The following is a 56,032-nucleotide window of genomic DNA, read 5'->3' as shown; positions in this document are numbered from 1 at the left end:
TCGACTATCCAAAGACAATTGAGAGGCTAGGACTTTTATCCCAGCCTCTATTGATACGCAAAACAGGTCAACAGATGACCTAAAAATCATTGAACAAATTAAGCTCTTCTATTTTGACAAAAAAGTCAATCTTTCTGTGACGCACTGGAAGTTGCGTCTACCTGATTCTGATCTGCTTCTTCTTGTTTAGAAGAATTTCTTTCCGTCTTATCTAAAGTGTCGGGCTCTTTCTGTACATGCCCGCAGGCCGTTAGGATAAAGACAGAAATCAGAGCCAGAAACAAGCTCCCAATTTTCTTGAATCTAGACATACGAGTCCTCCATTTTACGAAACTTGATGAGACTAGCACTCCGCCAAAAATTCCTGCACAGTCTCGACATCTTCTGGACTACCGCCTCGGTCAATATCGCAGATATGCTGGAGCCCATATTTTTCGATAATCAAGGCAGTCGCCCCGCAGAAGGTCCGGCCGTGTTTAACAGAGTCACCATTATTAACAAAACCTTTAATCAGCCCAGGATGTTTCTTGATAAAGCGTTTGGTAGACCAGGGAATTTTCCCAGCACCAGCATTTCGAGTAATGAGAATACAGGGCTCTTCCAGTTTCTCCTTGATAGTCTGGGTCGGATAGCCCAGTGATTCTGCAAATCGTTTACCAATACCAGTATTTGAATCATAAACTACAATCATCTTCATCACCTACTTTCTTAAAAAAAGGATAGCAAACCAAGCCGCAAAGCCTAAAACCACGACATCTGAGATGAGCATAAGCATGAACTCTAAATCTGGCATCATGTGAATGTACATCAGCAATGACAAAGTTGTCAAAGCCAGTGCCGTCAGCTTAACAACTGCCGGCAAGCCCGGAATCAAAGCTGCTCCGATCAGGACAACGATGAGACCTCCGACTAAAAATGACTGAAAATCCACACTTAAACTAAAACCAACTGTCGCACCGCCGTAACCAATGGTCAAAAGACCAATCAGCACCAGACAGATACCCAAAATAGCCAATCCGCTCATAGCAAATCCTCCTTGCTTATTCATTCATTTCCTCACTTTCCGTTTTTGAATGAACGATTTCTAATATTCATTCAAAACTTTTTAAAAAATAATTCACTTTATACTTATCCAATCACATTTCTTGAATACCTTCCAATTCCTATTCGCACTACATAAGACATCACCTCCTTTTGTTTATGAATGAATGATTTTAAAAATTCATTCATGCTTGCTTCTAAGTAAAGGAATTTCCTCTATTTGGAAAAAATCCCCTTAACAAAATATTTCACTAAAGTCTCAAGACTATCGAAATAGCCTGAAAATTCCTGCTCTGTGACATGCATGTCTATGTAATAAATCAAGTCATAAACCTTCATGATCTCAGCTATTTTCTCCTTCGAAAAGCCCTCTTCCTGCAAGCGCTGGCTGAAGGTCTGAATCAGAAACTGATGAAAGGCATTGGATGCTCGTCCGGCATCCTGATTATAGTAATCGTGCAGAATCTGAGAAATGCCTGGCTTGTTCCACTCAGCCAGAATTTTATTGGGTGAAATCAACTCAAAAGTGACTGCAAAAAGCTGCTCAACGATTGCCTCGGGCTCGCCCTGCCAGTCTACGCGTTGCATGATTCCCTCACGTATTTGGCTATTTTCAGCTACATAAACCTCCAAGAAGATAGCTTCCTTGGACTCATAATACTTGTAAAATGATCCGACAGCCATATGGCTTCTCTTAGCAATATCAGAAATTCCAGCTGCCTTATAGCCTTTTTCTGCAAATACTTCTCTAGCCGCAGCCAAGAGCTCATTTTTTTTATCCATTTCCATGCCTCTTTTATGAATGAATCAATCTATATATTCATTCATATTTTAACACATTCTTGCCATTTGTCAAGCATTTATGCTATACTATACAAAAAAGATAGTTTGCTAATCAAATTATTTTTTTGTACTATATTTTGAAGGTTGAGCTATGCTCAAGGAAAGACGTAACCAGGGTACCATCGCCCTACTGGTAATTACTTTTATTTTTCTAGCAGTTGCTGCAGTGATGGGATTTATCCAATACCAAAAAGTCAACACCAAGACTGCCTATGACCGAAATAGCAATCCCGGAGCAGATTCAGCAGTCTATGCTGAAGTGTCATATATTTTTCCAGAGGCTCTGATTGAAGTAGAAGATAATACTCAAGTTTGGCTGGTTGCTTACCAAGACGGATATGTTGGTCTGCAGGCTAAAAAGGGAGACAAACAGATTGCCCAGCTCTTGGAAAAAGAGAAAAAGGGCGAGCTGGAAAAAAATCCTGTCCGAATCGTTGGCTCCTATGTTAATGCTAACTCCCCTAAAAAAATCAGGGATATATCTCTAATTATGGCAGCCTCGTTCGCGGTCTCCTAGCAGACAATCCCGAAGTCATCACAGTAATGTCAAGCAGCTCCTATATCTCTATCACTGAATTTGAATCTGATAATCTTGCATTCATGTTCTACATTCTGTTTTTGATTGGACTCTGTGTTTTCTTTGTCGTTATAGGAATTATCGGCCGCAAGAAAAATATCGCTGCCTACGAAGAAATCTATGCAGCCTATCCAGAGGCCAAGAACAATCTCAATATCCTGCTGGAGCAAGCTTCTTTCCACGACGATGTGCTGAAAATTGCTGTTTATAAAGACCATCTCATTACCTACTATAGAGGTTTCAAGGCGATTGATCTCAAACAGGTCGTCCATCTCTACCACCACATTCTCACCATGCATCGTGGCTTCGTTGCTTCAAACAGAAACTCAACCTTAGTTGCTGTTCGAAACAATCAAAAGAAATACCAAATGCCTATTAAGAACATTGGTAAAACAACAGACACTAAACTTCAGTCAACCTTTGACTACCTCTACAACCACTTCCCTCATATCCGATTGGGAGTGTAATATCACATAAAGAGAGTGGGACAGAAATCGGTAATTCGTTAGAATTCGATTTCGTCGTCCCACCTCCGCACAGTTGAGTAGGGCTGTAAAAGCTGATGAAATCAGCGTAGTAGAGCCCACTCAACCACTGCGTCTTGCTCGACAATCCAAAGACAATTGAGAGGCTAGGACTTTTGTCCCAGCCTCTTCAAATTGAAGATAAAGTCTATAGAAAAACTTTCCTTAGGTGAGTGCGGACGTCAGCGAACTTCGTAGAAGTTCCATGACTTAGTTTTGAACCTAAGGTTTCAAAACTACCGAGTGCTTGAACCATGGTGGTTCAAGCACTTTTTCTCACGGCGGAAAGTTTTAGATTTGCTTAAATGCTTATCTAATAAAAAATTTTTGAAATATTATCTAGCTAGTTAATGTAAAAATAGTTTGTTTCCATTCAAAAAAACTCCGGGAAACCGGAGTTTTTTGATTGATTAGTGTGATACGCGACGACGTGCTGCTTTTTTGCGGTTTTCTTCGATGAAAGCTGCTTTTTGTTCTTCAGGCTCGATTACTTTTTTCTTGAATGTGTAAACTGCACCTGCTACAGCAGCAACTGTACCAGCAACACCAGTAACAAAACCTTTACCAAATCCTTTAGCCATGAGAATTTCTCCTTTTTAGAACTTTAAATTTTTATGTTATAATATATGGTAACGAAAAAATGCGATTTTTGCAAGGAAAAACGATGAAAAACAAGATAATTGTGATAGTGGGACCGACCGCTGTTGGGAAAACAGCCCTCGCTATCGAGGTGGCCCAGCGCTTTCAGGGGGAGGTCATCAGCGGAGATAGCCAGCAGGTCTACCGCACTCTAGATATTGGAACGGCCAAGGCTAGTCCAGAAGAGCAGGCAGCAGCTCCCCATCATCTGATCGATGTCCGCGAGGTGACAGAGACTTACTCAGCCTACGATTTTGTGACAGAAGCCAGCCAAGCCATCGAGGAGATTCAAGGACGGGGGCACCTTCCTATTATTGCTGGAGGGACAGGCCTCTATGTTCAAAGTCTCTTAGAAGGTTATCACCTAGGAGGGGATGTTGCCCACGAGGACATTCTAACCTATCGGGAGTCCTTGTCTCCTCTCACTGATGAAGAACTGTTTGACCGAGTAGCAAAAGAGGGAATTGAAATTCCGCAGATCAATCGTAGACGAGCAATGCGGGCCTTGGAAATCGCCCATTTCGGTCAGGACTTGGAAAATCAAGCTCCAGCTTATGAACCCTATATCATCTGTCTAGACGATGATCGCCAAGCCTTGTATGACCGCATCAATCGACGGGTGGATCTCATGGTTGAGCAGGGCTTGTTCGAAGAAGCCCAGTGGCTCTATGACAACCATCCTGAGGTTCAGGCTGCGAAAGGGATTGGCTACAAGGAGCTCTTTCCTTATTTCAAGGGGGAGCAAAGTTTAGAAGAGGCTCTTGAACAGCTCAAGCAAAATACGCGCCGTTTTGCCAAGCGCCAGTTGACCTGGTTTCGCAATCGGATGACGGTTCATTTTTACCAGATTGGAGAAGAAGGCTTCAAGGAGCGGATTCTTCAAGATATAGAAAGATTTTTAGATGATAGAAACTGAGAAAAAACAGGAGCGGGTCCTCATTGTTGGTGTCGAGCTCCAAGGCATGGAGAACTTTGACATGTCCATGGAGGAGTTGGCCAGTCTAGCCAAGACAGCCGGAGCAGAAGTCGTAGGGATCTACACCCAAAAGAGAGAAAAGTACGATAGCAAGACTTTTGTCGGCTCTGGAAAGCTAGAAGAAATTGCCCAAATGGTCGATGCAGATGAGGTTTCGACTGTTGTCGTTAACAACCGTTTGACCCCTCGCCAGAATGTGAATTTAGAAGAAATCTTAGGTGTAAAGGTCATCGACCGGATGCAGTTGATTTTGGATATCTTTGCCATGCGGGCACGAAGCCACGAAGGCAAGCTCCAGGTTCATCTGGCCCAGCTCAAGTACCTCTTGCCCCGTCTCGTGGGTCAAGGGATCATGCTCAGCCGTCAGGCCGGGGGGATTGGTTCCCGTGGACCGGGAGAAAGTCAGCTGGAGTTGAACCGCCGGAGTGTCCGCAATCAAATCACCGATATCGAGCGTCAACTCAAGGTGGTCGAGAAGAACCGTGAAGTGGTCCGGGAAAAACGCCTAGAATCCCCCATCTTTAAGATTGGCTTGATTGGCTATACCAATGCCGGCAAATCAACCATTATGAATGCCTTGACCAGTAAGACCCAATACGAGGCAGATGAACTCTTTGCGACCTTGGATGCGACCACCAAGAGCATTCATCTAACAGGCAATCTACAAGTAACTCTGACAGATACAGTTGGTTTTATTCAGGACTTGCCGACAGAGTTGGTGACCAGTTTTAAGTCGACCCTGGAAGAAAGCAAGAATGTGGATCTCTTGGTCCATGTCATCGATGCCTCTGATCCCAACCATGAAGAGCATGAAAAGACAGTTCTTCAGATCATGAAGGATTTGGAGATGCTGGAGATTCCACGCTTAACTCTCTACAATAAGGCTGATAAGGTCGCGGACTTTACTCCGACTCAGACACCTTATCGCCTGGTTTCGGCCAAGGATCCCGATAGTCGGACTAAACTGCAGGACATTCTACTTGAAAAGATGCAGGAGCTCTTCCATCCCTTTACGATTCAGGTTCCTTTTGATCAAGCCTACCGCATCCATGAATTGGAGACAATTGCCATATTGGCTGAGCGTTCCTATGAGGAAACTGGTGAGGTCATAACAGGCTACATCGCCCCTAAAAATGCATGGAGACTAGAGGAGTTTTATCATCATGGATTATCTTAATATCGCTCTCAGCTATGGAGGCTATACCAGTCTAGACAAGGTCTATTTGGAGCGGGTCTTAGCGGGATTGACAGAAGAGCAAAAGCTCCAGTTTATCACGCCACCGCCCAGTGTCATCAATGCCTATTTTGCTGAGCTTTACCAAAAGAAGAGCCCCGAAGCAGCAACAGACTATTATGAACAAGTCACTGAGGCCTTTGACCTCTATCAGACCAGTCCTAGCTTTGAGGAGGACAAACCATTTGTCCGTCTCAATCTGTCAGGCAAGGCCTATGGCTTTTGCTACCGAGAAAAGGGCTTGGCTCAAGTCTTTGCTCAGCAAGCAGAAGCTATTCGTATGGACCTCTTGTTTGAGATTGCGCAAATCTTCCCTCACTATCTCGTCTATGAAGAGGAAGGCTTGATCTTGATGCGTCCGGTGAACGATCAAGAGGTGGTGGAGACCAAGGAATTGTCAGCTTTGTCTCAATTTGAAGAGTTTTCAGATGGTAGCATCCGCCTGGCTGGCTACAACCAGGACGAATTGGCTCAATTAGCTAGGGCCTACCCAGGAAAAATCGCCGTTCGATCAAAAAATCGGACTGCTATGATCTATATTAGTTAGAAAGAATACAATGGAAATTCAATTTTTAGGAACGGGTGCGGGACAGCCGTCCAAATCTCGTAATGTCTCAAGTCTAGCCCTTAAACTCTTGGATGAAATCAATGAAGTTTGGCTCTTTGACTGTGGGGAAGGGACGCAAAACCAAATCTTAGAAACCAGCATCCGTCCTCGAAAAGTTAGCAAGATCTTTATCACCCACTTACACGGGGACCATATCTTTGGCTTACCAGGTTTCCTCTCTAGCCGCGCCTTTCAGGCCAATGAAGAGCAGACTGATCTAGAGATTTATGGACCGGTCGGGATCAAATCCTTTGTCTTGACCAGTCTTCGGGTTTCTGGTTCCCGCCTGCCTTACAAGATCCATTTTCATGAGTTCGATGAAGGTTCACTTGGGAAAATCATGGAGACCGATAAGTTCACGGTCTATGCCGAGGCCTTGGACCACACCATTTTCTGTGTCGGCTACCGGGTCATGCAGAAGGATTTGGAAGGGACCCTAGACGCAGACAAGCTCAAGGCAGCAGGGGTTCCATTTGGACCACTTTTTGGCCAGGTCAAAAATGGGCAGGATGTTACCCTGGAAGATGGTACCAAGATCATTGCTGCGGATTATATCTCAGCCCCTCGACCGGGTAAGATCATCACCATCTTGGGCGATACCCGGAAGACCAATGCCAGCGTCAGACTTGCCGTCAATGCAGATGTTCTCGTGCATGAGTCTACCTATGGCAAGGGCGATGAGAAGATTGCTCGTAAGCATGGCCACTCGACCAATATGCAGGCAGCAGAAGTGGCGCGTGAAGCAGGAGCCAAACACCTTCTACTCAACCATATCAGTGCCCGCTTCCTCTCCAAGGACGTCAGTCAATTGCGCAAGGATGCTGCGACTGTGTTTGAGAAGGTCCATGTGGTCAAGGACTTGGAAGAAGTGGAGATCTAAGATGCGAACTATCATCATCACAGGAGCGAGTGGAGGCTTAGCACAAGAAATGGTCAAGCTCCTCCCTGAGGACCGGCTTATTCTCCTAGGGAGAAATCAAGAGAAACTGGAACAAGTCTATGCTGACCATCCTCAAGCCGAATGCATCGGGCTTGATATCACAGATTCCTCAGCTGTTCAAGATATGGTAGAAGAGCTCTATCAGCGCTATGGACAGATCGATGTCTTGGTCAACAATGCAGGCTATGGGATTTTTGAAGAGTTTGACAAGATTACAAACGAGCAGATCCATGCCATGTTTGAAGTCAATACCTTTGCCCTCATGCAGCTTTCGCGCTTGATGGGTGCCCGCATGAAGGAAGCAGGCAAGGGGCACATCGTCAATATCGTCAGTATGGCAGGACTGGTCGCAACAGCCAAATCCAGCCTTTATTCGGCGACCAAGTTTGCGGCCATTGGCTTCTCCAATGCCCTGCGGTTGGAACTCATGCCCTTTGGTGTCCATGTGACGACGGTCAATCCAGGCCCCATTCGGACTACTTTCTTTGACCAGGCAGACCCCGATGGAAGCTATGTCAAGGCTGTAGACCGCTATATTTTGGAGCCTGACTTTGTAGCCAAGAAGATTGTGAAGAACTTTGGAAAAGCAAAACGCGAGCTCAATCTCCCTTGGCTCTTGAACTTGACCCACAAGCTCTATACCCTTTTCCCTCGCATCTCGGACAAGCTAGCCAGCAAGATGTTTAACTTCAAATAGGAGGAGTCAGATGGCAGCCAATATTCAAGCCTATTTAGAAAACATCCGGCAACCTTGGGGACAGATCTATTATGATATCCTTTTTGCCCAATTAAAAGACATCAAGGGCAAGCAGGTCCTTGATTTTGGCAGTGGCTTTGGTCTCGTGGCCAACCACCTGGCACAAGACAATGAGGTCCTTGCTGTGGAACCAAACGAGGAAATGGTCGCCTTGCGGTCCCAGGACCGTCCCTACCAGCAACTGGTCGGAAGTTTGGACCAGTTAGCAAGTCTTGAAGATGCCAGCTTTGATGTTATCCTCTGCCACAATGTTTTGGAGTATGTAGAGGATCGCGAGTCTGTCCTCAAGGCATTCACTCGTCTCTTGAAACCAGGAGGCTTGCTTTCTATCGTCAAGCACAATGAGGTTGGCCGCGTCTTGCAGACGGTGGTCTTTGAAAATGATACTCAGAAGGCCCTCGATTTACTAGCTGGCCAAGATCTGGAAACCCACTCTATGGGCTTGGCTCAAGCCTATGATCTCGGTGCAGCAGTCGAAGGCCTAGCTCTTGAAGTCCAGAACTACCAAGGAATTCGAGTCTTTTATTCCTTGCAGGACAATCGCTTCAAAGGCCGAGAAGGCTGGCGAGAGTCCATGCTTCAGATGGAGCTGGCCGTTTGTCAGGAGTCCCCTTATCGGGATATAGCCTTCTTCCAGCACTATACCTTAAAAAGGAGTTAAGATGTTAGAGTACAAACAAGAGATTCCAGCGATGGCAGACTTAGTCGCACTTTACAGCTCGGTCGGCTGGACCAATTATACCAACAATCCAACTATGCTAGAAGAAGCTGTCAAAGCCAGTCTCTGGCAGTTGGGAGTCTATGATGAGAAAGAGCTCGTTGCCTACATCCGCTTGGTAGGAGATGGTCACTCAGTCATTTTTGTGCAGGACCTCCTGGTACGACCAGATCACCAGCGCCAAGGTATCGGAAGGAAACTTTTAGAAGAGGCTTTAGCGACCTTCCCCAATGTCTATCAACGCCTCCTCGCCACTGAACGGAGCGAGAAGAATCTTGCCTTTTACCAATCTCTGGGCTTTGTTGAACTTTCAGAGCAAGCCTGTACAGGGATGATTTATAATAATTGACGGAGAGAGAGTGGGACAGAAATCGGTAATTCGTTAGAATTCGATTTCGTCGTTCCACCTCCGCACAGTTGAGTAGGGCTGTAAAAGCTGATGAAACCTGCGTAGTAGAGCCCACTCAACCACTGCGTCTTGCTCGACAATCCAAAAACAATTAAGAGGCTAGGACTTTTGTCCCAGCCTCTTTTCTTGTTTTTCCTGACATTCCTTGTAAATAATGGTAGAATAGAGCTAGATAAATGAATACGTTGATGAGTAATTCAACTTGTGAGAATCTTTCATCCTATATAGTCCTCTATCTAACTTTTGGAAGTTTTCTATTATTGGAGGTAGACCTATGAAAAACAAAGGTTATTCCCTTTTACTCCTAGTTCCCATTTTATTCTTAACGATGGTTCTAACCAGTTGTAAGATCATGACATCGAGCGATTACAAAAAGGCTAAAGAAGTTGTTAGCAGTGAGCTTGCTCAAGCTGGTCTTCATGGAAAAGTAACTATCACCAAGTTATCTTGGACTGCCCTAGAATTCCCAACTTATCATGTAAGCTACACCTACTCTGAGAAAACCTACGATGATCAAACGGTACGATTGGAAAATGAAACAACTTTTCATGATGACTGGTCAAGTTCATCTATTATTTTTCTTCCAGACTATAAGAAAGTGTTTTTAGAGCAGAAATCCATAAAAAATATCGAGGAAAAACTAGAGAAGGAAATAAAGAAGCAATCTCTCGGCCTTCCAATTGAATTCTCTATCTTTTTAAGTAACTTTTATCAGGAAGAAAAAGAGGAAATCCTGGATAGCATTGCAAGACAAAATCTCAAAGAAGGGAAAAAAGACTTTGCCGGCTACTATCAAATTCCTTTTCAAACCTTGATAGATCAAGAGTTAATCCGTATGACCATTTATGTAGATGATGCCGTGTCCGTTAAGGAGCAAGACCTAAAAGCGGCAGCTAAAAAGCTAGATGCGAGCAAGCTACCGAATGGTTCCTATAGTTTCTACTATTCCAATCATAAAGATGATTCGGAAGACACGCTCAGTTACTCCTTCAAAGTGAAAGATGGGAAAGTTGTTATTTATGAAGATCAACAGGACGAACTAGAGAATCAAGAATAAGGAAGATGAAAAAGGGACTATCTAATAGACCGCAAGTCAAATAGCAAGGCTGGGAGTTGATTCCCAGTCTTTTCTTTCGTCTAGAAAAGTAAGTCTTGATGGTAAAGGTACCGTGAGTTTAATCGCCATCCGTTTTTTTCTATTCTCTCTTTAGGAAGCATAGGCTTTTATCCCCTCTGATAAATTCATTCATGATATAATAAGTAGACTAGATAACAGGGAGAAAAGATAAACAGATGATCACGTCAAAATATGAATGGCAGTTTGCTGCGCCCTTTTCAGATGATACTTTTTTGGCGCAAGCAAAGAAGAGAGGATTAGAAGCATCTGCAGCCAAGTTACTGGGAGAACGAGGGATCCAGACGGAAGAGGCGCTGGATCGTTTTCTTGAACCTCGGCTAGAAGATCTGCATGATCCCTACCTGCTTCACGATATGGACAAGGCAGTGGATCGCATTTGCCAAGCCATTGAAGATTATGAACAAATCCTAGTTTATGGGGACTATGATGCGGACGGGATGACGGCCGCTTCTATTATGAAGGAAACCCTGGAGCAGATGGGGGCGGAAGTAACCGTCTATCTGCCTAACCGCTTTACGGATGGCTACGGTCCCAATGCCAGTGTCTACAAGTATTTTATTGAACAGCAGGGAATATCCCTCATTATTACAGTGGATAACGGGGTAGCTGGTCATGAAGCCATTGAATTGGCCCAAAGCATGGGAGTAGATGTTATCGTGACCGACCACCATGCCATGCCAGAAGTCTTGCCCGATGCCTATGCCATCATTCACCCCGAGCATCCAAATGCCGATTACCCTTTTAAGCACCTAGCAGGCTGTGGGGTTGCCTTTAAGTTGGCTTGTGCCCTCCTAGAAGAGGTGCCCCTAGATTTCCTTGATCTGGTGGCCATTGGGACCATTGCGGATATGGTCAGTCTGACAGATGAAAACCGCATCCTAGTAAAGTATGGCCTAGGTGTCCTTCGTCAAACCCAACGGATCGGCCTCCAGGAAATGCTCAAGCTGGCCTCCATCGCCCCTCAAGATGTAAATGAAGAAACAGTTGGTTTTCAGATTGCCCCTCGTCTCAATGCCCTGGGGCGTTTGGATGATCCAAATCCAGCGGTCGAACTCTTGACAGGTTTTGACGACGAAGAAGCGCTGGAAATTGCGCTGATGATTCAAGCCAAGAATGAAGAGCGCAAGGAGATCGTCCAAGCCATCTACGATGAGGCCAAAGCCATGGTTGACCCAAGCCTTCCTGTCCAAATCTTGGCAAAAGAAGGCTGGAATCCTGGTGTCCTAGGGATTGTGGCCGGTCGACTACTTGAAGAGCTCCATCAGCCTATCATCGTCCTCACCATAGACCAAGGCAAGGCCAAGGGAAGTGCACGAAGTCCCGAAAGTGTCCATATTTTTGAAGCCCTAGATCCGCATCGTGATCTCTTTATCGCCTTTGGAGGCCATGCGGGTGCAGCTGGTATGACTTTGGAAGTGGACAAGCTCCCTCGTCTGACCGAGATTTTTTCTGACTATATTGTAGAAAAAGGGATTGACCTGACGGCCAAATCCACACTCTTTGTGGATGAGGAGTTGGACCTAGAAGAGCTGACCTTGGATACCTTGAAGAGTTTTGACCGTCTCGCTCCTTTTGGGATGGACCATAAGAAGCCAGTCTTTTACATTCGTGATTTTCAAGTGGAGTCTAGCCGGACTATGGGGGCCGGCAATAGCCATCTGAAGTTGAAGATTCAAAAAGGGGATGCCCGCTTTGATGTGGTGGCTTTTGGCCAGGGCCATTTGGAATTGGAGTACTCCCAAGCGAAAAACTTGGAGTTGGTGGTATCCTTGTCCGTCAATCAGTGGAATGGACAGACCACCCTGCAACTGATGGTGGTGGATGCTCGTGTAGAAGGAGTCCAGCTCTACAATATCCGAGGGAAAAATGCTCCCCTCCCACAAGCCGTCCCACTCTTTAGTCAGTTGGAAGAAGGGGAAGATTCCCCTGCCATTGTTATCGATCGCATACCCGATGACCTGGCTGACTTGAAAGCCCTCTTCCAAGAACAGAACTTCCAAGCGGTCTATTTTAAAAATCACCTAGACAAGGCCTATTACCTGACAGGCTACGGGAGTCGCGATCAGTATGCCAAACTCTACAAAACGCTGTATCAGTTCCCTGAGTTTGATATTCGCCATAAGCTCAGCCAACTATCTGACTACCTCAAGATTCCACAAGTTTTGTTGATTAAGATGATCCAAATCTTCCAAGAGTTAGGCTTTGTCCAGATTGAAAATGGCATCATGACGGTCAACAAGGATGCGGAGAAGAAGGAGATTGCCTCTAGTTCCATCTATCAGGACTTGGTGCAGACGGTCAAAGACCAGGAACTCATGGCCCTAGGATCTGTGCAAGAAATTTATGACTATTTAACAGGATCGATTTAATGAACAAGAAGAAAATATTCCTCTGGCTCACACCCATCCTACTTTTTTGCCTTTATTGGTTGGGAATCTACTGGAGTTTGAGAAATCCCATGGAAGAAATCAACTACGCTGAAAATGGCAGCTGGATGCGCTATGTGATGTTTAAGCCCTTTACAGAGACGATCGGTAGTGATCGCATCTGGAAGGAGGATGAAGGATTTCAGTCCTATCCCTATTCAGATGACATCGTTGGTGGTCAGGAAGAACTATCTGTCATGATGTTTCGAGACAGTTCTGAATGGGTTTACTGGTATGAATACCATCTAAACGAAAATGCATACGTTTGGATGACCTTCAAATACAATTCTAAAAAAAGAGCATTGATTCAAGAAAAAGTGTATCTTTACGAGGATAATCAAACGGTCGAGGGGAGTGATTTTTTACAGAAACTTGCTAGCTACGGCAAAGACCTTACTTGGCTTCGAAACCAAAGCAAGAAGGTCGCCGAACAATACATCCTTGGTACCTGGTTCAAGAATGGAAGCTCGCGCTATTCTTTGAAAAATCTGGGCGATATGACAATCCAGTACAATGAATTGGTAGAAAAGAAGTAAGAGATTTTTTCGAATCCAATCCCACATCTTTTGCGGATGTGGGATTTTGCTTTTGAATCGGGAGCTCGGGAAAATGATTTGGCAAAAATGATGCACGTTAGTAGAATTCATGGTATAATGGAATGTAAAAATTTTTTATATGAAAGAAAGTTAACCATGAATTTAAAAGATTACATTGCAAGCATTGAAAACTATCCGCAAGAAGGAATTACCTTCCGTGATATCAGCCCTTTGATGGCAGATGGCAATGCTTATAGTTATGCGATTCGTGAAATCGTTCAATACGCAACCGATAAGAAAATCGACATGATCGTCGGCCCTGAAGCGCGTGGATTCATCGTTGGATGTCCTGTTGCTTTTGAGTTGGGAATTGGATTTGCGCCTGTTCGTAAGCCTGGCAAGTTGCCACGTGAAGTTATCTCAGCGGACTACGAAAAAGAATACGGTGTGGATACCTTGACTATGCACGCTGATGCCATCAAACCAGGTCAACGCGTCCTCATCGTCGATGACCTCTTGGCAACAGGTGGTACAGTTAAAGCAACCATCGAAATGATTGAAAAACTCGGTGGGATCGTTGCAGGTTGTGCCTTCTTGATCGAGCTCGATGATCTCAAAGGCCGCGAAGCTATCGGAGACTATGATTACAAGGTCTTGATGCATTACTAATATAGTTTAGAGCTATATCTAGATAGAGAAAAACCATAATTGAAAACTATATGCTCCTGTCTTATAATAAGAGGTAACAACTTGTAAGATGGGAGCTTTTTATGCCAATTACCTTAGATAAGAAATTACCAGCAGTTGATATTCTTCGCTCAGAAAATATTTTTGTCATGGATGATATTCGGGCAACTCACCAAGATATTCGTCCTATGAATGTTCTGATTTTGAATCTCATGCCGACTAAGGTAGCAACTGAGACTCAACTGTTACGCCTCTTGGCCAATACTCCCTTGCAGATCAATGTTGATTTCCTCTATATGACTAGCCATGAGTCTAAGACGACAGCGGCGGAACATATGGAAGTCTTCTATAAGTCCTTCGAGGATATTAAAGAGAACTATTATGATGGCTTGATCATTACGGGAGCTCCTGTAGAGAAATTAGCCTTTGAGGAAGTGGATTACTGGGAGGAGTTAACAAAAGTCTTTGATTGGTCTAAACGCCATGTCTTTTCGACCCTGCATCTTTGTTGGGGTGCCCAAGCTGGTCTCTATTACCGCTACGGCATTGAAAAAGTAGCTCTGTGCGACAAGTTATCTGGGATTTATGAGCAAACCGTTCTGAATCCACAAAACCGTTTGATGCGTGGTTTTGACGATGCTTTTTTGGCCCCTCACTCACGTTATACGGATGTCCCCCTCAAAGAAGTGCTAGACAAGAGCAATTTGCAAGTCTTAGCTCAAGGCAGTGAAGTAGGACTATCGATCCTGGCCAGTCCAGACCTTCGAGAGGTCTATAGTTTTGGCCATTTGGAATATGACCGTGATACCTTGGCCAAGGAATACCAGCGGGATGTGAAAGCAGGCTTGAATCCAGATCTTCCCAAGAATTATTTTGATCAGGATGACAGCAGTCGTGACCCTCGGATGCGGTGGAACTTAGCGGCAGCCAACTTCTTTAGTAATTGGATCAATTATGCAGTTTACCAAGAAACTCCTTATCGTTTGGAGGAGTTAGAAAAAGATATTTCATTTTATGGTTACCTATAAAGGGGTAGTATGACATATTCACAAGCATTTAAGTCGGGCAATTTGGTCTTACCAAGTGCCTTACTTTTCCATTATCAACACTTATTTAAAGACGCAGAGGATTTTCTGGTTTGGCAGTTCTTTTATTTGCAAAATACGACCAACCAATCCAGCCTCACGCCGAATCAAATTGCAGATGCGATTGGCAAGTCTGTTGCAGAAGTGAACCAGTCCATGTCTCGCCTGACCAACCAAGGTTTGCTCCAGTATCGAACCATTGAGCTGGATGGGGAGATTGAAGTTCTTTTTGATGCGACTGTTGCGCTCGAACGCCTGGATGACTTGCTTCAAAGTAAGACGGAAGTAGCACAGCGTGGGCAAGACAAGCAGGCAGAAAATGAGCTGGCTGATTTGGTCAAAACCTTTGAGCAGGAGTTAGGCCGTTTATTGACTCCCTTTGAAATCGAAGACTTGACGCAGACAGTCAAACAGGACCAAACAGACCCTGATATTGTGAAGGCTGCCTTGAGAGAAGCAGTCTTTAACGGCAAGCCTCACTGGAAATACATCCAGGCCATCCTGCGCAATTGGCGTCGGGAAGGCATTAATAGCCTGGCTCAGTTGAAAATCAAGCAACAAGAGCGTGAAGCTCTACAGCCTGAAAATGTCACAGTTTCAGATGATTTCTTACAGGCGATGGATTTGTGGAAAGATTAAAAAACTAGCACTTATAAAGTGCTAGTTTTTTTCGTTTATAAATAGTCTGCATAGGCTTCTTCTAGTTTGGTCAGGAGTTCTTGCTTTTCCTTCTCACTAGCAAAGGAAGCCTGGATGGCATCGACATTGTGCTGGTAAAAGTCAGCTGGGGTCGTTTGGAAGTGGCGATGGTAGAGGGCATATTCCTTGGTCAAATCCGTATCAGAGACGGTCCGGTTATCGGTGTTGATACTGATATGAGCTTGAGCTTCCTTCATCTTGAGGTAAGGGAAGTCCGCCACAGTGGCAGCAGCCTTGGTTTGAAGGTTACTGGTCAAGCAGAGTTCACCGGTGACTCCATTTTTCACAAACTCTTTTAGAAGCTCTGGTTCATCTGCTAGCAAGGTCACATGACCATTTCGTTTGATGCCGTAGGCCATGGATTGAGCAACATTGGCTGGGCAGTGGCACTCGCCAGCATGCAGGGTCATGGGTCGGTTGTAACTTTTGACCTGTTGGATGAGGGCATCAATGGCTTGTGGAGGGTAGTGATGCTCATCCCCAGCGAAGTCAAAGCCGACAAAATCCTGATCTGTGACTTGGTTGGCTTCTGCCAAGATGCGAGAGGTGAGTTCTTGATCCGACTGGCGCATACCACAGACGAGGGCTTTGGCTGTAATGTCAAATTCATCCTGGGCTTGGTGCAATCCTTCACAGACAGCATCGATAGTTTCTGGGACAGTGAGCCCTTGGTCCATGGACAATTCTGGGGCAAAACGAACCTCAATGTAGACGACATTTTCCAAAGCAGCTTGCTTGGCCACATCGTAAGCAGCAAGTGTCAAGGCTTCCTTGGTCTGAAGGAGAGGGCGAATGTAGTCAAAGGCCTCCAAATAGTCCAAAAGATTCTCACAGTGGGCAGGGGCAGTGACATGGTGCTTGAGCTCTTCATCGCTAGCAGGAAGGTCAATATTGGTCATGGCTGCCAATTGGCGAATAGTCGGTAGAGACAAGGAACCGTCTAAGTGACAGTGGAGTTCTGTCTTTGCCAAACTATGAAAGTCAATTGTGGACATATTTTTTCTCCTTAAAATGTATTTTTTCTATACTATCATTTTGCCAAGAAAAGTCAAGTAAAGCTAGCGTAGCAGATTTTTGAAACTAGAGGCAGGATTTGATATGGTAGTAGTAACATAGACAAAGGAGAACAGAGATGTCAGATTATCAATTACCGGAAGTATGGGAAGCGCCAAATCAAATGGGTGGAGCCTGGGGTAGCTTGAACCAACCAACAGCAGGTGCCCGCTTTGAACAGACTCTTCCAAAAGGCGACCAGCCTTTCCAACTCTATACTCTTCCAACCCCAAATGGGATCAAGGTGACTATTATGCTGGAAGAACTAAAAGAGTTGGGTGTAGATGCGGGCTATGACGCTTATCGCATCAAGATTGGTGATGGGGATCAATTCGGCAGTGACTTTGTGGCCATCAATCCAAACTCGAAAATTCCAGCCATGTTGGATCAATCAGGTGACCAAGCCATTCGGGTCTTTGAATCAGCCAATATTCTCTTGTATCTAGCAGAGAAATTTGGAAAATTGATTCCGACAGATCCTGCTAAACGGACCGAAGTGCTTAACTGGCTCTTCTGGCAGACAGGGGCTGCGCCATTTCTAGGTGGGGGCTTTGGCCATTTCTTCCACTACGCTCCTGAAAAAATCGAGTATGCCATCAACCGCTTTGCCATGGAAGCCAAACGCCAATTGGACCTACTGGACAAAGAATTGGCGACCAAACCTTATATTGCAGGGGAGGATTATACCATTGCAGATATTGCTATCTGGTCTTGGTATGGCCGTCTAGCCCAAGACAAGGTTTGGGATCGTGCGGGAATTTTCCTGAATGTGAAGGAATACAAGCATTTGCAAGCTTGGACAGAGAAAATTGCTAATCGCCCAGCAGTGCAACGTGGCTTGGAAGTAGAATATAAGGAAATTGATGCATAAGGAAAAGGCGCCGTCGCGCCTTTTTTTAATGGTGCAAACATGGTATACTTAAGGATGGAATAAAAGTTTAGAAAGTAGAACATGGAATTTACAAAATTATCAAATCGCTTGGACTTGGTGGCTAGCTTCGTCCCAGAAGGAGCGCGTCTGTTAGATGTGGGAAGTGACCACGCTTATCTCCCAATCGCTCTTTTACAGGAAGGCAAGATTGAGGCTGCTATTGCAGGGGAAGTGGTTGAAGGACCTTATCAGTCTGCCCTGCAAAATGTCGCCGATAATGGTTTAGAGGACAAGATTGAAGTCCGCCTGGCTAATGGCTTGGCTGCATTTCAAGCAACAGATAGTATTTCCTGCATCACCATCGCAGGAATGGGAGGGCGCTTGATTGCAGATATCTTAGCAGCAGGGCTTGAGAAATTAGCCGGTGTCTCTCGCTTGGTCTTGCAACCCAATAATCGGGAGGATGAACTGCGGGCTTGGTTAGTAGACCATGATTTCCGCCTTGTTGATGAAGCTATCTTAGAAGAAAATGAGAAGTTTTATGAGATCCTCGTGGTCGAACAGGGTTCTCAAGAGTTGACAGCTAAGGAATTGCGCTTTGGTCCGTATTTGATGATAGAACAAGCTCCAGCCTTTGTTCAAAAATGGTCCAAGGAAGTGGAGAAATTAGCCTTTGCCTTGGAGCAGGTCCCAGTTGAGAATCAGTCCGCCAGAGCATCGTTAGAAGAGCGCATCGCCCAAATCAAGGAGGTCCTAAATGCTAGCAAGTGAAGTTATCAAACGCTATGAAGCCTACTGTCCCCAGGAACTTTCCATGGAGGGAGATGTCCGTGGGCTACAGGTCGGGACGCTGCAAAAAGACATCAAGAAGGTCATGGTAGCCTTGGATATCCGGGAGCAGACGGTGGCAGAAGCCATTGATCATGGAGTGGACTTGATCATTGTCAAACATGCGCCCATTTTTCGTCCTATTAAGGATCTGGTTGCCGATCGGGCTCAAAATCAGATCTACATTGACTTGATCAAGCATGATATTGCGGTCTATGTCAGCCATACCAATATTGATATTGTTCCAGATGGATTGAACGATTGGTTCTGCCGGCTCTTAGAAATTGAAAATACAAAGCCCCTCAGCATGACAGGAGAAGGTCTAGGAATCGGCCGGATCGGTCAAGTGCGCACCCAAACCTTTGGCCAGTTGGCTCATAAGGTAAAAGAAACCTTTGGCTTAGATGCCTTACGCTTGGTTGGTTATGACCAGGCGGACCTGGATCGGATGATTGAGCGCGTCGCTATCTGTGGCGGAAGTGGCCAATCCTTTTACAAGGATGCTCTTGCTAAGGGGGCAGAGGTCTATATCACAGGAGATATCTACTACCACACGGCTCAAGACATGCTGAGCGATGGTCTCCTTGCCTTGGATCCAGGTCACCATATCGAAGTTCTCTTTGTGTCGAAACTAGTCGAAAAACTCAATCAGTGGAAGTCTGAAGAAGCGTGGGAAATCGAAGTGATTGGCAGTCAAGCCAGCACCAATCCTTTTTATCATATCTAAGGGGTTATCATGAGAGTTGCCATTATCGGTGCAGGGATTGTTGGATCCACTGCAGCCTATTATTTATCCAAGGAAGCACAGATAGATGTCACTGTCTATGATCACGGAGTTGGCCAAGCAACCAAGGCAGCGGCTGGCATTATTAGCCCTTGGTTTTCTAAGCGGCGAAACAAGGCTTGGTATCGTCTAGCTCGGCTAGGAGCTGATTTCTACCAAGAATTGGTAGAGGACCTAGCCAAAGACGGAATCAAAACAGACTTTTACCAGCAGACAGGGGTCTATCTTCTTAAGAAAAAGGAAGAGAAATTAGATGAACTCTATCAGTTGGCGCTGAGTCGACGGGAAGAATCTCCCTTGATTGGGGAATTGGCGGTTTTAACCAAAGAAGAAGTAGGTCAACAATTCCCAGGTCTGCAAGGCTTTGAACAGCTCCTTTATGCCACGGGTGGGGCCCATGTAGAGGGAGCCCTTCTAACGGAAACTCTCCTTAAAGCAAGTGGCGCAAGAGTGATCAAGGAAGAGGTTACTCTCTCCGTCACGGGTGATGGTTTTCAGATAGCAGGAGAGAGCTATGACCAAGTAATCCTAGCGACAGGAGCCTGGTTGGGGCAAATCCTTGAGCCACTTGGCTACCAAGTGGATGTCCGTCCGCAAAAAGGACAGTTGAGGGATTATCAGCTAGACCTAGATACGAATAATTATCCTGTGGTTATGCCAGAAGGAGAACTGGATATCATTCCCTTCCAGCAAGGCAAGATCAGTATGGGCGCTACCCATGAGAATGAGCTAGGCTTTGACCTAACAGTGGATCAAGCTTTGCTGAATCAAATGGAAGAAGAAGCCTTGACCTACTATCCAGAACTAGCTCAAGCGACAGTTGTCGGTGAGCGCGTAGGTACCCGGGCTTACACCAGCGACTTCTCGCCCTTTTGGGGAGCTCTTCCCGATCAAGCTGGTATTTATGTCGCTAGTGGACTTGGTTCGTCTGGCCTCACAACTGGTCCCCTTATTGGGTGGCACCTGGCCCAACTAGTGGCAGGAGGAAAGGTGCGCCTAGATCCAGCAGATTATCCAGTTGAACAATATGTGAAGAAGTAGGCTGGGACAAAAGTCCTAGCCTCTCAATTTTCTTTGGATTGTCGAGCAAGACGCAGTGGTTGAGTGGGCTCTACTACGCTGAATTCATCAGCTTTTACAGCCCTACTCAACTGTGCGGAGGTGGGACGACGAAATCGAATTCTAACGAATTACCGATTTCTGTCCCACTCTCTTTTTTTCGAAAGATCTTCCTTCATTCGGATAGAAATAGTAGAATAGAACAAGCGAATCAACAAGAAAATGGGAGTTGTTATGAATTGGGTTCAATCACAATCCGTGGTCTTACAGGCCTTTCTCGCAGGATTGTTTACATGGGGCTGTACCATCGTAGGGTCAGCCATTGTATTTTTCTTCAAGCATATTAGTCGAAAACTCTTGGACATCATGATGGGCTTCGCGGCTGGTGTTATGATTGTGGCTTCTTTTTGGTCCCTCTTGCAACCGTCTATTGAGTATGCGGAAAACTCCTATGGAAGTTTGGCTTGGTTGCCAGTGGCGATTGGTTTTCTAACTGGAGGATTCTTCCTCTGCTTGATCGACGTCATCGTCCCTCACCTTCATATGACGAAGGAGATTGAAGAGGCAGAGAGTATCCATACGCCGAGAGAGAAGAAGTTGTCTAAAACGACCCTCCTCTTTCTCGCTATTACCATCCACAATTTCCCAGAAGGCTTGGCGGTCGGAGTGGCCTTTGGAGCTCTGGCTAGTAATCCAAGTCCAGAAGCTTTTATCGGGGCGGTTGGTTTGGCCATTGGGATTGGCTTGCAAAATATCCCAGAGGGAGCTGCCCTCTCGATCCCAATCCGGACGGATGGAAAATCCCGTCTCAATGCCTTTTATTGGGGATCCATGTCAGCCATGGTTGAGCCAGTAGGAGCCCTGCTAGGAGCAGTTGCCGTCTTATCTATGACAGCCATCCTACCATATGCCCTCTCTTTTGCAGCAGGCGCTATGATCTTTGTAGTGGTCGAAGAGTTGATCCCAGACTCACAGACGAATGGCAACACAGATGTTGCGACCCTCGGTCTCATGGTTGGCTTTGTCATTATGATGATCCTAGACGTAGCTTTGGGATAAAGTGTCATCACCTTGCAACACAAATGCAAGGTGACTTTTTTATATAAACATGATAAAATAAGGGTAATGACTACGTAGAAAGGCCTAACATTATGAAAGGTATTATTTTAGCTGGTGGTTCGGGGACTCGTTTGTATCCTTTGACCCGTGCCGCTTCCAAACAGTTGATGCCCATTTATGACAAACCAATGATCTACTATCCACTGTCAACCCTTATGTTGGCAGGGATCAAAGATATCCTGATCATCTCAACTCCGCAGGATCTTCCTCGTTTTGAAGAGCTTCTTGGAGATGGTTCTGAACTAGGAATTTCCCTCTCTTATGCAGAGCAACCAAGTCCAGATGGCTTGGCGCAAGCTTTCATCATTGGAGAAGAATTTATTGGTGATGATCATGTTGCCCTCGTACTTGGAGATAATATCTTCCACGGAAATGGCTTAACCAAGATGTTGCAACGGGCGGAAGCCAAAGAAAAAGGCGCGACTGTCTTTGGTTACCAAGTCAAAGATCCAGAACGTTTTGGTGTGGTAGAGTTTGACGCGGACATGAATGCCGTCTCAATCGAAGAAAAACCAGAACATCCAAAATCGAATTTTGCGGTGACTGGGCTTTACTTCTATGACAATGATGTGGTAGAGATTGCCAAAAATATCAAACCAAGTCCTCGTGGAGAGCTCGAAATCACCGATGTCAACAAGGCATATTTGGAGCGTGGAGATCTCTCTGTTGAGCTTATGGGCCGTGGCTTTGCTTGGTTGGATACAGGAACTCATGAAAGTCTCTTGCAGGCTTCTCAATATATCGAGACGGTTCAACGTTTGCAAAATGTCCAAGTAGCCAACCTTGAGGAAATTGCCTATCGTATGGGCTATATTACTAAAGAGCAAGTCTATGAATTGGCTCAACCTCTGAAGAAAAACGAATACGGACAATATTTGCTCCGTTTGATTGGAGAAGCTTAATGACAGAACAATTTTTCGGAAAAGAATTAGCAGCCCGTAAGATTGAAGCGATCCCAGGTTTGCTGGAATTTGATATTCCAGTTCATGGAGATAACCGTGGTTGGTTCAAAGAAAACTTTCAAAAAGAGAAGATGCTTCCCCTTGGATTTCCTGAGAGCTTCTTTGCGGAAGGCAAGTTGCAAAACAATGTGTCTTTCTCTCGCAAGCATGTCTTGCGTGGTTTGCATGCAGAACCTTGGGATAAGTACATCTCTGTAGCAGATGAAGGCAAGGTTCTCGGAACTTGGGTGGACCTTCGTGAAGGTGAGACCTTTGGGAACACTTACCAAACTGTGATTGATGCTTCTAAAGGAATCTTCGTCCCACGTGGCGTTGCCAATGGTTTCCAAGTCTTGTCTGACAAAGTAGCCTACAGCTATTTGGTCAATGATTACTGGGCATTGGAACTCAAGCCAAAATATGCATTTGTTAATTATGCAGACCCAAGTCTAGACATCCAGTGGGAAAATTTGGAAGAAGCAGAAGTCTCAGAAGCTGACAAGAATCACCCATTGCTCAAAGACGTCAAACCCCTAAAAGCAGAAGATTTGTAAAAATGAAGCTCTTAAAACAATCAAGACAATTATTATATAGTTTTTAGGTTTGCTATAAACGAGCGAAGCGAGCTATATGCTTAGCTTTCCGCCGTGAAAAAAGCACCTGAACCATTGTGTTTCAGGTGCTCGGAAGTTTTGAGACACTAGGCTCAAAACTTAGTCATGGAACTTCTTCGAAGTTCGCTGACGTCCGTACTCACCTAAGGAAAGCTAAAAAAAGATTGATTTAAGGAACGATAAAGAAAAAACAATTTTTTGGAGAAAAAATGACTGAATACAAAAACATCATCGTAACCGGTGGCGCTGGTTTCATCGGTTCAAACTTCGTACACTATGTCTACAACAACCATCCAGACGTGCATGTGACTGTCCTTGACAAACTCACTTACGCAGGTAACCGTGCCAACATCGAAGAAATCCTTGGGGACCGTGTTGAATTGGTTGTGGGTGACATTGCTGACGCAGCATTGGTTGACCAACTGGCTGCTAAGGCTGATGCGATCGTTCACTATGCGGCTGAAAGCCACAATGACAATTCATTGAATGACCCATCACCATTTATCCACACAAACTTCATTGGTACCTACACACTCTTGGAAGCTGCTCGTAAATACGATATTCGTTTCCACCACGTGTCAACAGACGAAGTGTATGGAGACCTTCCATTGCGAGAAGATCTTCCTGGACATGGGGAAGGTCCTGGTGAAAAATTCACTGCAGAAACCAAATACAACCCATCATCCCCTTATTCATCAACCAAGGCTGCTTCAGACTTGATTGTGAAGGCTTGGGTTCGTTCCTTCGGTGTTAAGGCAACCATTTCAAACTGTTCAAACAACTATGGACCATACCAACACATCGAAAAGTTCATCCCACGTCAAATTACCAATATCTTGTCTGGTATCAAACCAAAACTTTATGGTGAAGGCAAGAACGTCCGTGACTGGATCCACACCAACGACCACTCAACTGGTGTTTGGGCGATTCTTACTAAGGGTCGTATCGGTGAAACTTACCTGATCGGTGCTGACGGTGAAAAGAACAACAAGGAAGTGCTTGAGCTCATCCTTGAAAAAATGGGACAACCAAAAGATGCTTACGACCGTGTAACAGACCGTGCTGGTCACGATTTGCGTTACGCTATTGATTCAACAAAATTGCGTGAAGAATTGGGTTGGGAACCACAATTCACAAACTTCGAAGCAGGTTTGGAAGAAACCATCAAGTGGTACACAGACAACCAAGACTGGTGGAAAGCTGAAAAAGAAGCTGTCGAAGCCAATTACGCGAAGACACAAGAAGTCATCAAATAAAATCAAGCCTCTATCAGTCAGGATTTCTGACCGATAGAGGCTTTTCTATATTTTTAAAATAGACTATACTGTTTTTTAGAATGCATACAAACTTTTTTTGATAAAATAACTAGTTAATTTTTTTAAAAAAGTGATGTCTAATAGTTTGATTCATTTAGGTAGTTATAAAACTTTCCGCTGTGAGAAAAGTGCTTGAAACAATAATGTTTCAAGCACTCGGGAGTTTTGGAACCTTAGGTCCAAAACTAAGTCATGGAACTTCTTCGAAGTTCGCTGACGTCCGTACTCACCTAAGGAAAGTTTTTTTAAAAGTACTCTTTTCTATAATAAAAAGACCAAATGGTCTTTTTATTAATTAGCAGATGATTCGGTATCTGTAGCAGATGGTGTTGTGTCTGCAGGAGCTTCACTGGCACTGGTTTCTACCTGTGATGAATCAGTTTTTTCAGAGCTTGCTTCCGATGCTTGGCTGCTGCTAGCACTGGTATCTGTTCCCGTAGCACTTGAATCAGTAGCAGATCCATCCTTTTCATGGACAACCACAACGCTAGTGGAGCCATCTTTTTTCTCCTCTGTCTTAGTTGTCGGTTTCATGATACTGTAAATAGTAAAGGAAGTAACGATAATCCCGAGAAAACTAGCAATCGTTGCGACAATCATCTGGAATAAAGAAAGGCTCTGTTTCACTTTTTCGCTTCTTGATGGTCTGTTGCTGTCTTGGTGTTTTTCTTTTCGTGAGTATTGTGACATAATCTGTTCCCTCTTCATTTCATATTTGGTTCTTTTATGTGAACACTTTAGTCATTATACGTTATTTTTATGAAAATGTCTAAGAAGAAATGGAAGAGGTTTTTAAAATTTCAAATTGCTTTCAAACTGGACGCTTTGAGTCTCGCTTGCTTCAGAGGACGTTTCAAAGTTTGCCTGTCCTTTTTCAGAGACGGAAATTGCTTGGTTTGTTTGACTAGGCTGGCTGATGATTTCATGGTTACTAAAACTAGAGGAGTCATTAGGAGAGATAAACTGGCCATTCGCCTGAATCTCTATCTTGTTTGGATCCGGGATAGAGTAGTCAATCTTACCCTTGAATTCCTTGGTTTTTGAAATCACTTTTACATCTTTGACACGGATGATACGACGGAACCAGCCATTATATTCGACCAAGCATTTGAATTCGATGTGGCTATCGGATTCACCAGGGATTGGTTGGATAAGGCTCATTTCGCGGAGACTGCCTTCATCTTCCCTAAAGTAAGGTGGCTTCTCCAAGGGCTGTTGTAGGTCACACTGTCCTTTACCGTGACAGGCTAGTTGGGTAGAAGGGAGGGCAAATGGAAGTGGTGGTAGGGCAGAGAGCAGTCCTCCAAGAGCAAGGCTTCCAGCTAGAGCAATGGAAAAATAGATCGGTCGTTTCATGCTTGTCTCCTTGTAACTTCAATCAAGACCAGTTCTGGACTTGAGTAGGTCATAAAAAACAACAGGGGGATCTTGTAAGCGTTTTACAAAACTCTCCATCTTCATCATAAGCTATTTTGAGAAATTTACAAGTTTTCTGTCTGAAACTAGGAACAAAATGAAGCCTGCCAAATCCTTGTCCCTCCAACCTATAAATGTTACAATAAGATGATTGAAAATTGACTAGGAGAGAGTGGAAGATGATTTACTTTGATAATTCAGCAACAACCAAACCTTATCCCGAGGCCTTGGCTACCTACACGGAAGTCGCAAGCAAAATTTGGGGCAATCCCTCCAGCTTGCACAACCTGGGAAGTCAAGCGACTCGGATCTTGGAGGCATCTCGTAAGCAGATTGCTTCCCTCCTAGGCAAGAAAGCAGAAGAAATCTATTTCACCTCAGGTGGGACTGAAGGAGACAACTGGGCGATCAAGGGAGTTGCTTTTGAAAAAGCTCCTTATGGAAAGCATATCATTGTCTCAGCTATTGAGCATCCAGCTGTGAAGGAATCGGCCCTTTGGCTACAAGGTCAAGGATTTGAAGTGGATATTGCTCCAGTCGATGCGCATGGCTTTGTCCAAGTAGAAGAGCTGGAAAAACTCTTGCGTCCGGATACAACCCTCGTTTCGATCATGGCTGTCAATAATGAAGTGGGTTCTATCCAGCCGATTCAAGCTATTGCAGACCTATTGGCGGATCGTCCGACCATCACTTTCCATGTCGATGGGGTTCAGGCGCTGGCTAAGGTTTCAACCGCTCTCTACCTACCAGAACGGGTGGATCTAGCGACCTTCTCCAGTCATAAGTTCCATGGACTTCGTGGGGTTGGCTTCCTCTATCTCAAAGAAGGCAAAAAGATCAGTCCCCTCTTAACAGGTGGCGGACAAGAAAAGGACCTTCGTTCGACGACTGAGAACTTAGCTGGAATTGCAGCGACTGCCAAGGCCTTGCGCTTGGCGATGGAGCGTCAAGAGGATTTTGAGCGTAAATGCCATCAGTTGAAGGAAGTCATTCGTGAGGAATTAACTCATTACCCAGATGTGACTGTCTTCTCAGGAGATGAGGGCTTTGCACCCCATATCTTAACTTTTGGTATCAAGGGAGTGCGAGGAGAAGTCATCGTCCACGCTTTCGAAGAGTATGAGATTTATATCTCGACAACCTCTGCCTGCTCTTCTAAGGCTGGCAAACCAGCTGGAACCCTGATTGCTATGGGAGTCGATAAGGCTCTGGCACAAACAGCAGTCCGCCTAAGCCTCGATCTCGAAAATGACATGAGTCAGGTCGAGCAATTTTTGACCAAGTTCAAACTGATCTATGAAAAGACGCGAAAGGTGCGTTAAGGAAAAGAAAAGGAAGTTACTATGCCATTAACTTATTCAGAAATTATGATCCGCTATGGGGAGCTTTCTACTAAAGGAAAGAACCGGATGCGCTTCATTAATAAATTGCGCAATAATATCTCAGATGTTTTGTCCATTTACCCAGCTGTCAAAGTGACGGCCGATCGAGACCGAGCTCATGCCTATCTAAATGGAACGGATTATGAACCGGTGGCTGAATCTCTTAAACAGGTCTTCGGGATTCAAAATTTTTCACCCGTTTACAAGATTGAAAAATCAGTCCCAACTCTAAAAGTGGCGGTGCAAGAGATCATGAAGGAGATTTACAAGGACGGCTTGACCTTTAAAATCTCAAGTAAGCGCAGTGACCATACCTTTGAACTCGATAGCCGTGAGCTCAACCAAACCTTGGGTAGCGCTGTCTTTGAAGCGATCCCAAGTATCCAAGCCCAAATGAAAAAACCGGATATCAACCTCCAAGTAGAGATCCGGGAAGAAGCAGCCTATATCTCTTATGAAACCATTAAGGGAGCAGGTGGTCTGCCAGTTGGGACGTCTGGTAAAGGCATGCTCATGCTATCTGGTGGGATTGATTCTCCAGTAGCGGGTTACCTAGCCTTGAAGCGAGGTGTGGACATTGAAGCGGTTCACTTTGCTAGCCCGCCTTATACCAGCCCGGGTGCGCTGAAAAAAGCCCACGATTTAACTCGTAAATTGACCAAGTTTGGGGGCAATATCCAGTTTATCGAGGTACCTTTTACTGAGATTCAAGAAGAGATTAAAGCCAAGGCGCCGGAAGCTTATCTCATGACTCTGACCCGTCGCTTTATGATGCGGATCACAGATCGCATCCGTCAAATTCGTGGTGGCCTAGTCATCATCAATGGGGAAAGTCTTGGTCAGGTTGCCAGCCAAACGCTAGAGAGCATGCAGGCTATCAATGCCGTGACCAATACGCCCGTCATCCGTCCAGTGGTGACCATGGACAAGTTGGAGATTATTGACATCGCCCAGGCCATCGATACCTTTGAAATCTCTATCCAGCCTTTCGAAGATTGCTGTACCATCTTTGCTCCGGATCGTCCAAAGACTAATCCAAAACTCAAAAATGCAGAGCAGTATGAGCAACGTATGGACGTGGAATCCTTGGTGGAGCGGGCTGTCGCAGGTATTATCGTAACAGAGATCACGCCTCAAGCAGAAGCAGATGAAGTCGATGAGCTGATTGAGGATTTGTTGTAAGATCTAGTAAAATTGCTTGAAGAGTCAGCGAGACCAATCGATGAAAATGGGGAAAACGCTTGTTTTCCTCTATTTTTATCATTAAATGATGAAAATTCGTTTTCAAGAGACAAAAATGCTTGTCTTTGTCTGATAGAAGTGATATACTTAGAGAGTTGACTATGCACATGCCTGTGCAACCGCTCGATCATCGTCGCTCATCCTTTGAGCTTAAGTGGTTCGTCCCACGATGCTAGGCGAGTCTTCACAAAATACGGGGAAACCCAAAAATACATAGGAGGTGCATAATGAGCACATACGCAATCATTAAAACTGGCGGAAAACAAGTTAAAGTTGAAGTTGGTCAAGCAGTCTACGTTGAAAAATTGAACGTTGAAGCTGGTCAAGAAGTTACATTTAACGAAGTTGTTCTTGTTGGTGGTGAAAACACTGTTGTCGGAACTCCACTTGTTTCAGGAGCTACTGTTGTTGGAACTGTTGAAAAACAAGGAAAACAAAAGAAAGTTGTTACTTACAAGTACAAACCTAAAAAAGGTAGCCACCGTAAACAAGGTCACCGTCAACCTTACACTAAAGTTGTCATCAACGCAATCAACGCTTAATTTTTAGGAGAACACATGATACAAGCAGTCTTTGAACGAGCCGAAGATGGCGAGCTGAGGAGTGCAGAAATTACTGGTCACGCCGAAAGTGGCGAATACGGCTTAGATGTCGTGTGTGCATCGGTTTCTACGCTTGCCATTAACTTTGTCAACTCAGTTGAGAAATTTGCAGGCTATGAACCGGAACTAGAATTAAACGAAGAAGAGGGTGGCTTCATGCGGGTCACAATCCCGACAGACATTCCACCTCATCAAAGAGAAATGACCCAACTATTCTTTGAATCATTTTTCTTAGGGATGGCAAACTTATCGGAGAACTCATCCGAGTTCGTCCAAACAAGAGTTATCACAGAAAACTAACATGGAGGAAAACAATTATGTTGAAATTGAATCTTGCTAACTTGCAACTTTTCGCCCACAAAAAAGGTGGAGGTTCTACATCAAACGGACGTGATTCACAAGCTAAACGTCTTGGAGCTAAAGCAGCTGATGGACAAACTGTAACAGGTGGATCTATCCTTTACCGTCAACGCGGTACTCACATCTACCCAGGTGTGAACGTTGGACGTGGTGGAGACGATACTTTGTTCGCTAAAGTTGAAGGCGTAGTACGCTTCGAACGCAAAGGTCGCGATAAGAAACAAGTTTCTGTTTACCCAATCGCAAAATAAAAAGCGAAGAAACGGATTCAAAAACTCTCTGATTCATCAGGGAGTTTTTTTGATCTCTCTCGATTGATATCCCTATCTTTTTTCATCCTCTAGATTATGGTATAATGGAGTGATATTGTTAGAAGGAAGAAGACATGAATATTCAACAATTACGCTATGTTGTCGCGATTGCCAATAGTGGTACTTTTCGTGAAGCAGCTGAAAAAATGTACGTCAGTCAGCCGAGTCTGTCCATCTCTGTGAGAGACTTGGAGAAGGAACTGGGCTTTAAGATTTTCCGTCGGACTAGTTCAGGGACTTTCTTGACCCGCCGCGGGATGGAATTTTATGAAAAGGCCCAAGAATTGGTCAAGGGCTTTGATGTTTTTCAAAACCAGTATGCCAATCCTGAGGAAGAAAAGAAGGAATTCTCGATCTCGAGTCAGCACTATGATTTCCTTCCCCCTTTGATTACCCAATTCTCAGTCCTTTATCCTGAGAATAAAGACTTCCGGATCTTTGAGTCGACAACAGTTCAAATCCTGGATGAAGTGGCTCAGGGTCATAGTGAACTGGGGATTATCTACCTCAATAAGCAAAATACCAAAGGGATCATGCAACGGGTGGATAAACTGGGCTTGGAAGTCGTTGACCTGATTCCTTTCCAGACCCATATCTATTTGCGCAAGGGTCATCCATTAGCTAAGAAAGAATCCTTAGTGATGGAGGACTTGGCACATCTACCGACCGTTCGCTTCACCCAGGAAAAGGATGAGTATCTCTACTATTCGGAGAACTTCGTCGATACGAGTAGCAGTTCCCAGCTCTTCAATGTGACGGACCGCGCAACCCTGAATGGGATCTTAGAGCGGACCGATGCCTATGCGACCGGGTCTGGCTTCTTGGATAGCCAGTCGGTGAATGGTATTACGGTAATCCCCTTAATCGATGATCTGAATAATAAAATGGTCTATGTCAAGCGGGAAGAGGTGGATCTCTCACCAGTGGCTGAGAAGTTTGTCCAAGTTATGGAAGCCTACTTTGATGAGAAGAGGTAGGTAATGAAGAGAAAAGTAAGTATTTTTATTAGTATCTTCCTCTTGATTCTCCTAGATCAAGCGGTGAAGGGATATGTTGTCAAGGAGATCCCGTTAGGGGGTATGCGTCGCTTCATTCCCAAAGTGGTCAGTCTGACCTACCTCAAGAATTCTGGAGCGGCCTTCTCCATGTTAGAAAACCAACAGTGGTTCTTTACCATCATTACCCTGATTGCGATGGGAGCAGCCTTTGTCTATCTCTATCGTCATATCGAAGGTTCCATTTGGCTCTTGTTGGGATTGACCTTGATTATTTCTGGTGGTATTGGTAACTTTATTGACCGACTCCGTCAGGGCTTTGTCGTCGATATGTTCCACTTGGATTTTATGAATTTTGCCATCTTCAATGTAGCAGATATCTATTTAAGCATTGGGGTGGGACTGCTACTGATTTATCTTTTGAGAGAGGAGAGCCATGGAAGTTAGAGTAGAAGTCGCTGGTGCGCGACTGGATAAGGCCGTCTCAGAGTTGACGGAACTCTCACGTGGCTTGGCCAATGAACAGATCAAGGAAGGAAAGATCCTTGTCAACGGTCAAGTCAAAAAGGCCAAATATACCGTAAAAGAAGGGGATGTCATCAGTTATGAAGTCCCTCAAGTTGAAGAAGTGACCTACGAGGCAGAAGCTATCCCCTTAGAGATCATCTATCAGGATGCGGATATCGCGGTAGTCAATAAACCCCAGGGCATGGTGGTCCATCCTAGTGCCGGGCATACCAGTGGGACCCTGGTCAATGCCCTCATGTATCACATTAAGGACCTGTCAGGGATCAATGGCGAGCTTCGTCCGGGCATTGTTCATCGGATTGACAAGGATACCTCTGGTCTCCTCATGGTGGCCAAGAACGATGCGGCCCATGTAGCCTTGGCAGATGAGCTCAAGGCTAAGAAGTCCCTGCGTAAGTATTGGGCCATTGTACATGGCAATCTACCCAACGATCGGGGTGTCATTGAGGCGCCGATTGGGCGAAGTGACAAGGATCGTAAGAAGCAGGCTGTGACAGCCAAAGGAAAACCAGCCCTGACCCGTTTCCATGTCTTGGAGCGTTTCGGGGATTATAGCTTGGTTGAACTGCAATTGGAGACAGGGCGAACTCACCAAATTCGGGTTCACATGGCCTACATTGGTCATCCGGTCGCTGGTGATGAAGTCTATGGCCCTCGCAAGACTTTGAAAGGCCATGGCCAATTCCTCCATGCCAAGACACTGGGCTTTACTCATCCACGGACGGGAGAAGTCATGGAGTTTTCAGTGGAGGTACCAGAGATTTTCCAAGAAACCTTGGAGCAGCTTCGCCAAGGATAAGCATTCAATCATCAAAACGAGTTTGATACCTTTGGTTCAAACTCGTTTTTTTGTGGGCAAAGAGCCTTCCCCTGGTCCGCTCTTAGTAATTTTTAAGGCTTTCATGGTATAATGTTACAATCGAATACTCTGGAGAATGAAGGATATGAAGAATAAGAGAATTGTGTTTAAAGTGGGGACCTCTTCCCTGACCAATCAAGATGGGAGCTTGTCTCGGAGTAAGGTCAAGGCCATCACCCAGCAACTGGCTCTCTTACATGAGCAAGGGCATGAATTGATTTTGGTCTCTTCGGGGGCGATTGCGGCTGGATTTGGTGCACTTGGATTCAAAAAACGCCCGACCAAGATCGCAGACAAGCAGGCTTCTGCAGCAGTTGGTCAAGGTCTGCTATTAGAAGAATATACCTCCAATCTGCTGGTACGCGACATCGTCTCTGCCCAGGTCCTTTTGACCCAGGATGACTTTGTCGACCAACGTCGCTATAAAAATGCCCACCAGGCTCTGTCTGTCCTCTTGCAAAGAGGGGCTATTCCGATTATCAATGAAAACGATACAGTTTCGATTGAAGAACTCAAGGTCGGAGACAACGATACCCTGAGTGCCCAAGTGGCGGCTATGGTCCAGGCGGATCTCTTGGTCTTACTGACAGATGTCGATGGTCTCTATACGGGCCATCCTCAAAAGGATCCGACTGCCAAACTCTTGGATCGAATTGATTCAATCAGCAAGGAGATTATCGAGATGGCCGGTGGAGCGGGCTCTAGCAATGGGACAGGGGGCATGCTGACAAAAATCAAGGCAGCTACGATTGCCACAGAGTCAGGAGTCCCTGTTTACATCTGTTCATCCTTGAAAGAAGATGCCTTGCTTGAAGCGGCAGAGAAGACCCAGGATGGCAGCTATTTTACAGCTCAGGACAAATTTTTGCGCAATCAGAAACAATGGCTGGCCTTCTATGCCCCTAGTCAAGGTTCTGTATGGCTGGACCAAGGAGCGGTTAAGGCCGTCAAAGAAGAGGGCAAGAGTATCCTTGTGTCCGGTGTGGTAAAGGTTGAGGGAGGCTTCACTTACTCGGATATTATCACGGTGCATGATGCCGTATCTGGACAGGTTATTGGGAAAGGGCGTACCCGCTTGGGGGCTGCCGCCATTAAAGATCTGCTCCACGGTCAAAAGCCAAAAGGCATCGTCATTCACCGGGATGATTGGATTACCATCACACCTGAGGTAGAACTCTTATTTACAGAATTTTAAAGGAGGAATCAGATGGAGACAATCGAACAGATTCGCCTGGCCAAACAGGCCAAAAAAAGTATTAATACTGCGACAAGTGATGAAAAAAATAAAGCCTTAAGAGCTATGGCCAACGCGTTAGTCGAGGCCACAGCTGAAATTCTAGCAGCTAATCAATTGGATATGGAAGCAGCTCGGGGACGGATTTCGGAGGTGATGCTGGATCGCCTGCTCTTGACGGAAGAGCGGATTCAAGCCATGGCCGATGGGATTCTCCAAGTGGTTGCCCTACCAGATCCGGTTGGAGAGCTCTTGGAGGAGCGGACCCTGGACAATGGCTTGGTCATTCAGAAGAAACGGGTAGCCATGGGGGTCATTGGGATTATCTATGAAAGTCGTCCCAACGTGACCTCTGATGCAGCGGCTTTAGCTCTGAAAAGTGGGAGTGCTGTTGTCCTTCGCAGTGGCAAGGATGCCTATCAGACAGCCCATGCTATCGTTTCAGCCTTAAAAACAGGCTTGCAAGCGACCACCATTGATCCCGCTGTCTTACAGTTGGTAGAAGATACTAGTCGGGAGAGTAGTCTAGTCATGATGAAGGCTAAGGGGGATTTAGACCTTCTTATCCCACGTGGGGGAGCTGGCTTGATTCAGGCAGTCGTAGAGCAAGCGATTGTACCCGTGATTGAGACAGGGACAGGGATTGTGCATGTCTATGTGGATAAGGAAGCTGATTTCCAGAAAGCACTCGCCATTATCGAAAATGCAAAAACCAGTCGCCCCTCTGTCTGCAATGCCATGGAAGTCCTCTTGGTACATGAAGCCCTTGCTGGAGATTTTCTTCCGATGGTGAAGAAAGTCTTGGTAGATGAGGCTCCGGTGCCAGTGGAGCTACGCTTAGATACCCAAGCCCAACAAATTATTACTGGGACACCGGCTTCTGAGACTGACTTTGATACGGAATTCTTGGATTATGTCATGGCTGTGAAGGTGGTCCCTTCTGTAGAAGAAGCGATTGCTCATATTGAAGCCCATAGTACCCACCATTCAGATGCCATTGTCTCTGAAGATCCAAGAGCCATTGAGCTCTTCAGCAACCAGGTAGACTCGGCAGCCGTTTATGTCAATGCCTCGACCCGCTTCACAGATGGCGGAGAGTTTGGCCTAGGCTGTGAAATGGGGATCTCGACCCAGAAATTACATGCGCGTGGTCCTATGGGCTTGCGTGAGCTGACCAGCTATAAGTATCTGGTCACTGGAAACGGTCAAGTGAGGTAAGAGATGAAAGTAGCATTTATCGGTCTTGGAAATATGGGAGCTAGTCTGGCCAAAGCGGTCTCAAAAGAAGTGGCTACCACAGACTTGCTCTTGGTCAACCGTTCCTCGCAAAAAGTGGAAGAGTTTATCAGCCTGTATGGGGGGACAACGTCTCATCTGCAACAGGCCTTTGAAGAGGCGGAGGTCATCTTCTTAGGGGTCAAACCCTATCAGATCTGCCCTTTACTAGAAGAGTACCTGGATATTTTGACCCAACGATCCAATCTCCTGTTGGTTTCCATGGCTGCAGGCCTAGAACTAGAAAAGATGGCTGCTGTGGTTAAGAATGACCGAGTGGGGCTCATTCGTATCATGCCCAATACGCCCGTAGCCATTGGGCAAGGTGTCATCAGTTTGGCCCGCTCCCAAGTAGTGACAGACCAACAAGTAGCCCAAGTCAAACAGCTCTTAGCAGGAGCAGGAGCCCTCTACGAAATGGAAGAAAAATTGATGGATGCTGCAACTGCTGTGGCAGGCTGTGGTCCAGCCTTTGTCTATCAAATGATCGAAGCCATGGCAGATGCTGGAGTGAGCTTAGGGCTTCCACGTGAGCAAGCCTTGCAGATGGCCGCCCAGACCTTCCAAGGAGCTAGTCAAATGGTCCTAGAGACAGGCGAGCATCCAGCCTGCTTGCGAGATGCAGTTTGTAGCCCAGGTGGCTCTACTATCGCAGGAGTCAATCGTCTGGAACAAGTTGGCTTACGGGGCGACATTATTGCAGGAGTGGAAGCAGCCTACAAACGCACCCAAGAAATGGGACAAGAGGCAGCGAAGAAATAGAAAAAAGATTGGTTTTGGCCAATCTTTCAAATTGAAAATAATGTCCTCTTAGAAACTTTCCTTAGGTGAGATTGGACGTCAGCGAACTTCCTCGAAGTTCCATGACTAATTATTGAGCCTAAGGTCTCAATAATTCCGAGTGCCTGAAACTATTACGTTTCAGGCACTTTTCTCACGGCGGAAAAGTTTCAATAGAGGATTGGATAATTCTTGATTTGTTAGATTTGTATAATAGAACATTTTTTCTTTGTTCTCCAAGATTGGTTTTGGCCAATCTTTTTTACGTTAGAGCGACTCTATTTCTACCAAACCATTTTCGGTCAGACGATAGATTTTTTGGCAGACTTCTTTGAGGAAGGTCCGGTCGTGAGAGACCGTGACTAGTCCGCCTGGGTAGTCTGCAAATAGGCGTCGAATTTCTGGTTGGGAAGTGGGGGAAAAATTACGAGTAGGCTCGTCCAAGAGCAGAAACTGGGGCCTTGTGAGTACTAATTGAAGGAGAAAGAGTTTTCCTTGCTGGCCACCAGAAAGTTCAGAGATAGGATGGTGCATTTCAGAATAGGTAAAGTTGAGGGAGGCTAAATGCAATTGAATGGTATTGATTTCTTCGCGATCGCCTGAATGCTGTAAGAATTGAACGGGTGTCTGAGTCAGAGGGAGGAGTTCCGTGTAATCTTGTGGCATATAGGCAGTGCGGATACTCATATTCTCCTGTAAAAGATCCCAGATCATTTTTAGGAAAGTGGATTTCCCAACACCATTTGAACCGATAATCCCTATCTTGTCCTGCCCTTGAAGAGTGAGGGAGAGGTTCTTAAGCAGGACCCGATCGCCAATTACGAGCTCTTCCTGATCTAAGAGAAGGACTCTTTTTTGGGGAGACAAGGGAGTGAGGGGAGGGAAATGCAGATGGATGATTTCCTCATCATAGGGTTGGGAAGTCATGGATTGGAATTCTCGCTCATAGCGCTTTTCTTGTGAGAGGAGGGACTTCATTTTCTTTGCCAGGAGACGTCCAGCAGTGCTATCCTTAGTGTTTCGTAAGGATGTTTCGACTTGCTGACGGACGCGACGATGCTTCTCCATTGTTTTTCGGTAGGTTCGTTGATCGTTGGCAGCTTGCTGGGACTGTTGCTTAAATTGTTGCTCCCTCTGGCTACTGTAGTCTTGATAGCCTAGGTGCTCTACAATGGTTTCAGCCTCCTTGCGGTGTTTGATCTGTCTTAGATGGATGATCGTATCCGCTGTCTGAGTCAAAAAATCCTCATGATGGGAAATAAATAAAATGGTTTGGGGGCTCGTTTGAATCATCTGCTGGAGCCAGTCTAGGGTTTCCAAATCCAAATCGTTTGAAGGTTCATCTAAAAATAGTATTTCATGAGGACGACAAAGTTCGTGTAGCAGTTGGACTTTGAGGGCTTCTCCTCCAGATAGACTTCCAATAGCTTGGCCACTCGCAAAGCGGTCGCTGTCAAAATGCAATTGATCAGCCAGTCTGTAGAGGGTGGCATAGTCTAACTCGTCTTCTCCAAAAAAATATTCTTCCAAGGTTTTTCCCTTCAAGGCTTCCGGCAAAGTCTGGGGGATATAGGCATAGGAGTGAAAGGAAGTGGTGATTTGGCCTTCTATGGTCAGATAATCTGGTAGGGATTTTGGGGACATGAGGACATGAAGCAAGGAAGATTTTCCATTTCCTTCTTCGCCAATAATGGCAACCTTTTCCCCTTCATGAATGGTTAGGGACAGATCGCGAACCAAATCTCGTAAATCTTTTGTATGGCGGATGGTGAGGTGGGATAGTTTTAGCATAAGATTCCTTTCTATTGGGACAAAAAACAGCTCTACCTATTTAGTAGAGCTGTATTCAAGTGGAACCCAAGCAGAAAAAGACCTAATATAGCCAACAAGAAGTTGGAGAATAGGCAAGAGGGTACACAAAAAGAGATAGAACAAGCAGTCCACTAAATAAAGTATCTTATTTAACGAAACTTAGTTGTTCATATCTCCTTACCTCCGAATGTGATTAGCTTTATTCTATTCCTTTCATTCCTTCTTGTCAAGGAAATCCTTACTTTACCCTCCCTTTTCTGCTCGGGCTTTGGTGCGAAATGTGGTATAATAAAGGTTATGCAAGCTAAACCGTCCTCTGCCTATGTGCATATTCCATTTTGTACCCAGATTTGTTATTATTGTGACTTTTCGAAGGTTTTTATCAAGAATCAGCCGGTCGATGCTTATCTGGAACACCTGATCCAGGAGACTCGGTCATATGAGATTGGCAAACTCCGGACCCTATACATCGGTGGAGGGACACCGACAGCTCTATCTGCCCAGCAACTGGCCTATCTCTTGACAGAATTGCCCAAGGTCATGGACCTATCGGAGGTAGAGGAGTTTACCATCGAGGCCAATCCTGGAGATTTGGATCCGGATAAGATCGCAGTCCTCAAGGACTCTCAGGTCAATCGGGTCTCTCTGGGAGTCCAAACCTTTGATAATAAGATGTTGAAGAAGATTGGTCGGAGCCACCAGGAGCAAGATATTTATGACAATATCCGCCACCTCAAGCAGGCTGGCTTTGACAATATTTCCATTGACTTAATCTATGCTCTGCCGAGTCAGACCATGGACCAGGTCAAGGAAAATGTCGCTAAGGCCATCGACCTGGACATTCCCCACATGAGTCTCTATAGCTTGATTTTAGAGAACCACACGGTCTTTATGAATCGGATGAGACGGGGCAAGCTTCCTCTACCGAAAGAGGAGCTGGAAGCAGAGATGTTCGAGTACATCATTGAGGAATTGGAAAAAGCAGGCTTTGAGCACTATGAGATTTCCAATTTTTCCAAGCCTGGTTTTGAAAGTCGCCACAATCTGGTCTACTGGGATAATGCAGAATACTATGGTCTAGGAGCAGGAGCTTCTGGTTATGTGGATGGGATTCGCTACAAGAATCACGGACCTATCCGGCATTATCTGGAAGCAGTTGAAGCAGGTAAGGCTCGAATCACAGAGGAGCACCTGACACTGGAAGAGAAGATGGAAGAGGAGTTGTTCCTCGGTCTACGGAAAAAGACAGGTGTGTCCAAGGCACGTTTTGAAGAGAAATTCGGTGTGTCCTTTGACCAACGCTATGGACAAGTGGTTGCCAGTCTGACGGAGCAGGGACTTTTGGTTCCAGATGACAAGCAAGTCCGGATGACCAAGAGAGGTTTGTTCCTTGGTGATACCGTAGCAGAGAAATTTATATTGGAGTAAACGATGGCTAAAATTTATCAGTATGACATGAAAGTCCCCTTTGATATGAGCGATGTGAATGGCTTTATCAAAATGCCACAGCTCATCCTCTTGTCCTTGCAAGTCTCAGGCATGCAGTCGATGGAGATTGGTATCAGTGACAGGGACCTGCTCGAACAGTACAATCTAGTCTGGATCATCACCGACTATGACATCACGGTTCATCGCCTGCCGGTCTTTGATGAACAGATTACCATTGAGACTCAGGCCCTGGCCCACAATCGTCTCTTTTGCTACCGTTCCTTTGTGGTCAGAGACCAGAATGGGGAAGCTATCGTCGAGATGGTGGCCACCTTTGTCTTGATGGATCGGGATAGTCGTAAGGTCCAATCCGTACCGGAGGAGATTACCGATCCATATGAGTCACCGTTTGAGAAGAAGATCCGCCGTGGTCCACGCTATCCAGAACTGAATGGGGCCATGGAGCAGAACTACCATGTACGTTTCTATGATTTAGACATGAACGGCCATGTGAACAACAGCAAGTACCTAGACTGGGTCTTCGAAGTGATGGGAGCAGAATTCCTAACCCAGCATATCCCTAAACGGGTCCACCTCAAGTATGTTAAGGAGGTCCTGCCTGGGGGCATGATTACCTCTAGCGTTGAGCGAGAAGGGATGATCAGCAATCATGTCATCTCATCAGAAGGCCAAGTACACGCCCAAGCCCTCATCACTTGGGAAGAAATAGATAAGGAAACATTATGGAAAAAAGAAGATTAAAACAGAAAAAAGAAGACTTGATGGAGGTTCAACGACGGGTTGTTGCCTATGCTCGTCGTAAGAAAAATCCTCTCTATGTATTGGGAGATGGTTTCTTAACCTTAGTCGCAGCCTTTTATATCTTTATTGAGGAAGCGATTCGTTTTGTACGCTACCGATTGAGTTTTGAAGACTTTCTTCGTTTTCTCAAGGAAGATGTACGCTGGTATCGTGTTTGGATTCATTTGATTTTGGCCTTTATCCTGCCTGTCGTCGTCTTTTCTTTGAGTATCACTAGCCAATCAGGTAGTTTTTGGAGTAACTTCTTTGATAAGCTCTCACAAGGTGTTCTCTTCAGTACGACTGTCAGCCTCGCAGCGACTTTAATGACAGATTTCATTGAGACCATGAAGCCTATTCAGGCTGGCAAAGAGACTAATGAGGAAAAAGAAACTGGCGTCTATACCATTACCATTGATCAGGCTAAGATTGGTGGCTTAATGGTGACCATCGTCATCTTGATGATTTCATCCTTCCTCTTTACTCAGGCTGGAAAAGCAAGTATCAATTTCTTCGGTCTTGTCCTTCAATTTGCCTTATACGGGGCTTGCTTGCTTCTGTATGGAGCAGGTGGCCAGTTTCAAGTTCAGGAGAAAGAAGCAGAGGAAGTAAGTGAAAAAGGAGACCAAGAATCTCATGACTTATAAGGGTTATTTAATTGACTTAGACGGAACCATCTACAAAGGGAAAGAGCGGATCCCAGCCGGGGAAGCCTTTGTCCACGAATTGCAAGAGCGTCAGATCCCCTACCTCTTTGTGACCAACAATACCACGCGGACGCCGGAAATGGTCCAAAAGATGCTGGCAGGCCAGTTCAACATCGAAACGCCACTGGATACCATCTATACAGCGACGTTAGCGACCATTGATTATATGGTGGACATGAATCTTGGAAAAACCGCCTATGTCATTGGAGATGTTGGCTTGAAACAAGCAATTGCTGAGGCAGGCTTCGTAGAAGATACTGTCAATCCAGCCTATGTCGTGGTTGGTCTCGACTGGGAAGTGGACTATGAGAAATTCTCTATCGCTACCTTGGCCATTCAAAAGGGAGCCCATTTCATCGGGACCAATCCTGACCTCAATATCCCGACAGAGCGGGGAATGATGCCAGGGGCAGGAGCTCTAAATGCTCTTATCGAAGCGGCAACGCGCGTGAAGCCGACCTTTATCGGTAAGCCCAATGCCATCATTATGGACAAGGCCATCGCTCACCTGGGACTAGAGCGCGAAGAAGTGGTCATGGTGGGAGACAATTACCTGACCGACATCCGAGCAGGAATTGACAATGGCATTCCTACTTTGCTGGTGACAACTGGCTTTACCAAGCCAGAAGAAGTGCCAGACCTGCCCTTGCCACCAACGCACGTCCTATCTAGCTTAGCGGAGTGGGATTTCGATGCGTGATCGGTTAAAGGTAACGGGCTTTGTCCTCTGGCTCTTAGCAACAGTGATTTTAGGTACCATCCTCGTAGCCTGGTTGATTTATCCCATGGAGATTAGCTGGTTACGGATTCAGAATCGGACCGGTTTGACTCCTGCAGTCATTCAGAAGAACTTTCAAGTCCTCATGCAGTATTTGACCAGTCCTTTTAATTGGAAGCTGGAGATGCCAGATTTTCCATCCTCTCCAGATGGCCTCCATCATTTTCAAGCAGTCAAGTACCTCTTTCACCTGACTCAGATCTTGTTCCTGGTCTTGTTGCCAGTGGCTATACGATTTATTCGAACAGTGATGCGTAAAGGCTACGCAGGTCTCTATCGCCCTGTATTTGGTGGGATGGTTCTCTTGCCTATCGTCATAGGAGGAGTGACCCTATTTATTGGCTTTGATCAATTCTTTACCCTCTTTCACCAAGTCCTCTTTGTCGGAGATGCTACTTGGCTCTTTGATCCCTACAAGGATCCCATCATATTAGCTCTTCCGGAGGACTATTTCCTACATGCCTTTCTGATTTTCTTTGTTCTCTATGAGGGGGCTTTTGGATGGTGCTACGGATGGAGCCGGAAAACAAAAACAGTAGATTAGCGGAGTGAATGGATGAAACAGTTTAATCGATTTTTAGATCCCAAAAAGGATTTGGGAAGCTTTTCGGGGATGGTTTGTCTCTATCTCTTGGTCATGGTCTTTGTTAGCATCATTTTGACCTTTGCCATTACCCTCTTTATGTTTGGACGGTATGGATTGGAGATGGCAGAGAAGCAGGAGTATGTAGAAAATCTCATCAATGGGAATGGGATTAGCTATCTAATATCTGTCAGTATAGGAGTCCTCCTATTTGCCCTCTATCGGCAAGGCTCCCTCTTTAAAGGAGATGTGAGACAAAAGGGACGCAAGATGACCTGGCAGACTTTCTTAGTGTTCATTGCCTTCTTGGGGTTTGCCCAATTGGCTTCTAGTGCCTTATCTCAGCTCTTAGACCACATGATGGAAACCTTGGGCTTTTTCAAGCCTCAAGAGGACATGTCTGAACAACTCAGCCAGTCTTGGAGTCTCTTACTCTATGCGACCCTGATCGGTCCTATCACAGAGGAATTGGTATTCCGGGCGGCTGGCTTGAGAGCCTTAGAAAAGTATGGAAAAGTCTTTGCGATCGTCATGACAGCCTTGGCTTTTGGAATGTTCCATGCCAATTTTGATCAGTTGTTCTTTGCGACGATTATTGGTTTAGGCTTTGGCTACTTGACCTTCGAGTATTCGATCTGGTGGGCCATTTTCTACCATATCTTTAACAACCTGGTCCTCTCTCAAGGGCTTCATTACCTCGGCACGCATGTCAATATGAATGTGGCCGAATGGGTTCAAATTCTTGTCTTTTTAGGGGGAACCATCGCCTTTACCATCGTCTTGATTTTAAAGAGAAAAGCTATTTTTCACTACATTCAAGAAAACCGACCAGCACCAGGCGTCTTCCAAAGAAGCCTGTATTCCTTCTGGTTCTGGGTCTTGGTCCTTGGGACAACCCTTATGTCCTTACTTCCTTACCTAAGAGGTTATTAATATCAAGAGGCTGGGACAAAAGTCCTAGCCTCTCAATTTTTTTTGGATTGTCGAGCAATACGCAGTGGTTGAGTGGGCTCTACTACGCTGGTTTTATCAGCTTTTACAGCCCTGCTCAACTGTGCGGAGGTGGGACGACGAAATCGAATTCTAACGAATTACCGATTTCTGTCCCACTCTCTTTTTTGCTATAATAGAGAGTATGAATAACTTGATTAAATCCAAGCTCGAGCTCTTGCCGACGAGTCCGGGCTGTTACATTCACAAAGACAAGAACGGTACCATCATCTATGTGGGGAAGGCCAAGAATCTTCGCAATCGAGTGAGGTCCTATTTTAGAGGGAGCCACGACACCAAGACGGAAGCCCTGGTATCTGAGATTGTGGATTTTGAGTTTATCGTCACTGAGTCCAATATTGAAGCCTTGCTTCTTGAGATCAACCTCATCAAGGAGAACAAGCCCAAGTACAATATCATGCTCAAGGACGACAAGTCCTATCCCTTCATCAAGATTACCAATGAGCGCTATCCGCGTCTCATCATCACGCGCCAGGTCAAAAAGGATGGCGGTCTCTATTTCGGTCCCTATCCAGATGTGGGAGCGGCCAATGAGATCAAGCGGCTCTTGGATCGGATTTTCCCTTTCCGCAAGTGTACTAATCCGCCTTCCAAGGTCTGCTTTTACTACCATTTAGGGCAGTGTATGGCCCATACTGTCTGTCACAAGGACGAGGCCTATTTCAAGGGCATGGCCCAGGAGGTTTCTGATTTCCTTAAGGGGCAGGATGACAAGATTATCGATGAGCTCAAGCTCAAGATGACTACCGCTGCGCAAAACATGGAATTTGAGCGGGCGGCCGAGTATCGGGATCTGATCCAGGCCATCGGGACCCTGCGGACCAAACAGCGGGTCATGGCCAAGGATTTGCAGAACCGGGATGTCTTTGGCTACTACGTGGACAAGGGCTGGATGTGTGTGCAGGTCTTCTTTGTCCGTCAGGGCAAGCTGATCGAGCGGGATGTCAACCTCTTCCCTTACTACAATGATCCAGACGAGGATTTTTTGACCTATGTAGGGCAGTTTTACCAGGAGAAATCTCACCTGATTCCCAATGAAATCCTGATCCCTCAGGATATCGATGAGGAAGCGGTCAAGGCCCTAGTGGATACCAAGGTCCTCAAGCCCCAGCGAGGGGAGAAGAAGCAGTTGGTCAATCTGGCTATTAAGAATGCGCGTGTCAGTCTGGAGCAGAAGTTCAATCTCCTTGAAAAATCCATGGAAAAGACCCAAGGTGCTATTGAAAATCTTGGAAAACTTCTGCAAATTCCAACCCCTGTGCGCATTGAATCCTTTGATAACTCCAACATCATGGGGACCAGTCCGGTCTCAGCCATGGTGGTCTTTGTCAATGGGAAACCAAGTAAAAAGGACTACCGCAAGTACAAGATTAAGACTGTCGTCGGGCCAGACGACTATGCCAGCATGCGGGAGGTCATTCGCAGACGTTACAGCCGGGTTATGCGGGATGGCCTGACGCCACCAGATCTGATCGTCATTGATGGGGGTCAGGGGCAAGTTAATATCGCTAAGCAAGTCATCCAAGAAGAATTGGGGTTGGATATTCCCATCGCAGGCCTGCAAAAGAATGACAAGCACCAAACCCATGAATTGCTCTTCGGGGATCCTCTCCAAGTCATTGAACTCTCACGGACTTCTCAGGAATTTTTCCTACTCCAACGGATCCAGGATGAAGTCCACCGTTTCGCCATCACCTTCCACCGCCAGCTTCGGTCCAAGAATTCCTTCTCCTCTCAGTTGGACGGCATTGAAGGCTTGGGACCAAAACGCAAGCAACTGCTGATGAAGCACTTCAAGTCACTGACCAAGATCAAAGAAGCCACTGTGGATGAGATCGTTACGGTCGGTATCCCACGAGCAGTCGCGGAGGCGGTGCAAGCCAAGCTCCATCAAGGAAAGCAAGAAGAAGCAAGTCCCTTGATGGAAGTGGCGGAGCCGGTAAAAGACTTGCAGTAAAGGATTTTATTTTTAGGGGAAAAAATGGAACTTCTTGATACAAAAATTGAAAGTAACGGTTTTATTTTTTATGGGAAATTCTCTGAGGGTCTTTTCCAAGAGTGGTTAAAAATCACAACTATACTGGCATCTAAAAGTGACCTTCAAAATGAGCTCTTGTTTCAGGTTGGGTTTAGTATTTATAAGCTGATAGAAGTGGAAAAACAGCAGTTTAGACTTGTCTCCATTGATTATGAAGCTAACCCTTTTAAAGATTTTACAGAGGATTTAACGGTAGCACTTTGGATCCAGTCCGAACAGGCTAGTCTCGCTAAAGAATTGCAGATAAATCCCACAGAAACTCGATTTGACGATAAAATCCTGATTGCCAAAGGTGTCTTTGAGGATGAGCATACCTATCTGCAAAGACAAAATACTCAAAGACGGAGAGACTCAGGCTGGTTTATGGGCTACCAAAGGCAAGATAATGAAGACTTTGTTGGCATTCACGCTTTTGAACTATTGAAATGGAATCTAAAACTTATAAAAGTGTTGGTCTTACCAACTGATTATCTAGTTTTTGTTAATGATGGAGAAATCCATTCAATTTTAAACGATTGCGATGAAGAAATTTTTCCGATTTCGTAAGTCTATTCATTAAACGTAAGAGAAACCATCCAATCCAAATGGATGGTTTTCACTATTTTTATTTGTTTTTGTTATACTTAATATACACAGATTTTTCAATCCAAAAAGGAGTAGTTATGAACCATCGAATCGCTATTTTATCTGATATCCACGGAGATACGACAGCCCTGGAGGCAGTGATTGCGGATGCGCGTGCTCAAGGCGCGACGGAATACTGGCTTTTAGGGGACATTTTGTTACCAGGTCCAGGAAGAGAGGACCTTTTTGACTTGCTGGATGCGATTCCTATTACAGCGGCTGTTCGTGGGAATTGGGACGATTGTGTCCTAGAGGCTTTGGATGGCGAGTACGGGCTTGAGGATCCGCAGGAGATCCAGATGCTTCGTCTCACTCAGTATGTCATGGAAGGACTGGATCCTAAGCGGATCGATTGGCTTCGCTCGCTTCCTCTAATGGAGAAGAAGGAGGTCAATGGCATTCGCTTTTCCTTGACCCACAACTTGCCAGAAAAGAATTATGGTGGAGACTTGCGTCCAGCTAATGCGACGGAGAACTTTGATCAACTGCTGGATGACCAGACGGATATGGCCATCTACGGTCATGTCCACAAGCAGTTGCTTCGCTATGGCAATCAGGGTCAGCAGATTCTTAATCCAGGAACCATTGGCATGCCTTATTTTGACTGGATGCCCCTACAAAACCACAGAGCTCAGTATGCGCTGATTGATGTTGAAGAAGATGGGTGACCAACCTGCACTTTCGTAAGGTGGCCTATGACTATGAAGCAGAGCTCCAAGATGCCAAGGACAAGGACCTTCCCTTTATTGAAATGTACGAAGAATTGAGACGAGAGGATAACTATCGAGGTCATAACAATGAGCTCCTCGCAAGGTTGAATAAGCAGTATGGTTATGACCAAGACGTCAAGTACTTCTATGATTTTCTTTCCTAAATGATCAATGAAAAAACTCTGCAAGCTCTTTCATTTTGTGTTAAAATAGAGGTAATAGAATTAGAAAAGGAAGTTGACTATGAAATTCCTAGAACTCAACAAAAAACGTCATGCGATCAAGCATTTTACAGACCAACCGGTCGATCCAAAGGATGTACGAACAGCTATTGAAATTGCGACCTTGGCTCCAAGTGCGCACAATAGCCAACCATGGAAATTCGTGGTCGTTCGTCAGAAAAATGCAGAATTGGCAAAAGTAGCCTATGGTGGGAACTATGACCAAGTCATGGAAGCACCTGTGACCATTGCTCTCTTTACGGATACTGATTTGCAACGTCGGGCTCGGAAGATTGCGCGTGTCGGTGGGGTCAAGAACTTCACAGAGGAGCAGTTGCAATACTTCATGCAAAACCTTCCTGCAGAATATGCTCGCTACAATGAACAACAGATTAGCGATTACTTGGCATTTAATGCTGGATTGGTCGCGATGAACTTGGTATTGGCCTTGACGGACCAAGGGATCGGCTCAAACATCATCCTTGGCTTTGACAAATCAAAAGTCAATGAAGTCTTGGAAATCGAAGAGCGTTTCCGTCCAGAACTATTGATTACTGTCGGCTATGCTGCTGAGAAGGTAGAACCTAGCTACCGCTTGCCAGTAGACGAAATCATTGAAAAACGCTAATAGAAACTGAAAGAACCGGATGGTCTCGTCTCTACGATACAAGTCCGGTTTTCTAGAATCCTTTGGCAGTCGCTGAAGGGATTCTAAAGGATTCAATTTAAATCGAAACAACGGAGGAATGCATGACAACAATTGACTTTAAAGCAGAAGTAGAAAAACGCCGCGAAGAAATGATGGCTGACCTTTTCAGCCTCTTGGAAATCAACTCAGAACGAGATGACAGCCAAGCAGATGAGACTCACCCTTATGGACCTGGCCCCGTCAAAGCCCTTGAGAAATTCTTGGAAATTGCTGAGCGTGATGGCTACGAAACAACCAATGTGGACAACTATGCTGGACACTTCACCTTTGGACAAGGAGAAGAAGAGCTTGGAATCTTTGCCCACATGGACGTGGTACCTGCAGGTAGTGGCTGGAATACAGACCCATATAAACCTGAGATTATCGATGGCAAGCTCTATGCGCGTGGTTCATCAGATGACAAGGGTCCTACAGTAGCTTGTTACTACGGCTTGAAGATTATCAAGGATCTGGGATTGCCAGTATCTAAGCGCGTGCGCTTCGTGGTCGGTACAGATGAAGAATCTGGCTGGGGCGATATGGACTACTATTTCAAACATGTCGGCCTTCCTGACCCAGACTTTGGTTTCTCACCAGATGCCGAGTTCCCAATCATCAACGGGGAAAAAGGAAATATCACCGAGTACCTTCACTTCGGAGGCCAAAATACAGGTCAAGCGCATCTTCATAGCTTCACCGGTGGCCTTCGCGAAAACATGGTCCCAGAGTCAGCGACAGCAGTCGTTTCTGGGCAATTACCAGATTTAGCTGGTCTTTTGGAGGCCTTTGCCAATGAACACCAACTTCGTTATGAAGTGGCAACAGAGGATGACGGTAAATTTAAAGTTACCATTATCGGGAAATCTGCCCATGGCTCTACTCCAGAAGCTGGAATCAATGGAGCAACTTATTTGGCTCTCTTCTTGAACCAGTTCGACTTCGGTGGAGCTGCCAAAGCATACTTGCAAGTGTCAGCATCTCTTCTTCATGAAGACTTTGCTGGTGAGAAGCTTGGCATTGCCCATGTGGATGAAAAGATGGGGGCCCTCAGCATGAATGCGGGTGTCTTCAACTTCGACGAAAACAGCTCAGATAACACTATTGCCTTGAACATTCGTTACCCTAAAGGAACAGATCCAGAAACCATCAAAGCTGGACTTGAAAAAGTAGAAGGAGTGGCATCCGTCAGCTTGTCTGCCCACGGCCACACCCCTCACTATGTTCCAATGGAAGATGAATTGGTCTCAACGCTTTTGCGTGTCTATGAAAAACAAACCGGACTGAAAGGTCATGAGCAAGTAATCGGTGGCGGAACCTTTGGTCGTCTATTGAAACGTGGGGTTGCCTTCGGTGCCATGTTCCCAGACTATGTGAACACCATGCACCAAGCCAATGAATTTGCGGATGTAGAAGATCTCTACCGTGCAGCTGCAATCTACGCAGAAGCCATCTACGAACTCATCAAATAAGACTCTACTCAGTCGGCACTTGCTGGCTGAGTTTTTGCTTAGAGGAGGAGAAATGGAGAAACTGGAGCGGATCAAAGAGGCCATCATGGCCGATCCACAAAACAAAAACTATACGGATAAAGGGATCGAGCCCTTGTTTGCGGCACCAAAGACTGCTCGGATCAATATCATCGGACAGGCACCTGGACTGAAAACACAAGAAGCCGGCCTCTATTGGAAGGACAAGAGTGGAGACCGTCTTAGGGAGTGGTTGGGAGTTGATGAAGAGACCTTTTACCATTCGGGTCTATTTGCGGTTATTCCCATGGACTTTTATTTTCCTGGGCATGGCAAGTCAGGGGACCTGCCACCTCGCAAGGGCTTTGCGGAAAAGTGGCACCCTCTGCTCCTTAAGGAGTGTCCGGATATTGAGTTGACCCTCTTGATCGGCCAGTACGCTCAAGCCTACTATCTCCATGAGAAGGTTAGTGGCAAGGTGACAGAGCGGGTGCGTCGGTACAAGGACTATCTGCCCGACTATTTCCCTCTGGTCCATCCATCGCCTCGCAATCAGATCTGGATGGCCAAGAATCCCTGGTTTGAAGCAGAAGTGGTGCCGGCTCTTCAAGCTCGGGTCCAGCAGATTTTAAGAGAGTACAAAAAGAAAAAATGAGTGATAACCACCAATAGGAGGAATTCCCATGGATGCATATCAAAAAGTCAAAGCCAAATTGGACGAGCTCGGGATTAATTTTGATGTGGTGGAGCATCCACCAGTATTGACTACCGAGCAGGCCGATTCCTATATTGAAGGTCTAGAAGGGGTCCGGACAAAGACCATGTTTTTGACCAATAAAAAGAAAAGCCAGTACTATCTGCTCATCATGGATGACCAGAAACTCTTGGATATGGAGGATTTCAAAGAGCAAGTAGGAGCCAATCGGATCCGCATGGCTTCAATTGAATCTCTGGCAGAAAAAATGCAATTACCAGCTGGGACAGTATCTCCTTTTGGCTTGTTAAACAATGAAGAAAAGGATATTCTCGTCTATTTTGATCAGGACATTGTGTCAGAGGAAATCATGACCTTCCATCCTAACACGAATGAAAAGACGATCTTTATCAAAACCCAAGACCTATTCCGCTTTTTAGAATCCATTGATTTTAAATATGAAATACTAAACTTGCCATAGTGGCATCAAAAAGGAGAAATCATGAAAGAAATTCCATTTAATGACTTTTTAACAAAGTACCAAGCAGGAGAAATTAACGTCGTCGATGTTCGCGAGCAAGAGGAGTACGATGCTCTTCATCTGGACGAAGTGACCTTACTTCCCTTATCAGTATTGGCAGAACGCTTTTCAGAGCTGAAAAAAGACCAAGCCTATTATGTCATCTGCAAGTCTGGTCGGCGATCAGCCCGTGCTTGCCAATTTTTGGAAGAAGCGGGCTATGATGTAACCAACGTCCAAGGAGGCATGGATGCATTTGAGTAGTTGGGATGGCCCAGCTTGTGAATTCCGGTAGAACATTGAATTCTAGTGGAAATTTTTATATAATATATCTGTATTTTGTTTTATAAGGAGATTATTTTATGATCAAACAGGATTGGCTTGATTACTTTGAAGCTGTGAACGGTCGTTCAGCAACTGAAGCAGAGATCGCTCAAGCGTTGGCTGCAGGTGAGTTCCAAGAAGAACAGGTAGCCCAAGAAGCTTCACAATTTGTAGGGGCTCCAGTAGCTCCAGACCAAGTAAACGCTGGATTTGTTGCTGCTCCAGCAGCACCTGAAGAAGTGACTTCTCAATTTGCTGCTGCGCCAGAAGCGCCAGCTCAAGAAGCACCACAATTCGCTGCTGCTCCAGAAGCGCCAGTTCAAGAAGCACCACAATTCGCTGCTGCCCCAGAAGCGCCAGTGCAAGAGGCACCACAATTTGCTACTGTGCCAGAAGCGCCAGTGCAAGAGGCACCACAATTTGCTACTGTGCCAGAAGCGCCAGTGCAAGAGGCACCACAATTTGCTACTGCGCCAGAAGCGCCAGTGCAAGAGGCACCACAATTTGCTACTGCACCAGAAGCACCAGTACAAGAAGCGCCACAATTTGCTGCTGCTCCAGAAGCACCAGTTCAAGAAGCGCCACAATTCAATGCTGCCCCAGAAGCACCAGTCTTTGGTGCTCAACCAAATAGCTTCCAACAAGCGCCTCAACAACAGCCACAACCAGGATTTGGTCAACCAGCCCCAGGTCAAGGCTTCCAGCAAGCACCTTATCCAGGACAACCTCAACCAGGTCAAGCCTATTATGCACAACCTGCTCAACCAAATGCCTTTGGTCAAGCAATGAAAGGATTCTGGTCATGGTTTGTTTCTGCTTTGGTTCGACCAACAGTAGAAAATCAACCAAGAGTATTGAATGGTATTCTTCATTATGTCTTAACTGCATTTATCCTTAGCCTCTCACTTTTCTTCGTGGCGAGTGCCTTCCCTTACGCTGAAGTAGGATTTACGGCTTACCTATTGATTGTCATTGTAACTTTCTTTACAATTTACGCCACTCAATTAACTGGTTTCTTGGTTCGTCACCTTGTCTTGCAAGATAAAGAATACACCTACAAACGTTCATTCGATGAGTTTGCTCGCTTGTCTATCTATGCCTTGCCAGCATCCCTCATTGTCTTAATTTTTTCTCTAGTTAAGTACTTTGAAGGATTTAGCTTCCTTCGATCGTTAATCTTCGTTCTCTATTTCTTAGGCTTGCTATACACTGTTTACCAAGGTTTGAACAGAACAAAAATCAAGGCTGACAAATTCTTGTTGCTCCTTGCTTCAACAGCGGTCATTCTAGTCATCTTCACAATTGTTGGCATCGTTGACAGACGCATTTTAGAACAAGTATCCGTCTATATCGCTTCCTTCTTTTAATCGGGTAGGAACCTTGTCATAAAATTCTTGTTCATATAGATATCGGATAAAAAATATTTTAGGTTTTAGGAGAACATACCGATGAACAAAAAATGGGTAGAATTATTTGAAAAAGTGATCGGTCGCAAACCTACTCCTGAAGAATTCATTGCCGGAAGAGATTCCGGCTTTGATTTTAAGGCAATCAAATCAATTGCTGGAGTAGCGATCGATCAAGTGGCATCAGAAGTTCCAGTGCAAGGAGAGCAGGAGCCAGTAGAAGAGCTTGTAAATCCACTCCAACAGGCCTGGGAAGAACGTTTCTTCGCCCTTTATGGACGTGCGCCACTTCCAGAAGAGATCGAATCAGCACGTAGTCAGAACTTTGAAATTGTGGAAGGACCTGCTCCAACTATTCATTTGGATGAGACCAATCAAACAACACAGGTCTTCGCACCAGTAGAGAGTCCATCAGAGGCCTCAGAAAGCCTGTCCCAGCCAGTTGAAGCCGTAGCGGTAGCAGAAGCACTAGAACAAGAAGAAGCTGTCAAGAAAGGCAAGAAAAAGAAAGAAAAGAAAGTCAAAAAAGAGAAAAAGGGCAAGAAAAAGAAAGTCTTCTTCTTCAGTATTTTAACTTTGTTGGTCTTGACCTTGTCTGGTCTAGGCTATTACTTCTCATCAACGACAGGCCCACAGGTGACAGTGGACAAATTGGTCACAGCCATTGAACAAAAGGATTACCGGGAAGTGGCTAGCATCCTTTCAAATGATAAGGATAAGTGGACCAAAGAAGAAGCTCAGGGCTTGCTAGACTATATGACTGCTCAGAAGATTGATGTCATTTACGAATTAGATCATATCGCTCAGTCTTCCAAAACAGGGATCGTCAAGGACAAAAACCAGAATCTACTGATTGGAATCGAGAAGGCGGATAAGAAATTCGGTATCTTCCAAGAATATCGCATCGAGACCTATCCACTTGAAGTCACAGCGACTACGAATCTGGATGATGCCAAGCTTAAGACCAGTGAAAAAGAGTCGACTGTGCTCAAGAAAAACCAAACGACCAAGCTTGGAAAGGTTCACTTTGCACCACGAGATATGCAACTAGACGGTAAGACCGAAGTTGGAAAGATCTCTAGTGAGGTCAAGCTAGATCCAGCTCAAGCTTCGAAAAATAAGCTGGACTTGACCTTCAATTCTGAGAAACGTCTTCTTGAAATTGAATTTCCAGAGGAAGTCAGCAATCCAACGGATATCAAGGTGGCCGTGAATGGCAAGGAAGTCGGCACAAGTACCCTATTTGAAGTCGATGTCGTAGCCCATCAAGAAATCGAGGTCCATGCAGTCTTTAGTGTCAACAATGAGAGCTATACAACTGAAAAGGCCAAGGTTACGATCGGTGAAACTCCGGATGATGATGAAGTCATCACTTTGAAGCTTTCTAAGGATGTAGCCAAACGATTGAAAGATGCAGAATCAGCTCGTAAAGCCAAGGAAGAAGAAGCCAAGAAGGCAGAAGAGAAGAAAACTGCTATCACCTCCTTCCTCCAAGACTACCGGACAGAAATCTTCTCATCTGTCTCAAGTAGATCCAACACCTACTCCAAGTACTATGACACTTCAAGTGATGCCTATAAGGAAATGGTGGAGTGGACAACAGGTGGCGGAGTCAAGAAGGCTGAAATCGACTACTATACACCAGGTGTTTTCAACGTTCTCAGCGTTAACGAAGAGAATGGAATGGTGATCGTGAAAACCCATGAAGAATATACTGTGCACTATGTGACCAGCCGAAAAGATAGCCAGAGTAGCAAGGACAAGACCTACACCCTGAAACCTGTAGGGGATACTTACGTGATTACGGCTATTGCGGTCACGGCTGGTAATTAGGAGGTTTATGATGAAATTAAGCATGACAAAGTGGACGCTTGCTGGCCTTGTTCTGTTGAGCCTAGGTGCCTGTGGCCAACAGAAGGAGTCAAAGAGCTCATCTCAAAAAGAGCCTGCTTCCAGTAAGCAAGTAGCTCAGTCGTCAGCCAGTAAAGAAACCAGTGCTTCCCAAGCAACTTCATCTGATGATAGCGACAAGTCAACGAAGAAGGCAGGCAAAGTAACGGTGGACCAAGGTGTTTCCTTTAATGGCTCTTATTACAGTGTCCAAGGAAAGTCTGGAGATATCGTCATCGCCAACAAGCACTACCCCTTAGCTGCAGACTACAATCCAGGTGAGGATCCAACAGCTGTTGAGGCTTTGCACGAGTTGATCGCGGCCATGCAGGCTGAAGGGTATGCTATCAGCGATCAGTACAGTGGTTTCCGCAGTTATGAGACCCAAGTAGATCTCTACCAAAGCTATGTCAATCAAGACGGTGCCGCTGCAGCAGATCGCTACTCAGCTCGTCCTGGCTATAGCGAGCACCAGACAGGTCTAGCATTTGACCTCATCGATACCAGTGGCAATCTCGTTCAAGAAGCAGGCGCAAGCAAATGGTTGCTCAAGAACGCTGCCAAGTATGGCTTTATCGTCCGTTATCAAGAAGGAAAAGAAGCGAGCACGGGCTACATGCCGGAAAGCTGGCACCTTCGCTATATCGGAGAAGATGCAAAAGATGTCGCAGCATCAGGAAAAAGCCTAGAAGAATACTTCAACTTTACCGGTGGCGACTACGAATAACAAGAAAGAGGCTGGGACAAAATTCCTAGCCTCTTTCTATGTTTATTTGGATTGTCGAGCAAGACGCAGTGGTTGAGTGGGCTCTACTACGCTGATTTCATCAGCTTTTACAGCCCTACTCAACTGTGCGGAGTTGGGACGACGAAATCGAATTCTAACGAATTACCGATTTCTGTCCCACTCTCATTTTTGTGCTGGTCAGGACAAGAAAAAACCACTGCCAAGTGGAAGTGGTTTTGATGGGTTTCTTATTTGAGACCGTATTTTTTGTTGAAACGATCCACACGTCCATCTGCTTGAGTGAACTTTTGACGTCCAGTGTAGAATGGGTGTGAGTCTGATGAAATTTCAACACGGATCAATGGGTAAGTTTCACCTTCGAATTCAACAGTCTCATTAGAGTACTTAGTTGAACCACTAAGGAACTTATAACCAGTAGTAGTGTCCATGAAGACAACAGGGCGATATTCTGGATGGATATCTTTTTTCATTTTGCAATAATTCCTTTCTGCCATGGTCTCTTTCCGAGCCATAGATTGTTACTAAGTTAGTTTATCAAAAACAAAAGAGTTTGGCAAGGATTTTTACCAAATTTTTCGCATTTTATAAAGAAAAAAAGTGGGAGAAGCCTATCCTGTTAGGTAAGCTTTTCCCACTCTGTCTAACAATCCTAGAAAGGAATAGTTAGCCCTGTAAGATCAACAGAAATCTTTTATTCTTGACCAGGTTCAGTAGTTGGCTGTTCTGGTTGTTGAGGTTGCTGTTGCTCTTGTGGTTGCCAAGCTTGTTGGAAACCTTGTTGAGGCTGTTGAGGCGCTTGTTGGAAACCTTGTTGAGGCTGTTGAGGCGCTTGTTGGAAACCTTGCTGAGGCTGTTGAGGCGCTTGTTGGAAACCTTGTCCTGGAGCAGGTTGACCAAACCCTTGTTGCGGTTGTTGCCATTGTTGTTGATTAGGTTGACCAAACCCTTGTTGAGGTGCTTGTTGGAACCCTTGTCCTGGAGCAGGCTGACCAAATCCTTGTTGCGGTTGTTGCCATTGTTGTTGACCAGGTTGACCAAACCCTTGTTGAGGTGCTTGTTGGAACCCTTGTCCTGGGGCAGGCTGACCAAACCCTTGTTGAGGCGCTTGTTGGAATCCTTGTCCTGGGGCAGGCTGACCAAATCCTTGTTGAGGCGCTTGTTGGAATCCTTGTCCTGGGGCAGGCTGACCAAACCCTTGTTGCGGTTGTTGCCATTGTTGTTGACCAGGTTGACCCGGTTGTTGTGGTGATTGGACAGATGATGCAACAGACTGTGCGAATCCTCTACTTGTTGAGGCAAGTTCTTGGAATGTCCCTTTAGTGATTTTACCACCAGACATGGCAAGAAGTCCTGTGATCACAAGAGCAATACTTGCAATGACTGCAATAATCAAACCAAAACCAATAGAAAAGCCATCACCGAATTCAGATGAAGCACCCAAGACTCTAAACATAGTGATGATCGTAATTAAGCTTTCAAGAATACCGATAGCAATGACACCAATGGAAAAATTTTTGTTCATTGGTGGAGCAATGTTTGGAAGGCAAGCTAGAACGATGGCACCAATAGCTAGGACAACGATGACCCATCCAAATTCACCTCGAATTCCACTGAAAGAATAACTTCCGTAGGATCCACCATTGAATGTACTCCATGGCAAAAAGGTAGAAATGGCAGTAAGAGCTGCTGCGACGATGATAAAAATACGATGTTTATGCATAAAACGTCTCCTTTTTTGTGATTATTATAGCATAAATAAGCTCAAACTGGAATGGAAATTTAAGAAATCGTTCACATTTTTCTAAATGTTATTAAAATTCATTCGTTTTTGTTTAAAATGAAAAAAGGCCAATCGTCTCCACTAGAAACGACTGACCTGCTTGCTTGATTTTCACTATCTATTTTGCCTTGGCAACTTCCTGTAGTTCTCGATAGATTTGCTCGTTTTCTTCTAAGGAATAAGAATTGGCTCCACTGGCGAGTGGGTGGCCTCCACCATCGTGGCGTTTGGCAATCTCATTGATCACCAGAGCCTTACTTCTCATACGGACGCGGTAGTGGCCATCAGCTTGCTCGACAAAGATGGCCCAGACGCTGACGTCTTCGATCCGACCAGGTGCTGAGACGATCGCAGCAGTCTCGGCATCTGTGATTTGGTAATGTTTGAGGAGCTCCTGT

General features: G+C 45.4%; 60 protein-coding genes, 2 pseudogenes and 1 other annotated feature (1 of these 63 only partly in view). Of the genes and pseudogenes, 50 read left to right on the top strand and 12 right to left on the bottom strand.

Going from position 1 to position 56,032, the window contains the following annotated elements; translation table 11 throughout:
- Positions 1–125: 125 nt before the first annotated feature.
- The 4 genes from ACOXXR_RS05690 to ACOXXR_RS05675 form a co-directional block, all read right to left on the bottom strand.
- Positions 126–311 (bottom strand): hypothetical protein, encoded by a 186-nt coding sequence (locus tag ACOXXR_RS05690; protein WP_006596525.1) that lies wholly within the window; start codon positions 309–311, stop codon positions 126–128.
- 32 nt (positions 312–343) lie between these two features.
- Positions 344–700 (bottom strand): class Ib ribonucleoside-diphosphate reductase assembly flavoprotein NrdI, encoded by a 357-nt coding sequence (locus ACOXXR_RS05685; protein ID WP_006596524.1) that lies wholly within the window; start codon positions 698–700, stop codon positions 344–346.
- The gene (locus tag ACOXXR_RS05680; RefSeq protein WP_006596523.1) at positions 701–1,048 is read right to left on the bottom strand and encodes a hypothetical protein; all 348 of its coding nucleotides are present in this window, start codon (positions 1,046–1,048) and stop codon (positions 701–703) included.
- Between the two features lie 209 nt (positions 1,049–1,257).
- A complete protein-coding gene (locus ACOXXR_RS05675) occupies positions 1,258–1,824 on the bottom strand; it encodes a TetR/AcrR family transcriptional regulator (RefSeq protein WP_414281408.1) in 567 nt (188 codons plus the stop codon).
- A gap of 151 nt (positions 1,825–1,975) precedes the next feature.
- Between ACOXXR_RS05675 and ACOXXR_RS05670 the strand changes: the two are divergent.
- Positions 1,976–2,928: pseudogene (locus tag ACOXXR_RS05670) on the top strand (hypothetical protein).
- Between the two features lie 467 nt (positions 2,929–3,395).
- On the opposite strand, the gene ACOXXR_RS05665 reads toward ACOXXR_RS05670, so the two are convergent.
- Positions 3,396–3,566 carry a DUF3042 family protein gene (locus tag ACOXXR_RS05665; protein WP_003002781.1) on the bottom strand — a complete coding sequence of 57 codons (171 nt, stop codon included), beginning with the start codon at positions 3,564–3,566 and terminating at the stop codon, positions 3,396–3,398.
- Positions 3,567–3,649: 83 nt separating this feature from the next.
- Here ACOXXR_RS05665 and miaA point away from each other — a divergent pair, with 83 nt between their 5' ends.
- The 13 genes from miaA to ACOXXR_RS05600 all read left to right on the top strand — a co-directional run bounded on the left by miaA (position 3,650) and on the right by ACOXXR_RS05600 (position 15,776).
- A complete protein-coding gene (gene miaA, locus ACOXXR_RS05660; RefSeq protein WP_445278240.1) occupies positions 3,650–4,540 on the top strand; it encodes a tRNA (adenosine(37)-N6)-dimethylallyltransferase MiaA in 891 nt (296 codons plus the stop codon).
- A complete protein-coding gene (hflX, locus tag ACOXXR_RS05655) occupies positions 4,527–5,777 on the top strand; it encodes a GTPase HflX (RefSeq protein WP_195562879.1) in 1,251 nt (416 codons plus the stop codon). The genes miaA and hflX overlap by 14 nt, the downstream gene beginning before the upstream one ends.
- Positions 5,761–6,381, top strand: a complete 621-nt coding sequence (locus ACOXXR_RS05650) for a cystathionine beta-lyase (RefSeq protein WP_445278870.1) — start codon at positions 5,761–5,763, stop codon at positions 6,379–6,381. Before hflX ends, ACOXXR_RS05650 begins: the two co-directional genes overlap by 17 nt.
- Positions 6,382–6,391: 10 nt before the next feature.
- Positions 6,392–7,321 (top strand): ribonuclease Z, encoded by a 930-nt coding sequence (gene rnz, locus ACOXXR_RS05645; protein ID WP_048788919.1) that lies wholly within the window; start codon positions 6,392–6,394, stop codon positions 7,319–7,321.
- A gap of 1 nt (position 7,322) precedes the next feature.
- The gene (locus tag ACOXXR_RS05640; RefSeq protein WP_445278239.1) at positions 7,323–8,078 is read left to right on the top strand and encodes an SDR family NAD(P)-dependent oxidoreductase; all 756 of its coding nucleotides are present in this window, start codon (positions 7,323–7,325) and stop codon (positions 8,076–8,078) included.
- 10 nt (positions 8,079–8,088) lie between these two features.
- Positions 8,089–8,799, top strand: a complete 711-nt coding sequence (locus tag ACOXXR_RS05635; protein ID WP_445278238.1) for a class I SAM-dependent methyltransferase — start codon at positions 8,089–8,091, stop codon at positions 8,797–8,799.
- A gap of 1 nt (position 8,800) precedes the next feature.
- On the top strand, positions 8,801–9,205 hold the full coding sequence (locus ACOXXR_RS05630; RefSeq protein ID WP_445278237.1) for a GNAT family N-acetyltransferase: 405 nt from the start codon (positions 8,801–8,803) through the stop codon (positions 9,203–9,205).
- Positions 9,206–9,539: 334 nt separating this feature from the next.
- Positions 9,540–10,322, top strand: coding sequence for a hypothetical protein (locus ACOXXR_RS05625; protein ID WP_445278236.1), 783 nt, complete (start codon positions 9,540–9,542; stop codon positions 10,320–10,322).
- Between the two features lie 236 nt (positions 10,323–10,558).
- Positions 10,559–12,772 carry a single-stranded-DNA-specific exonuclease RecJ gene (gene recJ / locus ACOXXR_RS05620; RefSeq protein WP_445278235.1) on the top strand — a complete coding sequence of 738 codons (2,214 nt, stop codon included), beginning with the start codon at positions 10,559–10,561 and terminating at the stop codon, positions 12,770–12,772.
- A complete protein-coding gene (locus ACOXXR_RS05615) occupies positions 12,772–13,365 on the top strand; it encodes a TipC family immunity protein (protein ID WP_445278234.1) in 594 nt (197 codons plus the stop codon). The genes recJ and ACOXXR_RS05615 overlap by 1 nt, the downstream gene beginning before the upstream one ends.
- Before the next feature lie 156 nt (positions 13,366–13,521).
- The gene (locus tag ACOXXR_RS05610) at positions 13,522–14,034 is read left to right on the top strand and encodes an adenine phosphoribosyltransferase (RefSeq protein ID WP_123160176.1); all 513 of its coding nucleotides are present in this window, start codon (positions 13,522–13,524) and stop codon (positions 14,032–14,034) included.
- Between the two features lie 101 nt (positions 14,035–14,135).
- Entirely contained in the window at positions 14,136–15,080 is a 945-nt protein-coding gene (gene metA, locus ACOXXR_RS05605) for a homoserine O-acetyltransferase MetA (RefSeq protein WP_313964991.1), read from the top strand.
- Between the two features lie 9 nt (positions 15,081–15,089).
- Positions 15,090–15,776 carry a DnaD domain-containing protein gene (locus ACOXXR_RS05600; RefSeq protein WP_445278233.1) on the top strand — a complete coding sequence of 229 codons (687 nt, stop codon included), beginning with the start codon at positions 15,090–15,092 and terminating at the stop codon, positions 15,774–15,776.
- Between the two features lie 35 nt (positions 15,777–15,811).
- Here the strand turns inward: ACOXXR_RS05600 and add are convergent, their stop codons facing one another.
- Complete coding sequence (add, locus tag ACOXXR_RS05595) at positions 15,812–16,831, bottom strand: adenosine deaminase (RefSeq protein WP_006596510.1); 1,020 nt, start codon at positions 16,829–16,831, stop codon at positions 15,812–15,814.
- Positions 16,832–16,968: 137 nt separating this feature from the next.
- Here add and yghU point away from each other — a divergent pair, with 137 nt between their 5' ends.
- The 8 genes from yghU to rfbB all read left to right on the top strand — a co-directional run bounded on the left by yghU (position 16,969) and on the right by rfbB (position 24,361).
- Positions 16,969–17,760, top strand: coding sequence for a glutathione-dependent disulfide-bond oxidoreductase (yghU, locus tag ACOXXR_RS05590; RefSeq protein ID WP_006596509.1), 792 nt, complete (start codon positions 16,969–16,971; stop codon positions 17,758–17,760).
- Positions 17,761–17,841: 81 nt separating this feature from the next.
- Positions 17,842–18,531, top strand: a complete 690-nt coding sequence (locus ACOXXR_RS05585; RefSeq protein ID WP_006596508.1) for a tRNA (adenine(22)-N(1))-methyltransferase — start codon at positions 17,842–17,844, stop codon at positions 18,529–18,531.
- Positions 18,518–19,315, top strand: coding sequence for a Nif3-like dinuclear metal center hexameric protein (locus ACOXXR_RS05580; protein WP_006596507.1), 798 nt, complete (start codon positions 18,518–18,520; stop codon positions 19,313–19,315). The genes ACOXXR_RS05585 and ACOXXR_RS05580 overlap by 14 nt, the downstream gene beginning before the upstream one ends.
- A gap of 9 nt (positions 19,316–19,324) precedes the next feature.
- Positions 19,325–20,413, top strand: a complete 1,089-nt coding sequence (locus ACOXXR_RS05575) for an NAD(P)/FAD-dependent oxidoreductase (RefSeq protein ID WP_445278232.1) — start codon at positions 19,325–19,327, stop codon at positions 20,411–20,413.
- Positions 20,414–20,665: 252 nt separating this feature from the next.
- Positions 20,666–21,490, top strand: coding sequence for a ZIP family metal transporter (locus tag ACOXXR_RS05570; protein WP_006597236.1), 825 nt, complete (start codon positions 20,666–20,668; stop codon positions 21,488–21,490).
- 92 nt (positions 21,491–21,582) lie between these two features.
- Positions 21,583–22,452, top strand: coding sequence for a glucose-1-phosphate thymidylyltransferase RfbA (gene rfbA / locus ACOXXR_RS05565; protein ID WP_006596504.1), 870 nt, complete (start codon positions 21,583–21,585; stop codon positions 22,450–22,452).
- Complete coding sequence (locus ACOXXR_RS05560) at positions 22,452–23,045, top strand: dTDP-4-dehydrorhamnose 3,5-epimerase family protein (RefSeq protein WP_006596503.1); 594 nt, start codon at positions 22,452–22,454, stop codon at positions 23,043–23,045. The genes rfbA and ACOXXR_RS05560 overlap by 1 nt, the downstream gene beginning before the upstream one ends.
- A gap of 269 nt (positions 23,046–23,314) precedes the next feature.
- A complete protein-coding gene (rfbB, locus tag ACOXXR_RS05555; protein ID WP_023026717.1) occupies positions 23,315–24,361 on the top strand; it encodes a dTDP-glucose 4,6-dehydratase in 1,047 nt (348 codons plus the stop codon).
- Positions 24,362–24,712: 351 nt separating this feature from the next.
- Here the strand turns inward: rfbB and ACOXXR_RS05550 are convergent, their stop codons facing one another.
- Positions 24,713–25,111 carry a DUF6556 family protein gene (locus ACOXXR_RS05550; RefSeq protein WP_445278231.1) on the bottom strand — a complete coding sequence of 133 codons (399 nt, stop codon included), beginning with the start codon at positions 25,109–25,111 and terminating at the stop codon, positions 24,713–24,715.
- A gap of 102 nt (positions 25,112–25,213) precedes the next feature.
- Positions 25,214–25,777 carry a hypothetical protein gene (locus tag ACOXXR_RS05545; protein ID WP_445278230.1) on the bottom strand — a complete coding sequence of 188 codons (564 nt, stop codon included), beginning with the start codon at positions 25,775–25,777 and terminating at the stop codon, positions 25,214–25,216.
- Positions 25,778–26,016: 239 nt separating this feature from the next.
- On the opposite strand from ACOXXR_RS05545, the gene ACOXXR_RS05540 reads away from it, so the two are divergent.
- From ACOXXR_RS05540 to proC, 11 genes are all read left to right on the top strand, one after another.
- Positions 26,017–27,159 (top strand): cysteine desulfurase family protein, encoded by a 1,143-nt coding sequence (locus ACOXXR_RS05540; RefSeq protein WP_048716734.1) that lies wholly within the window; start codon positions 26,017–26,019, stop codon positions 27,157–27,159.
- A gap of 21 nt (positions 27,160–27,180) precedes the next feature.
- Positions 27,181–28,401, top strand: coding sequence for a tRNA uracil 4-sulfurtransferase ThiI (gene thiI, locus ACOXXR_RS05535; protein ID WP_445278229.1), 1,221 nt, complete (start codon positions 27,181–27,183; stop codon positions 28,399–28,401).
- A 167-nt stretch (positions 28,402–28,568) separates the two neighbouring features.
- Positions 28,569–28,655 (top strand) — a sequence feature (ribosomal protein L21 leader region).
- A 33-nt stretch (positions 28,656–28,688) separates the two neighbouring features.
- Positions 28,689–29,003 carry a 50S ribosomal protein L21 gene (gene rplU, locus ACOXXR_RS05530; RefSeq protein ID WP_003007734.1) on the top strand — a complete coding sequence of 105 codons (315 nt, stop codon included), beginning with the start codon at positions 28,689–28,691 and terminating at the stop codon, positions 29,001–29,003.
- A 15-nt stretch (positions 29,004–29,018) separates the two neighbouring features.
- Positions 29,019–29,363, top strand: a complete 345-nt coding sequence (locus ACOXXR_RS05525) for a ribosomal-processing cysteine protease Prp (RefSeq protein ID WP_006596492.1) — start codon at positions 29,019–29,021, stop codon at positions 29,361–29,363.
- A gap of 17 nt (positions 29,364–29,380) precedes the next feature.
- Positions 29,381–29,674 (top strand): 50S ribosomal protein L27, encoded by a 294-nt coding sequence (rpmA, locus tag ACOXXR_RS05520; protein ID WP_003002805.1) that lies wholly within the window; start codon positions 29,381–29,383, stop codon positions 29,672–29,674.
- A gap of 134 nt (positions 29,675–29,808) precedes the next feature.
- A complete protein-coding gene (locus tag ACOXXR_RS05515; RefSeq protein WP_048690250.1) occupies positions 29,809–30,711 on the top strand; it encodes a LysR family transcriptional regulator in 903 nt (300 codons plus the stop codon).
- 3 nt (positions 30,712–30,714) lie between these two features.
- A complete protein-coding gene (lspA, locus tag ACOXXR_RS05510) occupies positions 30,715–31,176 on the top strand; it encodes a signal peptidase II (protein ID WP_129268991.1) in 462 nt (153 codons plus the stop codon).
- Positions 31,166–32,056 carry an RluA family pseudouridine synthase gene (locus ACOXXR_RS05505; protein WP_445278228.1) on the top strand — a complete coding sequence of 297 codons (891 nt, stop codon included), beginning with the start codon at positions 31,166–31,168 and terminating at the stop codon, positions 32,054–32,056. The genes lspA and ACOXXR_RS05505 overlap by 11 nt, the downstream gene beginning before the upstream one ends.
- 145 nt (positions 32,057–32,201) lie before the next feature.
- Complete coding sequence (proB, locus tag ACOXXR_RS05500; RefSeq protein ID WP_445278227.1) at positions 32,202–33,311, top strand: glutamate 5-kinase; 1,110 nt, start codon at positions 32,202–32,204, stop codon at positions 33,309–33,311.
- Between the two features lie 12 nt (positions 33,312–33,323).
- Positions 33,324–34,568, top strand: a complete 1,245-nt coding sequence (locus tag ACOXXR_RS05495; RefSeq protein WP_445278226.1) for a glutamate-5-semialdehyde dehydrogenase — start codon at positions 33,324–33,326, stop codon at positions 34,566–34,568.
- A 3-nt stretch (positions 34,569–34,571) separates the two neighbouring features.
- The gene (gene proC, locus ACOXXR_RS05490; RefSeq protein WP_445278225.1) at positions 34,572–35,387 is read left to right on the top strand and encodes a pyrroline-5-carboxylate reductase; all 816 of its coding nucleotides are present in this window, start codon (positions 34,572–34,574) and stop codon (positions 35,385–35,387) included.
- Positions 35,388–35,672: 285 nt separating this feature from the next.
- Here proC and ACOXXR_RS05485 read toward each other — a convergent pair whose 3' ends face one another.
- Positions 35,673–37,196 (bottom strand): ATP-binding cassette domain-containing protein, encoded by a 1,524-nt coding sequence (locus tag ACOXXR_RS05485; protein ID WP_445278224.1) that lies wholly within the window; start codon positions 37,194–37,196, stop codon positions 35,673–35,675.
- A gap of 318 nt (positions 37,197–37,514) precedes the next feature.
- Here ACOXXR_RS05485 and hemW point away from each other — a divergent pair, with 318 nt between their 5' ends.
- From hemW to ldcB, 17 genes and pseudogenes are all read left to right on the top strand, one after another.
- Positions 37,515–38,645 (top strand): radical SAM family heme chaperone HemW, encoded by a 1,131-nt coding sequence (gene hemW, locus ACOXXR_RS05480; RefSeq protein ID WP_445278223.1) that lies wholly within the window; start codon positions 37,515–37,517, stop codon positions 38,643–38,645.
- A gap of 3 nt (positions 38,646–38,648) precedes the next feature.
- On the top strand, positions 38,649–39,407 hold the full coding sequence (locus ACOXXR_RS05475) for an acyl-ACP thioesterase domain-containing protein (protein WP_023023016.1): 759 nt from the start codon (positions 38,649–38,651) through the stop codon (positions 39,405–39,407).
- A complete protein-coding gene (locus ACOXXR_RS05470; protein WP_445278222.1) occupies positions 39,389–40,093 on the top strand; it encodes a hypothetical protein in 705 nt (234 codons plus the stop codon). The genes ACOXXR_RS05475 and ACOXXR_RS05470 overlap by 19 nt, the downstream gene beginning before the upstream one ends.
- Positions 40,083–40,853, top strand: coding sequence for a TIGR01457 family HAD-type hydrolase (locus ACOXXR_RS05465; RefSeq protein WP_445278221.1), 771 nt, complete (start codon positions 40,083–40,085; stop codon positions 40,851–40,853). Before ACOXXR_RS05470 ends, ACOXXR_RS05465 begins: the two co-directional genes overlap by 11 nt.
- Positions 40,846–41,475, top strand: coding sequence for a TIGR01906 family membrane protein (locus ACOXXR_RS05460; RefSeq protein ID WP_445278220.1), 630 nt, complete (start codon positions 40,846–40,848; stop codon positions 41,473–41,475). The genes ACOXXR_RS05465 and ACOXXR_RS05460 overlap by 8 nt, the downstream gene beginning before the upstream one ends.
- A gap of 12 nt (positions 41,476–41,487) precedes the next feature.
- Positions 41,488–42,447, top strand: coding sequence for a lysostaphin resistance A-like protein (locus ACOXXR_RS05455; RefSeq protein WP_445278219.1), 960 nt, complete (start codon positions 41,488–41,490; stop codon positions 42,445–42,447).
- 202 nt (positions 42,448–42,649) lie between these two features.
- Positions 42,650–44,482 (top strand): excinuclease ABC subunit UvrC, encoded by a 1,833-nt coding sequence (gene uvrC / locus ACOXXR_RS05450; RefSeq protein WP_445278218.1) that lies wholly within the window; start codon positions 42,650–42,652, stop codon positions 44,480–44,482.
- Between the two features lie 24 nt (positions 44,483–44,506).
- The gene (locus tag ACOXXR_RS05445; protein ID WP_445278217.1) at positions 44,507–45,109 is read left to right on the top strand and encodes an immunity protein Imm33 domain-containing protein; all 603 of its coding nucleotides are present in this window, start codon (positions 44,507–44,509) and stop codon (positions 45,107–45,109) included.
- Between the two features lie 116 nt (positions 45,110–45,225).
- Positions 45,226–46,061, top strand: a pseudogene (locus tag ACOXXR_RS05440) (metallophosphoesterase family protein).
- A gap of 79 nt (positions 46,062–46,140) precedes the next feature.
- Positions 46,141–46,746: a nitroreductase family protein gene (locus tag ACOXXR_RS05435; RefSeq protein WP_445278216.1), complete on the top strand. Its 606-nt coding sequence runs from the start codon at positions 46,141–46,143 to the stop codon at positions 46,744–46,746.
- 122 nt (positions 46,747–46,868) lie between these two features.
- Positions 46,869–48,275, top strand: coding sequence for a dipeptidase PepV (gene pepV / locus ACOXXR_RS05430; RefSeq protein WP_445278215.1), 1,407 nt, complete (start codon positions 46,869–46,871; stop codon positions 48,273–48,275).
- A gap of 52 nt (positions 48,276–48,327) precedes the next feature.
- Positions 48,328–48,927 (top strand): uracil-DNA glycosylase family protein, encoded by a 600-nt coding sequence (locus ACOXXR_RS05425; RefSeq protein ID WP_195550524.1) that lies wholly within the window; start codon positions 48,328–48,330, stop codon positions 48,925–48,927.
- Between the two features lie 28 nt (positions 48,928–48,955).
- Positions 48,956–49,447 (top strand): prolyl-tRNA synthetase associated domain-containing protein, encoded by a 492-nt coding sequence (locus ACOXXR_RS05420; protein WP_154852715.1) that lies wholly within the window; start codon positions 48,956–48,958, stop codon positions 49,445–49,447.
- Positions 49,448–49,468: 21 nt separating this feature from the next.
- Positions 49,469–49,750 carry a rhodanese-like domain-containing protein gene (locus ACOXXR_RS05415; protein ID WP_154852718.1) on the top strand — a complete coding sequence of 94 codons (282 nt, stop codon included), beginning with the start codon at positions 49,469–49,471 and terminating at the stop codon, positions 49,748–49,750.
- A 98-nt stretch (positions 49,751–49,848) separates the two neighbouring features.
- Entirely contained in the window at positions 49,849–51,177 is a 1,329-nt protein-coding gene (locus ACOXXR_RS05410) for a DUF6574 domain-containing protein (RefSeq protein WP_445278214.1), read from the top strand.
- Positions 51,178–51,258: 81 nt separating this feature from the next.
- Complete coding sequence (locus ACOXXR_RS05405) at positions 51,259–53,049, top strand: TcaA second domain-containing protein (protein ID WP_368387348.1); 1,791 nt, start codon at positions 51,259–51,261, stop codon at positions 53,047–53,049.
- Between the two features lie 10 nt (positions 53,050–53,059).
- Complete coding sequence (ldcB, locus tag ACOXXR_RS05400) at positions 53,060–53,833, top strand: LD-carboxypeptidase LdcB/DacB (RefSeq protein WP_154852724.1); 774 nt, start codon at positions 53,060–53,062, stop codon at positions 53,831–53,833.
- A 248-nt stretch (positions 53,834–54,081) separates the two neighbouring features.
- Here the strand turns inward: ldcB and ACOXXR_RS05395 are convergent, their stop codons facing one another.
- The 3 genes from ACOXXR_RS05395 to ACOXXR_RS05385 form a co-directional block, all read right to left on the bottom strand.
- Positions 54,082–54,324 (bottom strand): type B 50S ribosomal protein L31, encoded by a 243-nt coding sequence (locus ACOXXR_RS05395; RefSeq protein ID WP_023023047.1) that lies wholly within the window; start codon positions 54,322–54,324, stop codon positions 54,082–54,084.
- 221 nt (positions 54,325–54,545) lie between these two features.
- Positions 54,546–55,574, bottom strand: coding sequence for a hypothetical protein (locus tag ACOXXR_RS05390; RefSeq protein ID WP_445278213.1), 1,029 nt, complete (start codon positions 55,572–55,574; stop codon positions 54,546–54,548).
- 178 nt (positions 55,575–55,752) lie between these two features.
- Positions 55,753–56,032 carry the end of a DHH family phosphoesterase gene (locus ACOXXR_RS05385; RefSeq protein ID WP_445278212.1) on the bottom strand. It continues 659 nt past the right edge of the window, so only the last 280 of its 939 coding nucleotides appear in the window; the start codon falls outside the window, past its right edge; its stop codon occupies positions 55,753–55,755.

Source organism: Streptococcus sp. KHUD_013, from assembly GCF_052588545.1.
The sequence above is the reverse complement of the archived record's forward strand: the minus strand, read 5'-3'. Positions and strand labels throughout refer to the sequence as shown.

Excerpts from the sequence above, each read along its gene's own strand:
- ACOXXR_RS05540 (WP_048716734.1), top strand. The coding sequence starts at position 26,017 with ATGATTTACTTTGATAATTCAGCAACAACCAAACCTTATCCCGAGGCC.
- ACOXXR_RS05420 (WP_154852715.1), top strand. The coding sequence starts at position 48,956 with ATGGATGCATATCAAAAAGTCAAAGCCAAATTGGACGAGCTCGGGATT.
- ACOXXR_RS05625 (WP_445278236.1), top strand. The coding sequence starts at position 9,540 with ATGAAAAACAAAGGTTATTCCCTTTTACTCCTAGTTCCCATTTTATTC.
- rplU (WP_003007734.1), top strand. The coding sequence starts at position 28,689 with ATGAGCACATACGCAATCATTAAAACTGGCGGAAAACAAGTTAAAGTT.
- ACOXXR_RS05425 (WP_195550524.1), top strand. The coding sequence starts at position 48,328 with ATGGAGAAACTGGAGCGGATCAAAGAGGCCATCATGGCCGATCCACAA.
- ACOXXR_RS05475 (WP_023023016.1), top strand. The coding sequence starts at position 38,649 with ATGGCTAAAATTTATCAGTATGACATGAAAGTCCCCTTTGATATGAGC.
- ACOXXR_RS05580 (WP_006596507.1), top strand. The coding sequence starts at position 18,518 with ATGCTAGCAAGTGAAGTTATCAAACGCTATGAAGCCTACTGTCCCCAG.
- ldcB (WP_154852724.1), top strand. The coding sequence starts at position 53,060 with ATGAAATTAAGCATGACAAAGTGGACGCTTGCTGGCCTTGTTCTGTTG.
- ACOXXR_RS05525 (WP_006596492.1), top strand. The coding sequence starts at position 29,019 with ATGATACAAGCAGTCTTTGAACGAGCCGAAGATGGCGAGCTGAGGAGT.
- ACOXXR_RS05585 (WP_006596508.1), top strand. The coding sequence starts at position 17,842 with ATGGAATTTACAAAATTATCAAATCGCTTGGACTTGGTGGCTAGCTTC.
- ACOXXR_RS05550 (WP_445278231.1), bottom strand. The coding sequence starts at position 25,111 with ATGTCACAATACTCACGAAAAGAAAAACACCAAGACAGCAACAGACCA.
- ACOXXR_RS05470 (WP_445278222.1), top strand. The coding sequence starts at position 39,389 with ATGGAAAAAAGAAGATTAAAACAGAAAAAAGAAGACTTGATGGAGGTT.
- ACOXXR_RS05505 (WP_445278228.1), top strand. The coding sequence starts at position 31,166 with ATGGAAGTTAGAGTAGAAGTCGCTGGTGCGCGACTGGATAAGGCCGTC.
- ACOXXR_RS05460 (WP_445278220.1), top strand. The coding sequence starts at position 40,846 with ATGCGTGATCGGTTAAAGGTAACGGGCTTTGTCCTCTGGCTCTTAGCA.
- ACOXXR_RS05665 (WP_003002781.1), bottom strand. The coding sequence starts at position 3,566 with ATGGCTAAAGGATTTGGTAAAGGTTTTGTTACTGGTGTTGCTGGTACA.
- ACOXXR_RS05600 (WP_445278233.1), top strand. The coding sequence starts at position 15,090 with ATGACATATTCACAAGCATTTAAGTCGGGCAATTTGGTCTTACCAAGT.
- rnz (WP_048788919.1), top strand. The coding sequence starts at position 6,392 with ATGGAAATTCAATTTTTAGGAACGGGTGCGGGACAGCCGTCCAAATCT.
- ACOXXR_RS05455 (WP_445278219.1), top strand. The coding sequence starts at position 41,488 with ATGAAACAGTTTAATCGATTTTTAGATCCCAAAAAGGATTTGGGAAGC.
- hflX (WP_195562879.1), top strand. The coding sequence starts at position 4,527 with ATGATAGAAACTGAGAAAAAACAGGAGCGGGTCCTCATTGTTGGTGTC.
- ACOXXR_RS05575 (WP_445278232.1), top strand. The coding sequence starts at position 19,325 with ATGAGAGTTGCCATTATCGGTGCAGGGATTGTTGGATCCACTGCAGCC.
- rfbB (WP_023026717.1), top strand. The coding sequence starts at position 23,315 with ATGACTGAATACAAAAACATCATCGTAACCGGTGGCGCTGGTTTCATC.
- miaA (WP_445278240.1), top strand. The coding sequence starts at position 3,650 with ATGAAAAACAAGATAATTGTGATAGTGGGACCGACCGCTGTTGGGAAA.
- lspA (WP_129268991.1), top strand. The coding sequence starts at position 30,715 with ATGAAGAGAAAAGTAAGTATTTTTATTAGTATCTTCCTCTTGATTCTC.
- ACOXXR_RS05610 (WP_123160176.1), top strand. The coding sequence starts at position 13,522 with ATGAATTTAAAAGATTACATTGCAAGCATTGAAAACTATCCGCAAGAA.
- ACOXXR_RS05495 (WP_445278226.1), top strand. The coding sequence starts at position 33,324 with ATGGAGACAATCGAACAGATTCGCCTGGCCAAACAGGCCAAAAAAAGT.
- ACOXXR_RS05545 (WP_445278230.1), bottom strand. The coding sequence starts at position 25,777 with ATGAAACGACCGATCTATTTTTCCATTGCTCTAGCTGGAAGCCTTGCT.
- ACOXXR_RS05675 (WP_414281408.1), bottom strand. The coding sequence starts at position 1,824 with ATGGATAAAAAAAATGAGCTCTTGGCTGCGGCTAGAGAAGTATTTGCA.
- ACOXXR_RS05485 (WP_445278224.1), bottom strand. The coding sequence starts at position 37,196 with ATGCTAAAACTATCCCACCTCACCATCCGCCATACAAAAGATTTACGA.
- ACOXXR_RS05640 (WP_445278239.1), top strand. The coding sequence starts at position 7,323 with ATGCGAACTATCATCATCACAGGAGCGAGTGGAGGCTTAGCACAAGAA.
- ACOXXR_RS05630 (WP_445278237.1), top strand. The coding sequence starts at position 8,801 with ATGTTAGAGTACAAACAAGAGATTCCAGCGATGGCAGACTTAGTCGCA.
- rpmA (WP_003002805.1), top strand. The coding sequence starts at position 29,381 with ATGTTGAAATTGAATCTTGCTAACTTGCAACTTTTCGCCCACAAAAAA.
- ACOXXR_RS05395 (WP_023023047.1), bottom strand. The coding sequence starts at position 54,324 with ATGAAAAAAGATATCCATCCAGAATATCGCCCTGTTGTCTTCATGGAC.
- ACOXXR_RS05405 (WP_368387348.1), top strand. The coding sequence starts at position 51,259 with ATGAACAAAAAATGGGTAGAATTATTTGAAAAAGTGATCGGTCGCAAA.
- ACOXXR_RS05465 (WP_445278221.1), top strand. The coding sequence starts at position 40,083 with ATGACTTATAAGGGTTATTTAATTGACTTAGACGGAACCATCTACAAA.
- proB (WP_445278227.1), top strand. The coding sequence starts at position 32,202 with ATGAAGAATAAGAGAATTGTGTTTAAAGTGGGGACCTCTTCCCTGACC.
- ACOXXR_RS05615 (WP_445278234.1), top strand. The coding sequence starts at position 12,772 with ATGAACAAGAAGAAAATATTCCTCTGGCTCACACCCATCCTACTTTTT.
- ACOXXR_RS05560 (WP_006596503.1), top strand. The coding sequence starts at position 22,452 with ATGACAGAACAATTTTTCGGAAAAGAATTAGCAGCCCGTAAGATTGAA.
- ACOXXR_RS05680 (WP_006596523.1), bottom strand. The coding sequence starts at position 1,048 with ATGAATAAGCAAGGAGGATTTGCTATGAGCGGATTGGCTATTTTGGGT.
- ACOXXR_RS05570 (WP_006597236.1), top strand. The coding sequence starts at position 20,666 with ATGAATTGGGTTCAATCACAATCCGTGGTCTTACAGGCCTTTCTCGCA.
- add (WP_006596510.1), bottom strand. The coding sequence starts at position 16,831 with ATGTCCACAATTGACTTTCATAGTTTGGCAAAGACAGAACTCCACTGT.
- hemW (WP_445278223.1), top strand. The coding sequence starts at position 37,515 with ATGCAAGCTAAACCGTCCTCTGCCTATGTGCATATTCCATTTTGTACC.
- thiI (WP_445278229.1), top strand. The coding sequence starts at position 27,181 with ATGCCATTAACTTATTCAGAAATTATGATCCGCTATGGGGAGCTTTCT.
- ACOXXR_RS05515 (WP_048690250.1), top strand. The coding sequence starts at position 29,809 with ATGAATATTCAACAATTACGCTATGTTGTCGCGATTGCCAATAGTGGT.
- ACOXXR_RS05410 (WP_445278214.1), top strand. The coding sequence starts at position 49,849 with ATGATCAAACAGGATTGGCTTGATTACTTTGAAGCTGTGAACGGTCGT.
- ACOXXR_RS05390 (WP_445278213.1), bottom strand. The coding sequence starts at position 55,574 with ATGCATAAACATCGTATTTTTATCATCGTCGCAGCAGCTCTTACTGCC.
- ACOXXR_RS05415 (WP_154852718.1), top strand. The coding sequence starts at position 49,469 with ATGAAAGAAATTCCATTTAATGACTTTTTAACAAAGTACCAAGCAGGA.
- pepV (WP_445278215.1), top strand. The coding sequence starts at position 46,869 with ATGACAACAATTGACTTTAAAGCAGAAGTAGAAAAACGCCGCGAAGAA.
- ACOXXR_RS05635 (WP_445278238.1), top strand. The coding sequence starts at position 8,089 with ATGGCAGCCAATATTCAAGCCTATTTAGAAAACATCCGGCAACCTTGG.
- recJ (WP_445278235.1), top strand. The coding sequence starts at position 10,559 with ATGATCACGTCAAAATATGAATGGCAGTTTGCTGCGCCCTTTTCAGAT.
- rfbA (WP_006596504.1), top strand. The coding sequence starts at position 21,583 with ATGAAAGGTATTATTTTAGCTGGTGGTTCGGGGACTCGTTTGTATCCT.
- metA (WP_313964991.1), top strand. The coding sequence starts at position 14,136 with ATGCCAATTACCTTAGATAAGAAATTACCAGCAGTTGATATTCTTCGC.
- proC (WP_445278225.1), top strand. The coding sequence starts at position 34,572 with ATGAAAGTAGCATTTATCGGTCTTGGAAATATGGGAGCTAGTCTGGCC.
- uvrC (WP_445278218.1), top strand. The coding sequence starts at position 42,650 with ATGAATAACTTGATTAAATCCAAGCTCGAGCTCTTGCCGACGAGTCCG.
- ACOXXR_RS05435 (WP_445278216.1), top strand. The coding sequence starts at position 46,141 with ATGAAATTCCTAGAACTCAACAAAAAACGTCATGCGATCAAGCATTTT.
- yghU (WP_006596509.1), top strand. The coding sequence starts at position 16,969 with ATGTCAGATTATCAATTACCGGAAGTATGGGAAGCGCCAAATCAAATG.
- ACOXXR_RS05690 (WP_006596525.1), bottom strand. The coding sequence starts at position 311 with ATGTCTAGATTCAAGAAAATTGGGAGCTTGTTTCTGGCTCTGATTTCT.
- ACOXXR_RS05445 (WP_445278217.1), top strand. The coding sequence starts at position 44,507 with ATGGAACTTCTTGATACAAAAATTGAAAGTAACGGTTTTATTTTTTAT.